General features: G+C 68.2%; 47 protein-coding genes and 1 pseudogene (2 of these 48 running past the window's edge). 37 read left to right on the forward strand and 11 right to left on the reverse strand.

Annotated elements, in window-relative coordinates; all coding sequences use genetic code 11:
• Positions 1–464 carry the 5' portion of a ribonuclease FAU-1 family protein gene (locus GOHSU_RS00695; RefSeq protein ID WP_005935249.1) on the reverse strand. 70 nt of this gene lie to the left of the window's left edge, so the window shows 464 of its 534 coding nt (coding positions 1–464); it begins with the start codon at positions 462–464; the stop codon falls past the left edge of the window.
• A 152-nt stretch (positions 465–616) separates the two neighbouring features.
• On the opposite strand from GOHSU_RS00695, the gene GOHSU_RS00700 reads away from it, so the two are divergent.
• A complete protein-coding gene (locus GOHSU_RS00700) occupies positions 617–1,840 on the forward strand; it encodes a hypothetical protein (protein ID WP_005935251.1) in 1,224 nt (407 codons plus the stop codon).
• Positions 1,841–1,844: 4 nt separating this feature from the next.
• On the opposite strand, the gene GOHSU_RS00705 is transcribed toward GOHSU_RS00700, so the two are convergent.
• A complete protein-coding gene (locus GOHSU_RS00705; protein ID WP_005935253.1) occupies positions 1,845–2,282 on the reverse strand; it encodes a QcrA and Rieske domain-containing protein in 438 nt (145 codons plus the stop codon).
• 145 nt (positions 2,283–2,427) lie between these two features.
• On the opposite strand from GOHSU_RS00705, the gene uvrB reads away from it, so the two are divergent.
• Complete coding sequence (gene uvrB, locus GOHSU_RS00710; RefSeq protein ID WP_024332670.1) at positions 2,428–4,581, forward strand: excinuclease ABC subunit UvrB; 2,154 nt, start codon at positions 2,428–2,430, stop codon at positions 4,579–4,581.
• Between the two features lie 89 nt (positions 4,582–4,670).
• A complete protein-coding gene (locus GOHSU_RS00715; RefSeq protein ID WP_005935257.1) occupies positions 4,671–5,117 on the forward strand; it encodes a universal stress protein in 447 nt (148 codons plus the stop codon).
• A 46-nt stretch (positions 5,118–5,163) separates the two neighbouring features.
• On the opposite strand, the gene GOHSU_RS00720 is transcribed toward GOHSU_RS00715, so the two are convergent.
• The 3 genes from GOHSU_RS00720 to GOHSU_RS00730 all read right to left on the reverse strand — a co-directional run bounded on the left by GOHSU_RS00720 (position 5,164) and on the right by GOHSU_RS00730 (position 9,425).
• On the reverse strand, positions 5,164–7,461 hold the full coding sequence (locus GOHSU_RS00720; RefSeq protein WP_005935259.1) for a HelD family protein: 2,298 nt from the start codon (positions 7,459–7,461) through the stop codon (positions 5,164–5,166).
• A 108-nt stretch (positions 7,462–7,569) separates the two neighbouring features.
• A complete protein-coding gene (locus GOHSU_RS00725; protein ID WP_005935261.1) occupies positions 7,570–8,577 on the reverse strand; it encodes a DoxX family protein in 1,008 nt (335 codons plus the stop codon).
• Positions 8,578–8,726: 149 nt separating this feature from the next.
• Entirely contained in the window at positions 8,727–9,425 is a 699-nt protein-coding gene (locus tag GOHSU_RS00730) for an MBL fold metallo-hydrolase (RefSeq protein WP_005935262.1), read from the reverse strand.
• 141 nt (positions 9,426–9,566) lie between these two features.
• On the opposite strand from GOHSU_RS00730, the gene uvrA reads away from it, so the two are divergent.
• Genes uvrA through GOHSU_RS00745 form a run of 3 tightly spaced genes read left to right on the forward strand, consistent with a single transcriptional unit; the run spans position 9,567 to position 13,845 of the window.
• Complete coding sequence (gene uvrA / locus GOHSU_RS00735) at positions 9,567–12,440, forward strand: excinuclease ABC subunit UvrA (RefSeq protein ID WP_005935264.1); 2,874 nt, start codon at positions 9,567–9,569, stop codon at positions 12,438–12,440.
• 48 nt (positions 12,441–12,488) lie between these two features.
• Positions 12,489–13,478, forward strand: coding sequence for a hypothetical protein (locus GOHSU_RS00740; protein WP_005935266.1), 990 nt, complete (start codon positions 12,489–12,491; stop codon positions 13,476–13,478).
• A 55-nt stretch (positions 13,479–13,533) separates the two neighbouring features.
• Complete coding sequence (locus GOHSU_RS00745) at positions 13,534–13,845, forward strand: hypothetical protein (protein ID WP_005935268.1); 312 nt, start codon at positions 13,534–13,536, stop codon at positions 13,843–13,845.
• Between the two features lie 22 nt (positions 13,846–13,867).
• Here the strand turns inward: GOHSU_RS00745 and GOHSU_RS00750 are convergent, their stop codons facing one another.
• Positions 13,868–14,248, reverse strand: coding sequence for a DUF1844 domain-containing protein (locus GOHSU_RS00750; protein WP_005935270.1), 381 nt, complete (start codon positions 14,246–14,248; stop codon positions 13,868–13,870).
• A 209-nt stretch (positions 14,249–14,457) separates the two neighbouring features.
• On the opposite strand from GOHSU_RS00750, the gene infC reads away from it, so the two are divergent.
• The 4 genes from infC to GOHSU_RS00770 all read left to right on the forward strand — a co-directional run bounded on the left by infC (position 14,458) and on the right by GOHSU_RS00770 (position 16,597).
• Entirely contained in the window at positions 14,458–15,054 is a 597-nt protein-coding gene (infC, locus tag GOHSU_RS00755; RefSeq protein WP_081597674.1) for a translation initiation factor IF-3, read from the forward strand.
• A gap of 93 nt (positions 15,055–15,147) precedes the next feature.
• Positions 15,148–15,342, forward strand: coding sequence for a 50S ribosomal protein L35 (gene rpmI, locus GOHSU_RS00760; RefSeq protein WP_005935274.1), 195 nt, complete (start codon positions 15,148–15,150; stop codon positions 15,340–15,342).
• A 38-nt stretch (positions 15,343–15,380) separates the two neighbouring features.
• The gene (gene rplT, locus GOHSU_RS00765) at positions 15,381–15,761 is read left to right on the forward strand and encodes a 50S ribosomal protein L20 (RefSeq protein ID WP_005935276.1); all 381 of its coding nucleotides are present in this window, start codon (positions 15,381–15,383) and stop codon (positions 15,759–15,761) included.
• 41 nt (positions 15,762–15,802) lie between these two features.
• Entirely contained in the window at positions 15,803–16,597 is a 795-nt protein-coding gene (locus GOHSU_RS00770) for a TrmH family RNA methyltransferase (RefSeq protein WP_005935279.1), read from the forward strand.
• A 185-nt stretch (positions 16,598–16,782) separates the two neighbouring features.
• On the opposite strand, the gene GOHSU_RS00775 is transcribed toward GOHSU_RS00770, so the two are convergent.
• Together GOHSU_RS00775 and GOHSU_RS00780 are read right to left on the reverse strand one after the other, a co-directional pair.
• Positions 16,783–19,074 (reverse strand): protein kinase domain-containing protein, encoded by a 2,292-nt coding sequence (locus GOHSU_RS00775; protein WP_005935281.1) that lies wholly within the window; start codon positions 19,072–19,074, stop codon positions 16,783–16,785.
• Positions 19,075–19,242: 168 nt separating this feature from the next.
• The gene (locus GOHSU_RS00780) at positions 19,243–20,475 is read right to left on the reverse strand and encodes a metal-dependent hydrolase family protein (RefSeq protein WP_005935283.1); all 1,233 of its coding nucleotides are present in this window, start codon (positions 20,473–20,475) and stop codon (positions 19,243–19,245) included.
• A gap of 198 nt (positions 20,476–20,673) precedes the next feature.
• Here GOHSU_RS00780 and pheS point away from each other — a divergent pair, with 198 nt between their 5' ends.
• Both pheS and pheT read left to right on the forward strand, forming a co-directional pair.
• Positions 20,674–21,726 carry a phenylalanine--tRNA ligase subunit alpha gene (gene pheS, locus GOHSU_RS00785; protein ID WP_005935285.1) on the forward strand — a complete coding sequence of 351 codons (1,053 nt, stop codon included), beginning with the start codon at positions 20,674–20,676 and terminating at the stop codon, positions 21,724–21,726.
• A 77-nt stretch (positions 21,727–21,803) separates the two neighbouring features.
• Complete coding sequence (gene pheT / locus GOHSU_RS00790) at positions 21,804–24,296, forward strand: phenylalanine--tRNA ligase subunit beta (RefSeq protein ID WP_005935287.1); 2,493 nt, start codon at positions 21,804–21,806, stop codon at positions 24,294–24,296.
• Positions 24,297–24,425: 129 nt separating this feature from the next.
• On the opposite strand, the gene GOHSU_RS00795 is transcribed toward pheT, so the two are convergent.
• Entirely contained in the window at positions 24,426–24,701 is a 276-nt protein-coding gene (locus GOHSU_RS00795) for an amphi-Trp domain-containing protein (RefSeq protein WP_005935289.1), read from the reverse strand.
• Positions 24,702–24,826: 125 nt separating this feature from the next.
• Here GOHSU_RS00795 and GOHSU_RS00800 point away from each other — a divergent pair, with 125 nt between their 5' ends.
• From GOHSU_RS00800 to xerD, 21 genes and pseudogenes are all read left to right on the forward strand, one after another.
• The gene (locus tag GOHSU_RS00800) at positions 24,827–25,972 is read left to right on the forward strand and encodes a metallophosphoesterase (protein ID WP_024332672.1); all 1,146 of its coding nucleotides are present in this window, start codon (positions 24,827–24,829) and stop codon (positions 25,970–25,972) included.
• Between the two features lie 63 nt (positions 25,973–26,035).
• Complete coding sequence (gene argC / locus GOHSU_RS00805) at positions 26,036–27,073, forward strand: N-acetyl-gamma-glutamyl-phosphate reductase (RefSeq protein ID WP_024332673.1); 1,038 nt, start codon at positions 26,036–26,038, stop codon at positions 27,071–27,073.
• 53 nt (positions 27,074–27,126) lie between these two features.
• Positions 27,127–28,338, forward strand: a complete 1,212-nt coding sequence (gene argJ / locus GOHSU_RS00810; RefSeq protein ID WP_051139500.1) for a bifunctional glutamate N-acetyltransferase/amino-acid acetyltransferase ArgJ — start codon at positions 27,127–27,129, stop codon at positions 28,336–28,338.
• Between the two features lie 116 nt (positions 28,339–28,454).
• A pseudogene (argB, locus tag GOHSU_RS00815) lies at positions 28,455–29,087 on the forward strand (acetylglutamate kinase); the annotation flags it as partial.
• A gap of 152 nt (positions 29,088–29,239) precedes the next feature.
• Complete coding sequence (locus GOHSU_RS00820) at positions 29,240–30,448, forward strand: acetylornithine transaminase (protein WP_005935300.1); 1,209 nt, start codon at positions 29,240–29,242, stop codon at positions 30,446–30,448.
• The gene (argF, locus tag GOHSU_RS00825) at positions 30,448–31,371 is read left to right on the forward strand and encodes an ornithine carbamoyltransferase (protein ID WP_005935302.1); all 924 of its coding nucleotides are present in this window, start codon (positions 30,448–30,450) and stop codon (positions 31,369–31,371) included. The genes GOHSU_RS00820 and argF overlap by 1 nt, the downstream gene beginning before the upstream one ends.
• Before the next feature lie 8 nt (positions 31,372–31,379).
• The gene (locus GOHSU_RS00830; protein ID WP_005935304.1) at positions 31,380–31,907 is read left to right on the forward strand and encodes an arginine repressor; all 528 of its coding nucleotides are present in this window, start codon (positions 31,380–31,382) and stop codon (positions 31,905–31,907) included.
• Between the two features lie 89 nt (positions 31,908–31,996).
• Positions 31,997–33,451: an argininosuccinate lyase gene (gene argH, locus GOHSU_RS00835; protein WP_005935306.1), complete on the forward strand. Its 1,455-nt coding sequence runs from the start codon at positions 31,997–31,999 to the stop codon at positions 33,449–33,451.
• A gap of 48 nt (positions 33,452–33,499) precedes the next feature.
• A complete protein-coding gene (locus GOHSU_RS00840) occupies positions 33,500–36,682 on the forward strand; it encodes an AMP-binding protein (RefSeq protein ID WP_005935308.1) in 3,183 nt (1,060 codons plus the stop codon).
• Positions 36,679–36,903 carry a Trm112 family protein gene (locus tag GOHSU_RS00845; RefSeq protein WP_005935310.1) on the forward strand — a complete coding sequence of 75 codons (225 nt, stop codon included), beginning with the start codon at positions 36,679–36,681 and terminating at the stop codon, positions 36,901–36,903. The genes GOHSU_RS00840 and GOHSU_RS00845 overlap by 4 nt, the downstream gene beginning before the upstream one ends.
• Positions 36,900–38,201, forward strand: coding sequence for a tyrosine--tRNA ligase (tyrS, locus tag GOHSU_RS00850; protein ID WP_005935312.1), 1,302 nt, complete (start codon positions 36,900–36,902; stop codon positions 38,199–38,201). Before GOHSU_RS00845 ends, tyrS begins: the two co-directional genes overlap by 4 nt.
• The gene (locus GOHSU_RS00855; protein ID WP_005935314.1) at positions 38,198–39,934 is read left to right on the forward strand and encodes an HAD-IIA family hydrolase; all 1,737 of its coding nucleotides are present in this window, start codon (positions 38,198–38,200) and stop codon (positions 39,932–39,934) included. Before tyrS ends, GOHSU_RS00855 begins: the two co-directional genes overlap by 4 nt.
• Complete coding sequence (locus GOHSU_RS00860; protein WP_024332674.1) at positions 39,931–40,179, forward strand: hypothetical protein; 249 nt, start codon at positions 39,931–39,933, stop codon at positions 40,177–40,179. Before GOHSU_RS00855 ends, GOHSU_RS00860 begins: the two co-directional genes overlap by 4 nt.
• Positions 40,179–41,009 carry a TlyA family RNA methyltransferase gene (locus GOHSU_RS00865; protein WP_005935318.1) on the forward strand — a complete coding sequence of 277 codons (831 nt, stop codon included), beginning with the start codon at positions 40,179–40,181 and terminating at the stop codon, positions 41,007–41,009. Before GOHSU_RS00860 ends, GOHSU_RS00865 begins: the two co-directional genes overlap by 1 nt.
• Positions 41,010–41,121: 112 nt before the next feature.
• Positions 41,122–42,072, forward strand: coding sequence for an NAD kinase (locus GOHSU_RS00870; RefSeq protein ID WP_005935320.1), 951 nt, complete (start codon positions 41,122–41,124; stop codon positions 42,070–42,072).
• Between the two features lie 3 nt (positions 42,073–42,075).
• Positions 42,076–43,836 carry a DNA repair protein RecN gene (recN, locus tag GOHSU_RS00875; RefSeq protein WP_005935322.1) on the forward strand — a complete coding sequence of 587 codons (1,761 nt, stop codon included), beginning with the start codon at positions 42,076–42,078 and terminating at the stop codon, positions 43,834–43,836.
• A 168-nt stretch (positions 43,837–44,004) separates the two neighbouring features.
• Entirely contained in the window at positions 44,005–45,189 is a 1,185-nt protein-coding gene (gene steA / locus GOHSU_RS00880) for a putative cytokinetic ring protein SteA (RefSeq protein ID WP_024332675.1), read from the forward strand.
• A complete protein-coding gene (locus GOHSU_RS00885; RefSeq protein ID WP_005935326.1) occupies positions 45,189–46,103 on the forward strand; it encodes a copper transporter in 915 nt (304 codons plus the stop codon). Before steA ends, GOHSU_RS00885 begins: the two co-directional genes overlap by 1 nt.
• Positions 46,104–46,153: 50 nt before the next feature.
• Positions 46,154–47,902: a CTP synthase gene (gene pyrG / locus GOHSU_RS00890; RefSeq protein ID WP_005935328.1), complete on the forward strand. Its 1,749-nt coding sequence runs from the start codon at positions 46,154–46,156 to the stop codon at positions 47,900–47,902.
• 30 nt (positions 47,903–47,932) lie between these two features.
• The gene (locus GOHSU_RS00895) at positions 47,933–48,601 is read left to right on the forward strand and encodes an NUDIX domain-containing protein (protein WP_005935330.1); all 669 of its coding nucleotides are present in this window, start codon (positions 47,933–47,935) and stop codon (positions 48,599–48,601) included.
• An 8-nt stretch (positions 48,602–48,609) separates the two neighbouring features.
• Positions 48,610–49,536: a site-specific tyrosine recombinase XerD gene (gene xerD / locus GOHSU_RS00900; RefSeq protein ID WP_005935332.1), complete on the forward strand. Its 927-nt coding sequence runs from the start codon at positions 48,610–48,612 to the stop codon at positions 49,534–49,536.
• A 7-nt stretch (positions 49,537–49,543) separates the two neighbouring features.
• Here the strand turns inward: xerD and GOHSU_RS00905 are convergent, their stop codons facing one another.
• Positions 49,544–50,974, reverse strand: a complete 1,431-nt coding sequence (locus GOHSU_RS00905) for a serine/threonine protein kinase (protein WP_005935334.1) — start codon at positions 50,972–50,974, stop codon at positions 49,544–49,546.
• A gap of 234 nt (positions 50,975–51,208) precedes the next feature.
• On the reverse strand, positions 51,209–52,981 hold the full coding sequence (locus GOHSU_RS00910; protein WP_005935336.1) for an HNH endonuclease signature motif containing protein: 1,773 nt from the start codon (positions 52,979–52,981) through the stop codon (positions 51,209–51,211).
• Between the two features lie 592 nt (positions 52,982–53,573).
• On the opposite strand from GOHSU_RS00910, the gene GOHSU_RS00915 reads away from it, so the two are divergent.
• The 4 genes from GOHSU_RS00915 to scpB all read left to right on the forward strand — a co-directional run.
• Positions 53,574–55,148, forward strand: coding sequence for a class I adenylate-forming enzyme family protein (locus tag GOHSU_RS00915; RefSeq protein WP_005935338.1), 1,575 nt, complete (start codon positions 53,574–53,576; stop codon positions 55,146–55,148).
• A 117-nt stretch (positions 55,149–55,265) separates the two neighbouring features.
• Positions 55,266–56,159 carry a ParA family protein gene (locus GOHSU_RS00920; RefSeq protein WP_024332678.1) on the forward strand — a complete coding sequence of 298 codons (894 nt, stop codon included), beginning with the start codon at positions 55,266–55,268 and terminating at the stop codon, positions 56,157–56,159.
• Positions 56,160–56,165: 6 nt separating this feature from the next.
• Positions 56,166–57,011, forward strand: a complete 846-nt coding sequence (locus tag GOHSU_RS00925; protein WP_005935341.1) for a segregation and condensation protein A — start codon at positions 56,166–56,168, stop codon at positions 57,009–57,011.
• Positions 57,008–57,671, forward strand: the 5' portion of a protein-coding gene (gene scpB, locus GOHSU_RS00930; RefSeq protein ID WP_005935343.1) for an SMC-Scp complex subunit ScpB. It continues 56 nt past the right edge of the window; 664 of the gene's 720 nt are visible here — the first part of the coding sequence; the start codon lies at positions 57,008–57,010; its stop codon lies off the right edge, out of view. Before GOHSU_RS00925 ends, scpB begins: the two co-directional genes overlap by 4 nt.

Here is a 57,671-nt window from a genome sequence, read left to right on the forward strand (position 1 = left end):
TCGCCGGCGGCGGCCGCTCCGCGTAGTGTCCGCACCGCGATCTCGGTCGCCTCCACGGCTTCGTCGAGGGTGAGTAGACCGGCGGCGTGCGCGGTGAACAGTTCGTCGACGTCGAGCAGTTCCAACTCGGTGCCGGGCACGTCGACCAGATCCAGGTACCAGTCGACGGAATACCAGCGGCCGTCGGCATCCGGGCCGGTGAAGCGGCCGACGTCCAGGTACAGCCGCTGCCCCGAGCGATGGTCCGGTGTGAAGTGGAAGATGTTGGCACGCAGGCCGAGCGCCGGGAGCAGCCAGCTCTCCAGGTGGTGGAAGCGCGGGTGATCGGCCGGCCGGGACATGTACAGCCCGTAGGGCAGCTGCCGATACTCGTCGACCGGTCGGAGGAAGCCCTTGTTGTCGGTATTGGTCATCGCCGGAACGTCGAAGATCTCGCGCTTGGGCGGATGCGGCTGTTCAGACATCGTTTCGCTCCCGAGCGGTACCGCCGACTCCGTGCAGGCAGCTGCGGGGTGGTGCGTCGTCGCTGATCATGGGTTCAGCCTAGATCCCAGGGGTGGGCCGAGCACCCATGCCTTGTTGACAATAATTTTCATTAGACTGTTGACTGGCTGCCATGCGAACCACGACCACGCTCCTGACCCTTTCGGCCGCGGCCCTGCTGGCACTGACCGGCTGCACGGCTGCGACAGACCAGAAGTCAACGGACACAACAACGTCGGCCGGTGCGCCGGTCGAACAGCGTGCTGCCCAACCGCGGCTGGCGCTGACCCACGACGGCGGAGTGACCGTCCTGGACGGGCTCGACCTGAGTCCGATCGCCGACTTGGACTATGACGGCTTCATCCGCGCCACGCCCGCCGGCGACGGCCGCCACGTATTCGTGTCCACGGCGGCGGGCTTCGAACTGCTCGATATGGGCACTTGGCGTGAGCCGCACGACGGGCATGCGCACTACTACACGAGCGCGCCGCGCAAGACCGGCATCGTCTACGACGGTGCCAAGCCGGGGCACGTCATCGCCCACGAGGGCCGCACCGCGCTCTTCACCGACGGCACCGGCCGGGTCCGCGTGCTCGACACCGAGGCGATCGGCGCCCCCGATGCGGTGATCACCGAACTCACCGTGCCGCCGCACCACGGCGTCGCCGTCGCGCGGGCCGACGGCTCGATCCTGGTCTCCCAACCGATCGGGGAGAAGGCCGGTGGACTGCGCATCCTCGGTGCCGACGGCACCGTGATCGCCGAGAACACCGACTGCCCGGGCCTGCACGGTCAGGCCGCCGGGGCCGGTGGCGTGCTCACCTTCGGCTGCACGGACGGCGCGCTGATGGTGGACGGCGACCGGATCACCAAGATCTCCGCCGACATCCCCTACGCTCGGCTGGGCAATCAGGCCGGCAGCCCCGCCTCGCCGGTGGTGCTGGCCGACTACAAGACCGAAAAGGACGCCGACCTGGAACGCCCGGACCGTTTCGCGTTGATCGACACCGCCGGTGCCGGCTCGATCACCGTGCACCACATCGACTTCAGCTACAGTTTCAAATCGCTCGGTCGTGGGGCAGACGGGGAAGTGGTGCTGCTGGGCACCGATGGTCGACTGCACGTCTACGATCGGCTCACCGGCGCCGAGAAGGCGTCCTACCGGGTGATCGAGCCCTGGACCGAACCCGCGCAGTGGCAGTCGCCGTCACCGGACCTGCTGATCTCGGGATCCACCGCCTATGTGACCGATCCGGCCGCCGGGAAGATCCTCGCGGTCAGCCTGCACGACGGCAGCACGCTGCGCACCGCGGCGCTGGAGCATTCGCCGCTGGAGTTGACCGGCGTCAGCGGCTGAGTCCTCAGGCCAAGACGATATCGTCGCCGTCGACCGCGATCTGGACCGGCGGCAGGGGGCGCGCGGCCGGGCCGCGCTGAACGGAGCCGTCGAGTGCGAACTTGCTCTGATGGCACGGGCAGATCAGGTCGGCGCCCTGAGCGGTCACGGCGCAGCCCTGGTGCGTACAGACGCTGGACAGCCCTTCGTAGCGGCCGGCCTCGGGCTGGGTGATCACCACATCGCCTGCCACCACCGCGCCGCCGACCGGCACCTGATCGGTCGCGGCCAGCACGGTGACGCCGTCAGCGCGAACGGTCGTGCTCAACGGGGCCGTCACCCGCCCGGCGGTCCCGGTGCACGCGGTGGCGGCCAGCGCGACGGCGGCCGCTCCCGCCCCGGCCAGTACGGTACGGCGGCCGATGTCGGCGGGCTCGAGGGGCGAGTCGGTCGGATGATCCATGATCGGACTTTCGGTCGAGGGGCTGTCCTGACCATTGTGCGCGTCCGGCCCGGGGACGGGCTGTGAAGGTCCTCACCTGCGGTCCGGCCGACCGCGGCCGGTCGTGGAACGGCGCGTGTCGGTGGTCGCGGATATCCTGGAGAACATGGCATTCGCAGCAGAACAGCCGGTGGTCGCCCACTCGGAGTACCGGCCGATCGGCGACGTGGAGCGCAGTGACGGTTCCTTCGAGGTGGTCAGTGATCTGGAACCGGCCGGCGACCAGCCGACGGCCATCGCCGAATTGGAGCAGCGGCTGACCGACGGGGAAGCCGACATCGTGCTGATGGGCGCGACCGGTACGGGAAAGTCGGCGACCACGGCCTGGCTGATCGAGAAGATGCAGCGGCCCACCCTGGTGATGGCGCCGAACAAGACCCTGGCGGCTCAGTTGGCCAACGAGTTGCGCGAGATGCTGCCCAATAACGCGGTCGAGTACTTCGTCTCCTACTACGACTACTACCAGCCCGAGGCGTACATCGCCCAGACGGACACCTACATCGAGAAGGACAGCTCCATCAACGACGATGTGGAGCGGCTGCGCCATTCGGCGACCTCGAGCCTGCTCTCGCGCCGCGATGTGGTGGTGGTCGCCTCGGTGTCGTGCATCTACGGTCTGGGTACCCCGCAGAGCTACCTGGACCGCTCGGTGGAACTGGCCGTGGGCGACACCATCGACCGCGATGCGCTGCTGCGGCTGCTGGTGGACATCCAGTACAACCGCAACGACGTCGCCTTCACCCGGGGAAGCTTCCGGGTGCGCGGGGACACCGTGGAGATCATCCCCTCGTACGAGGAACTGGCCGTGCGCATCGAGTTCTTCGGCGACGAGGTCGAAGCGCTCTACTACCTGCACCCGCTGACCGGGGATGTGATCCGTCAGGTCGACAATCTGCGGATCTTCCCGGCCACCCACTACGTCGCGGGTCCCGAGCGCATGGCCAAGGCCATCGCCGGAATCGAGGCCGAACTGGAAGAACGGCTGGCAGAGTTCGAAGACCAGGGGAAACATCTGGAGGCTCAGCGGCTGCGGATGCGGACCAACTACGACATCGAGATGATGCGGCAGGTCGGCTTCTGCTCGGGCATCGAGAACTACTCGCGGCATATCGACGACCGTGGTCCCGGGAGCCCGCCGGCGACGCTGATCGACTACTTCCCGGACGATTTCCTGCTGGTGATCGACGAGTCGCATGTCACGGTGCCGCAGATCGGGGCCATGTACGAGGGCGATATGTCCCGCAAGCGCAACCTGGTCGAGTTCGGCTTCCGGTTGCCCTCAGCGGTGGACAATCGGCCGCTGACCTGGGACGAATTCGTCGACCGCACCGGGCAGACGGTGTATCTGTCGGCGACGCCGGGGCCGTACGAACTGGGCCAGTCCGGCGGTGAATTCGTCGAACAGGTGATCCGCCCGACGGGACTGCTGGACCCGAAGATCGTCGTCAAGTCGACCAAGGGGCAGATCGACGATCTGGTGCACGAGATCGCCGAACGGACCGAGCGCGATGAACGCGTCCTGGTCACCACGCTGACCAAGAAGATGTCCGAGGATCTCACCGACTACCTCCTCGAACTCGGTGTGCGGGTCCGGTACCTGCACTCGGAGGTCGACACGCTGCGCCGAGTGGAGTTGCTGCGGCAGCTGCGCAGCGGCGAATTCGACGTCTTGGTCGGTATCAACCTGCTGCGCGAGGGACTGGATCTTCCCGAGGTGTCGCTGGTCGCCATCCTCGATGCGGATAAGGAGGGCTTCCTGCGCAGTACCACCTCGCTGATCCAGACCATCGGCCGTGCCGCCCGCAACGTCTCCGGTGAGGTGCACATGTATGCCGACAAGATCACCGACTCGATGCAGCAAGCCATCGATGAGACCGATCGCCGCCGGGCCAAGCAGATCGCCTACAACAAAGAGAAGGGCGTCGATCCGCAGCCGTTGCGCAAGAAGATCAACGACATCCTCGATCAGGTCTACCGGGAGGCCGAAGACGCGGTGGAGGTCGGCGGCTCCGGCCGCAACGCCAGCCGCGGCCGCCGCGCCCAGGGGGAGGTGTCCCGGGCGGTGAGCGCGGGGGTGATCGAACAGCGCGACACCTCGTCGATGCCGCGGGCAGAGCTGGCCGACCTGGTGCAGGAGCTGACCGATCAGATGATGAGTGCGGCTCGCGATCTGCAGTTCGAACTGGCCGGACGGTTGCGCGACGAGATCGCCGACCTGAAGAAAGAACTGCGCGGGATGGACGCCGCCGGGGTCAAGTAGGACTCAAGGAGCCCTGTGCAAGGTATGTTTTTCACAGCGACCCCGTCGGATACGCCGAGCGGGGCAGATGTCGGAGGTTGAAAGCAAGCATGGCCGATTACAAGACCATCGTCGTCGGAACCGATGGCTCCGAGTCCTCGCTGCACGCCGTTTCGCGGGCCGGATCCATCGCCGGTGACAGCGCCACCCTCGTGGTCGCTTGTGCCTACTTCGTCAACGACGGCAAGACCGCCAGCGCTGCCAGTGATGCGCTCGGCGCCGACGCCTACCAGGTAATGGGGAGCTCGCCGACCGAGGAGATCCTGCGCACCGCCAAGGAGCGCGCACAGCAGGCCGGCGCCGCCACCGTGCAGACCCGGGCGATCAAGGGCGCCCCGGTCGACGCGCTGCTGCAGCTGGTCACCGACGTGCAGGCCGACCTGCTCGTGGTCGGAAACAAGGGCCTCAACTCCATCGCCGGGCGCCTGCTCGGATCGGTTCCGGCCGACGTCGCACGCAAGGCCGCCTGCGATGTGCTGATCGTTCACACCACCTAGAACGTCCCACTCCTGGACGGCCCGGCGATCGACGACGCCGGGCCGGTCAGTTGTGCTGTCCGCCCGCGGCCGGCAGGTCTGCCAGATCGGCCGGCAGTCCGAGCCGATGGACGACGACCAGGCGCTGCGTCGCCCGGGTCAGCCCGACGTACAGGTCGCTGAACCCGCGCGGGGAGGTCTCGATCAGTTCGGCTGGTTCGGCCACCACCACGTTGTCGAACTCCAGTCCCTTGGCCGCGCTCAACGGCAGGACCCGGATCCCGTCGATATCGTCGCTGGCCGCGGCCTCGGCGGCCCGGGTGTCGGCGACCAGGACCGCGGTGAGCCCCGGCCAGTGGGCGTCACGCGCCGCCGCCAGCGCGGCCGGCAGTGTTTCAGTATCCGCCACCGCCAGTGCGTACGGCTCGATACCGTTGCTGCGCAACGATTTCGGCGGGATCTGATCCGCATCGATTCGTGTCAGCAGCCGATTGGCGTAGCGGGTGATCTCCGCTGGAGTGCGGTAGTTGATCGTCAGGTCCCGCTGACGCCAGCGTCCGGCGACATAGGGGGAGAAGATCCGGTCCCACGAGGTGGTGCCGGCCGGATCGCCGGTCTGTGCGGTATCGCCGATCACTGTCATCCACCGGTTCGGGATCCGGCGCATGATCATGCGCCAGGCCATCGTCGACAACTCCTGTGCCTCGTCGACGATCACGTGCCCGAAGGTCCAGCTGCGATCGGAATGCGCCCGCTCGGCGGTGGTCAGATACTCGGTGACCTCCTGGCGCTCGGCGAGTTGCTCGGCGTCGATCAGGTCGTAGGCCATCAGCAGTTCCGGATCCAGATCGTCCTCCAGATCCTGCGGCGCCGAACCGGTCAGAATGTCCAGGGCGTCCTGGGCTTCGGCGATGCGGCGGCGCCACTGGATCTGCTGTTCGCGCAGTGCTTCATCGGTGCGGTAGCCCAGGAGCTCGGCGAGCTCGTCGAGCAGCGGAACATCGGCAGGGCTCATATCGGCGTCGTCGGGCAGCGGATGGGCAGGGCGTGCCAGGGCGGCGCGATCATCGTCGTCCCAGCCGCGGGTCACCTTGCGCCGGAAGACGTCGTCGTCGTACAGATCGCGCAGCAACTCCTGGGGTGTCAGCGTCGGCCAGAACTGCAGGATCGTCCGCACGACCTCGTCCTCGGACTCGAGTTCCTGGCGGATGTCGATCAGATCGCCGGCGGTGAGCAGCTGCGAGCCGTCCAGCGGCGAAGCGCCGAGCCGGCGCGCGTGCCGGGTGGCCAGCTCGTCCAGCGCGGCCCGCAGGAAGGTGCGCTGGGCCAGGTTGTGGGGGCGCCGGGTGGCTCGCGCCGCCGCCCGTGCGGCCTTGATCAGCTCGCTGTCGACGGGCAGACGGTAGCCGTCGAACTGCACCGAAACACCTTGCGGCGGAAGACTTTCCCGCGCACGCACCGCCGCCCGCAGGACGGGCAGGATGCGGTCTGCATCGCCTTTGAGTTCGGCGGCCCGGCGGCTGTCGACGGCGCCGGCCACGATGCCGGGGAACAGGTTGCCGATCGTCGAGAGCAGGACGCCGGTCTCACCGAGGGACGGCAGCACCTGGGCGATATAGTCCAGGAAGGTCTCGTTGGGCCCAATGATCAAGACGCCGCTGCGCTCGAGGGTGTCCCGGTAGGTGTACAGCAGGTAGGCAGCACGGTGCAGCGCCACCGCCGTCTTGCCGGTACCCGGCCCGCCCTGCACCACCATCACCCCGCGCTGCGGATAGCGGATGATCTCGTCCTGTTCGCGCTGGATGGTCTCGACGATGTCGGTCATCTCGCCGGTGCGGGCGGCGTTGAGCGCGGTGACCAGCGCTGATTCATTGACGACGGAGGCTCCGATGCCGCCGTCGGTATCGATCTCGCCGGACAGCAGATGCTCGTCGGAGATGCTGCGCACGGTGCGCCGGCGGGTGCGCAGGTGGCGTCGTCGCGACACCCCCTCGGGGGAGGCCGGGGTGGCCAGATAGAACGGACGTGACAGCGGGGCACGCCAGTCCAGCAGCAGGCTCGTCACATGGTCGGCCTCGGCGATGCCCATGCGGCCGATCCGGCGGACGCTGCCGGTCTCCGGATCGTCGTGTTCCATATCGAGCCGGCCGAAGTACAGGTTGTGTTCGGCGGCGTCGATGCGGGCCAGCATCTGGGTGTAGTGCCGCTCGTACGATTCGCGTTCGGAGAGTTCTTGCGGGGTGCCCGCCGATTCGAGCAGCGTCTCCGACAGCCGGCGTGCCGCCGTCTTACGCATCTCGTCGAGCCGTCGGTAGAGGACGTCGAGGTGTACCTGCTCTTCGGTCAGGCGAGGATCGGGGTTCACAGTCGTTCCAGTCTACTGATCGCACTACGGTCGTGCCGATGCAGCAGAACGGCCGGTGCACCCGCTCGGAGTGCACCGGCCGTTCTGAAACCGGTCGGGGAGGAGCGGTCAGCTCGCGCGGCGCTCGCGCCAGCGGGTCTTCACCTTCCGGCCGGTCTCCTCGGCGAGATCCTTCGCCTGTTCGGCACCCTCGCGCGCGCGGTCGGCGACCACCGGTGCCTGCTCGCGGGCCTTCTCACCCAGGCTGATCGCCAGATCCTTGGCGTGTTCGGTACCTTCGCGCGCCCGGTCGGCCACGAGCGGTGCCCGGTCGGCGATCCGCTCGGCGGCCTCGTCGGCACGGTTTCGCACCTTGGCGGCGACCACCGGGGCGTTGGCCTGCACCTTGACGGCGGCGACCTCGGCACGGCCGCGTGCCTTATCGGCCACGACGGCGGCGCGCTCGGCGAGCTCATGCAGGTTCTCCTCGGGGCTGTCGCCGTTGAGGTGAGTCACCGCGTGCTTGCCGACCCGAGCCACGGCCGGCAGAGCCAGCGCGGCGACCGGATGACCGCCCGAGCGCAAGGCGTGCCGAGCGGCGCGGCGTGCGGTCCGCTTGGCGGCGCGCTTGCCGAGCTTGCCGGCTACCTGCGCCTCCTTGGCGGCGACCAGACCGGCGACCCTCGCCTCCTGGACGGTGTTGCGGGTACGCCAGGCCAGCGACGGCTCGCCGGCGGTGTCGGCGCTGGCGATCAGGGCGCCGCCGAGGAGGCCGACGTTCTTGATCAGGCCGACCTTGCGGGCCTCGCGGCGTACCGGATCGGTCTCGGTCCAGAAGGCGCCGTCGTACACCGTGACCGGCACCAGCGTGGTCGCCAGTACCGCCGAGGCGAAGCGGGGCGCCTTACCGGTGGCCAGCAGGACGCCGCCGCCGACCTGGACCGCACCGGCGATACGCATCGCGGTGGCCGCGTTCTGCGGAACGCGATCGGCCACGGGGGCAGGCAGTGCGTCGCGGCCCGAGTCGAGCATCGGCTGCACAGTCGCGGCCGCGTGCCTGGGGGCACGCAGCAACTCGGCGCCGGAGGCGACAAAGGCCGAGGCGAGCATGGGACGGGCGATCTTGCGGAGAATCACGCGGAACCTTCCGGCTGGAGACGTCTGTGGTCGGGGAGTTCCCACGCGAGGCGATGGTCAAACTCCCTGCGGCCCAGGGTAGGGCAGAAAACGCTGCCGAGGGGGCCGTCGCCGCACATCGAACCGGTGGTGGCCCGATCGGCCCGCGGTCACCAGCCGCGCTGGCGCCACTGTCCCAGGTGTGGCCGCTCGGCGCCGAGGGTGGTGTCCTTGCCGTGTCCGGGATAGACGACGGCGTCGTCGGCGTAGCGGGCGAACAGTTTGGTCTCGACCTCGTCGAGCAGGATCTCGAAATCACCGGGTTCCCACGTCTTGCCGATGCCGCCGGGGAACAGCGAGTCGCCGGTGAACAGGTGCGCGCGCCCGTTTCGTTCGGTGAGCACCAAGGCGATGGACCCGGGGGTGTGACCGACCAGGCTGATCACATCCAGTTCCAGGGCGCCCAGGGTGATCCGGTCGCCGCCGCGGAGCATCCGGTCCGGGGCCACCGGAAGGTCGGCGGCATCGGGGGCGCCGACGGCGGTGGGTACGTGCAGGGTGCGGGTCAACTCCTCCAGCGCCTGCCAGTGATCGAAGTGTCCGTGGGTGGTGACGATCTGCGTGAGCGTTCCCGGCAGGGTATCCAGCAGGGCCCGCAGGGAGCCGGGGTCGTTGGCGGCGTCGATCAGCAGCGACTGCATCGTCACCGGATCGGTCAGGATGTAGACGTTGTTGTCCATCGGTCCCACGGAGACCTTGACGACGGTGGCGTTGTCGAGGGTCCGGCGCTGAGCGGACACCTCGTAGCGGTCCGGGTCGGGGGTCACGTCGCCGGTGTAATCATCGGACACGGTCACCTTCATGCTCATACGCCCAGCCTACGTTCGGCGTGGACCGACGGTCCCGCTCCCGGCGAATCGGTGTTGTCGGTGGGTCCGCGTACCCTGGATCGGTGGGTGAACGCTGTTCGCCGCAGCCGTGTTCTGCATGAGTTTCTTGGGAGTGTCGCAATGGTTGATCGTCTGATCGTCCGGGGTGCGCGCGAGCACAATCTGCGCGGGATCGACATCGATCTGCCGCGCGATTCCCTGGTGGTGTTCACCGGGCTGTCCGGATCGGGCAAGTCGTCGCTGGCCTTCGACACGATCTTCGCCGAGGGCCAGCGCCGATACGTCGAATCGCTGTCGGCCTATGCCCGCCAGTTCCTCGGTCAGATGGACAAACCGGATGTGGACTTCATCGAAGGTCTCTCGCCGGCGGTGTCGATCGACCAGAAGTCGACCAACCGCAATCCACGTTCCACCGTCGGCACCATCACCGAGGTCTACGACTACCTGCGGCTGCTCTACGCGCGCGCCGGCACCCCGCACTGCCCACAGTGCGGAGCGAAGATCGAGCGTCAGACCCCGCAGCAGATCGTCGACCAGGTCCTGGAGATGGACGAGGGCACCCGGTTCCAGGTCCTGGCTCCGGTGGTGCGCAGCCGCAAGGGCGAGTTCGTGGACCTGTTCGCGGACCTGCAGACGCAGGGCTTCTCGCGGGCCCGGATCGACGGTCAGGTGTATCAGCTGACCGAGCCGCCGAAACTGAAGAAGCAGGAGAAGCACGACGTCGAGGTCGTCGTGGACCGGCTGGTGGTGAAGCCGACCGCGCGGCAGCGGCTGACCGATTCGGTGGAGACCGCGTTGCGGCTGGCTGACGGCATCGTCGTTCTGGATTTCGTGGACCGGGCCGAGGACGACGAGCACCGGACCCGCCGCTTCTCCGAGAAGATGGCCTGCCCCAATCAGCATCCGATCGCCATCGACGACCTGGAGCCGCGCAGTTTCTCGTTCAACTCCCCGTTCGGCGCCTGCCCCGAATGCGACGGCCTGGGCGTACACAAGGAGGTCGACGAATCGCTGGTGGTGCCCGACCCGGAGATGACCCTGGCCGACGGCGCCATCGCCCCGTGGTCGTCGGGCCACAACGCCGACTACTTTCAGCGGCTGATGGGCGGTCTGGGCGACCAGATGGGCTTCGATCTGGACACTCCGTGGAACAAGCTGCCGCGTAACGTCCGCAAGGCGCTGCTGGACGGCTCCGAGCACCAGGTGCACGTGAAGTTCCGTAATCGCTACGGGCGCACCCGCAGCTACCACACCGAATTCGAAGGCGTGATGGCGTTCCTGACCCGCCGGGCCGACGCCACCGAATCCGAGCAGATGAAGGAGCGCTACGAGGGCTACATGCGGGACGTGCCGTGTCCGGCGTGTTCGGGCACCCGGCTGCGCCCGGAGATCCTGTCGGTCACCCTGCACAATCCCGACCGCGGAGACTTCTCGATCGCCGAGGTCACGGCGTTGTCGGTGGCCGACTGCGCCGAATACCTGGACGGGTTGCTGCTGGGCGAACGTGAGACGGCCATCGCCGGCCGTGTCCTCAAGGAGGTCCAGGCCCGACTGCGCTTCCTGCTCGACGTGGGCCTGGAGTACCTGTCACTGGCGCGGGCGGCCGGGTCGCTGTCCGGCGGCGAGGCCCAGCGCATCCGGTTGGCCACGCAGATCGGTGCCGGTCTGGCCGGAGTGCTGTACGTGCTCGACGAGCCGTCGATCGGACTGCACCAGCGGGACAATCGGCGACTGATCGACACCCTGGTCCGGCTGCGCGATCTGGGGAACACGCTGATCGTCGTCGAACACGATGAGGACACCATCCGGGCCGCGGACTGGATCGTCGACATCGGCCCGCGCGCCGGCGAGCACGGCGGCCGCGTGGTGCACAGCGGTGACTACAAGGGTCTGCTGAAGAACAAGGAATCGTTGACCGGGGCGTACCTCTCGGGCCGTAAACAGCTGGAGGTGCCCACCGTCCGCCGGCCGGTCGACCGTAAACGGCAGGTCGGCGTGATCGGTGCGACGGAGAACAATCTGCGCGGCATCGATGTCAACTTCCCGCTGGGTGTCCTGACCGCCGTCACCGGTGTCTCCGGATCCGGGAAGTCGACGCTGGTCAACGACATTCTGGCGACGGTGCTGGCGAACAAACTGAACGGCGCCCGGCAGGTACCCGGACACCACACCCGCGTCACCGGTCTGGAACACCTCGACAAACTGGTGCAGGTGGACCAGTCGCCGATCGGCCGGACGCCGCGCTCCAACCCCGCCACCTACACCGGTGTCTTCGACAAGATCCGCACCCTGTTCGCCGCGACGACCGAAGCCAAGGTGCGCGGCTACCAGCCGGGCCGGTTCTCGTTCAACGTCAAGGGCGGCCGCTGTGAGGCGTGCGCGGGTGAGGGCACCATCAAGATCGAGATGAACTTCCTGCCGGACGTCTACGTGCCGTGCGAGGTGTGCCACGGTGCGCGGTACAACCGGGAGACGCTGGAGGTGCGGTACAAGGGCAAGACCATCTCCGAGGTGCTGGACATGCCGATCGACGAGGCCGCCGAGTTCTTCGAACCGGTCAGCTCGATCCACCGCTACCTCAAGACCCTGGTCGACGTCGGACTGGGCTATGTCCGCCTCGGCCAGCCCGCCCCGACGCTGTCCGGCGGTGAAGCCCAGCGCGTCAAACTGGCGGCCGAACTACAGAAACGGTCCACCGGGCGCACCGTGTACATCCTCGACGAGCCGACCACCGGTCTGCACTTCGAGGACATCCACAAGCTGCTCACCGTGATCGATGGACTGGTGGACAAGGGCAACACCGTCATCGTGATCGAACACAACCTGGACGTGATCAAGACGGCCGACTGGATCATCGACATGGGCCCCGAGGGCGGCAGCAGTGGCGGCACCGTCGTCACCCAGGGCACGCCCGAAGACGTCGCCGCCACGCCGGGCTCGTACACGGGGGCCTTTCTTCAGGAGATGTTGCCGGTCGCCGAGTCAGCGAGCTGACCGGAAGAGTTCACTGAAGCGGCAAAGAAGGCACGGTAGCCTTCGGGCATGCGTTTCAATGCTCCACCCGGTTGGCCGCCGGTACCCGAGGGCTGGGTTCCACCTGCTGGGTGGCAACCGAATCCGAACTGGCCGCCCGCGCCGGAGGGGTGGCAATGGTGGATCGATAACGAGACCGGACAAACGGCCGACGCCGATGATCGTCCCGATGCGGAAGACATCCCTCGCGTGTCGATCTCGAAACTGGATGCTCAGCTCGTCAAAGCCATGCAGTGGACGCGGCGAGACGGTGCAGACCGTCGCCGCGAGAAGGCGGTCACGACCGCGAATGACGAATCCGGCCTGACCAGTCAGTTCACCAGCCTGGGCCGCCAAGTAGCGGCATTCGGCACGATCCTGGCCCCGGGGGCCTCCCAGGTGCTGGGCCTCCTGGGCGCGATCTGTGCCTTGGAAAACGCTCAGTCGGAGGTGCTGCAGACCATCGACAGCAATGTGAAACTCCTGAAAGAGGGGCCGTTCCGGTCCGGGCGCCTGATGCTTCAGGAAGCCTACCGGGTCGGCGAGCGCGAGCATGAGGGCCGGCGCCTGCTCGCGGCGTCGAAGGACCGCTTCTTTGATGCTCTACCTCTTTCGGCATCGGTCCAGGAACAGGCCCTGGTCGAATTCCACCTGGGTCTGGTCGGACTGCTCCTCGGCAACAAGGATGATGCGCTCCACTGGTTCACGAAGGCTTACGGCTCATCGCGTGCCGTCGTGGAGGCGCTCTCGGAGGAGGCCGGCGATGTGAAGGTACTCAAATCGAAGTGGTCGGCGACCGCACTGACGGTCTCGTACGGGGCGGTTCTGTTGGTGTTGCCGTTCAAAGTCCGTCGGGTGATGCGCGCGAGCCGGGCGCGTTCGGCCCTCGATGACTATCTGCCTTTCGTGAACGCGGTCGCGACGTGTATGAACTCCGTGAACGCGGGGCCGGCCGCCCCGACTTTGACGATCACGCTGAACCCTGACGGTGGACGAACACTCCGCGAGTCGGCGACCTGACCCGGGCCGGACCGAACCGGCCGATCGAGCGCGCCCGCCGATTAGGCTGGATCCCATGAATATCGACGCACCTTCGACCCCGGACGATGCCGACGCGCTGGAGGCCGAGGTGGTCGCCTTCGACGCTGAACTGAGCCCGGGGGTGCAGGCGCCGTCGTACGAAGAGGTCACCGGCTACACGAAGGCCGGTAACCCCACCCTCGACCATGTCCGAGACAAGATCGAGCAGCGGGCTGCCACCGCGATCGGCGCGGAGGAGCTGGCCGCCGCGATGCCGGGGAACGAGAACCTCGACGAGTTCTTCGCCAAACGGGAGAAGGCCGCCAAGGCCAAGCTCGAGGAGATCCGCCGGTCGATGGGGAAGTAGCCCGCCGGTGTAACCGGTGGGATCAGTCCTTGACGGGGCCGGTCTGCTTCTCGCCGGGGCCCTCGCCGGGGGCATCGGGGAAGGCGCTGGCCTCGCGGAAGGCCAGCTGCAGAGCTTTGAGGCCGTCGGCGATCGGCTTGCGGTGCAGACCCAGATCCCCGAACGAGGCGGTGACCAGCCCGGCCAGTGCGTTGATGAGCGCACGAGCCTCGGGCAGGTCGCGGTACTCTTCGTCGCCGCCGGCCTCCGGTCCGACCTTTTCGGCCGCAGCGCTCATCAGCATCACCGCGGCCCGGGAGATCACCTCGATCGCCGGGATGGTGGCCAGCTCACGAACCTGGTCGGGACCACCGAAGGGGTCGGACGTGTCGGAGGAATCGGCCGAATAGGTGTGCTCGCTCATGACTGCTACACTGGCACAGGTTGACCACCCTGGCTCCGTCGGGGTAGCAAGAGGATCTCGAGTCCCACCGCGCGACGCACCGTGTCCGGCACTGCCGGGACGGGGCAGTTTCCCGGTAGAAGGTCACATCATCGCCGGCTGGCGAGGCAAGGTTCCCATAACCGGGGTCCCGCCCACCACGCGATGATGGCTTTCATTCGAGGCCCCTCCTGTTCGGTCGACACGACGAACACTTTGATCGAGGAGGCCACATCAGCACTGAGACCCGCATCAACGAGCGCATCCGCGTCCCTGAGGTCCGGCTTGTCGGACCCGGGGGTGAGCAGGTGGGCATCGTGCGTGTTGAAGATGCGCTTCGCCTGGCTTACGAAGCCGACTTGGACCTGGTCGAGGTCGCCCCTGAGGCGCGCCCGCCGGTGTGCAAGATCATGGACTACGGCAAGTTCAAGTACGAGGCGGCGCAGAAGAAGCGCGAGTCCCGCCGTAACCAGCAGATGACCGTCATCAAGGAGCAGAAGCTCCGCCCGAAGATCGACGACCACGATTACGAGACCAAGAAGGGTCACGTCGTCCGGTTCCTCGAAGCGGGTTCCAAGGTGAAGGTCACCATCATGTTCCGCGGACGTGAGCAGTCCCGGCCCGAACTGGGCTTCCGGCTGCTGCAGCGCCTGGCGGGCGACATCGCCGAGTACGGCTATGTCGAGACTTCGGCCAAGCAGGACGGCCGCAACATGACCATGGTCGTCGCCCCGCACAAGGGCTCCAAGACCCGGGCACAGGCCAAGCAGTCCGCTCCGGACGCTTAGCCCGCCCAACCCCGCACACCCCAGTCACGCGGAGACATCACCGAGCCGGCCTGGTCGGCCCGGTGATGATCTTCGCCCGAATGAAGGAAACCCATGCCTAAGGCCAAGACCCACAAGGGCACCGCGAAGCGTTTCAAGCTGACCGGCACCGGCAAGATCAAGCGCGAGCGCGCCGGCAAGCGCCACCTGCTCGAGCACAAGTCGTCACGTGTCACCCGTCGTCTGTCCGGCACCGTTGTGGTGAGCGAGGCCGACGCCCCGCGCATCAAGCGCCTGCTGAACAAGTGACCTGAGCCGGATAATCGTTAGTTAAGGAATAGATACTCATGGCACGTGTGAAGAGGGCCGTCAACGCCCAGAAGAAGCGCCGCTCCATCCTCGAGGCCTCCAAGGGCTACCGCGGTCAGCGGTCCCGGCTGTACCGCAAGGCCAAGGAGCAGCAGCTCCACTCGATGACCTACGCCTACCGCGATCGCAAGGCGCGTAAGAACGAGTTCCGGAAGCTGTGGATCCAGCGCATCAATGCTGCGGCCCGCGCCAACGACATGACCTACAACCGCTTCATGCAGGGCCTCAAGCTGGCCGGCATCGAGGTGGACCGCAAGGTGCTCGCCGACCTGGCCGTCACCGATCCGGCTGCTTTCTCCGGTCTGGTCGACGCTGCTCGTGCAGCACTGCCGGAAGACGTGAACGCGCCGGTCGCCTGATCGGCCCTCGTTCACCACAGAAGTACTCGAAACGACCCGTGATGGATGTTCTCACCGAACGTTCCTCGCGGGTCGTTTCGTTGGCAAAGCTGCATCGGGCCGCGGTACGACGATCCGAGCAGCGCTTCCTCGCCGAAGGGGCGAACGCGGTCGACGCCGCGCTGACCACCGGCCGCGCCGTGCGGCTGCTGGTGCGCGAAGACGACGTGGAGCGGTTCGCCGACTTGGTCTCCCGCGCGCAGGCCGCGGGACTGGAGGTGCACCTGCTCAACGGGCGCGCCGCCGACAAACTCTCCGAGACCACCACCGCGCCCGGCGTCTTCGCCGAGGCCACCCTGCTGACCCGATCGCTCGACGACGTCGAGCTGGCCGGCCCCGGCTTCACGGTGGTGGCGGTGGAGCCCCGCGAGCCGGGCAATGCCGGCACGCTGATCCGCTGCGCCGACGCGCTCGGCGCGAAAGCCGCTGTGATGCTGGGTGATTCGGTGGACCCGCACAACGGCAAGTGCGTGCGCGCGAGCGCGGGCAGCGTCTTTCACATTCCTATCGCCGTCGAGCGTGATGTCGACGCCGGACTGGCACGGCTGCGTGAGGCCGGTCTGCTGACGCTGGCGACCACCATGGACGGCGAGGTCCCGCTGCCCGAGGCCGGCTCTCTCCTGTCCCGCCCGCACGCCTGGTTGTTCGGCAACGAGGCACACGGCCTGCCGGCCGAGGTGATCACCGGGGCCGACCATCGGGTGTCGATCCCGATCGCCGGCCGCGCCGAGAGCCTCAATCTGGCCGCCGCCAGCGCCATCTGCCTCTACGCCAGCGCCGCCGCGGCCTCGAGGTAGTCGCATACCGGTCGCACTTGCGCCGGGTTGTTGCCTCAAGACGGGCGAAGGCACAGCGCGAAACGGGGTCAACCCCAGCTGTCCGAGATACGCCGGGCAGGTCAAGGGGCAGTCGCCGGGCTGAGCACCGGCCCGGCCCCCGACCGGACACCGCAGCGCCGCTGCCCGGGTGTCCGGCCGGTCGCTCAGGAGCCGAAGTCGACTTCCGTCGGGGTGTGCACCGGGTCGCCGGACGAACCGGATCCGATCTGGCCCAGCTCGTTGTCACCCCAGCAGTAGAGTTTTCCGTCGCTGCGAGCACAGGTGGTGCCACTGCCGGTGACGAGTGCGGTGACCCGGTTCATGCCCTCGACCCTGGTCGGCTCGGTCACGAAGGAGCCGTCTCCGTTGCTGCCGGTCTGGCCGAAGCTGTTGTCGCCCCAGCAGTAGGCCTGCCCGTCGCTGGCGACGGAGCAGACCGTATTGGTATCGGTGGACACGGTAGCTGCGTCGGGCAGCCCGGTGACCTCCTTGGGGGCCTTCTGCGAGCTCGTCTTGTTCTCGGCGTCGATCACCGAGCCCCAGCAGTACACCTTGGCATCGGCGACCCCGCAGACCTGGTGGAAGCTGCTGCCGTCGATGGTGCCGCCGCCCACCTGGGCAGAGGTGACGTTCTTGAGCCCCGCGATCTCGACCGGGCGCGTGGAGGCATCGGTGTCACCGGTGCCCAACTGCCCGTCGTAGTTGTGTCCCCAGCAGTACAGTTTCTGCTCCTGGGTGATCGCGCAGGTGTTCCCCGAGTACACCGACACCGAGGTGACGTCGCTGATCCCGTCGACCTTGGTGGGAGATTCGATCTGCCGATCGGCGACACGCTCCTGCCCCGCTTCGCCGCGGGAGTTCCAGCCCCAGCAGTAGACGTCGCCATCGGAGACCGCGCAGGTCGTCCACTTGTCGGTACCGATCGCGGTGACCGTGCCGAGCCCGTTGACCTTCTGCGGGGTGTTGATGGTGCGGCTGCTGCCGTTGCCGAGCGCACCGAACAGTCCGTCTCCCCAGCAGTAGGCATCGCCGTCGGCGACTGCGCAGGCGGTCACATCGGCGGGTTCGCTGCTGGTGCGAGACGGCATACCGCCCAGGGACACCGCGGTCACTTTGGACAGGGCGGTGACGTGTTGCGGGGTCTGCTGGTCGCTGGTCCCGCCGTCGCCGAGCTGGCCGTCATGGTTGGCGCCCCAGCAGTAGAGTTTCTCGTCCTGTACCGCGCAGACGGTGCCCATGTATTCCGACAGCTGCGCCTGGTCGGCGGCGGTGGCCAGCGGAGTCGCCGGCGTCGTATCGAAGACCCCGGCCGCGTACAGCCCGCTGGGAACACCGATCAGCAGCGCGGCCGCCGCTGCAGCCAGTCCGATCAACAGCGGCTTGCGGTTCTTCTTCGGGGCGGCGGGCTGCGGGGTGCCCCCGTGCAGCGGTGTCCAGCCGGTGGGCGGGCCCGGGTAGGCCTGCGCCGCCGGATAACCGGTGGCCGGGCCCGGTGCCTGGCCGGGGTAGCCGTGGTGGGTCTGATAGCCGGAAGGGAGCGGATAGCCGGGCTGGGAAGGATACGACGGCTGCGACGGATGGGAGGCGCCGCCCGATGGAGGCAACGGCGTGATCGAGGTCGCGGCGGCCCCGGGAGTCTGCTGCAGGGCACGCAGGAGATCGGCGGCGAAACTGCGGCAGTCGGGGTAGCGGACGGCCGGATCCTTGGCCATCGCCCGGGCCAGGACCGGGGCGAACGCGGCCAGGTCCGGGCGCAGCGCAGCGATGGACGGCACCGGCTGCTGTACGTGCGCCATCATCATCGCCATGGCGGTGTCGGCCTGGAACGGTGTCACCCCGGCGAGCAGGGTGTAGACGGTGCAGGCCAGGGAGTACTGGTCCGAACGCGGTCCGGCCTGCTGTCCGGAGATCACCTCCGGCGCGGTGTAGGCCATGGTGCCCACGACTGAATCGGCTGCGGTCAGTTGCGGGGAGTCGGCAAGGCGTGCGATCCCGAAATCGAGGACCACCGCGCGGCGCAGTGCACCGTCGTCCCCGCGGGTGGCGATGATGTTCGCCGGTTTGATGTCGCGGTGGACCACCTGCCGGCTGTGCGCGTAGTCCAGTGCGTCGGCCACCTGCGCCACGGCAGTGACGATATCGGCCACCGGCAGCTGCGCCGTCGACAGATCCGGCCCGTCCAGGTAGCTCATGGTGAACCAAGGTGCATCGTCGTGCACACCATGGGCGTAGACGGTGATGATGCTCGGGTGGTCCAGGGCGGCGGCGGTCCGTGCTTCGTTGGTGAATCGCTGCTGGAAATCCGGGTTCGAGCTCGCGCCGACAGAGATCACCTTCAGCGCTTCCCGCCGCATCAGCTGCGGACTTTCGACCAGGTAGACCTCGCCCATAGCGCCTGAGCCGAGTGCGGCCACCACGCGGTATCCGGCGATCGTCGATCCGGGGTCGACGGGCATGTGTGCTCCTTGCTGTGTGGGGGATTGCCCGCTGAACTTACCGCCCGAAAGCGATCACCGGGATCTCCGGGCCGTCTGGCATGAGGATGAACGCCACGCGGACGCCCGGGAGATCCCGGCGATGCGGGGATCGGACGGCGACGATCGGCGCCGGTGAGCAGGGGCCGATCAGACGGTGAAACCGCCGCGATTGCTCTTGGTGGCGCCTTCCTTGAGGACCAGCAGGATGTTGTCGTTGTCGCCGACCAGATCGGCGTCGGCGCTCGGGTCGCCCTTGACCACGACGACGTCGGCCAGCTTGCCGGCCTCCAGGGTTCCCAGCTTGTCGTCGACCCCGCACAACTCGGCCGAGACCTTGGTGCCGGCCGAGATCGCCTGCAGCGGGGTCATCCCGCCGTACTTGACCAGCAGACCCACCTCGCCCAGGTTGGTGCCGTGGTCGGGAACCAGACCGGCGTCGGTTCCGGTGGCGATCTTGATGCCTGCCTTGACGGACTTGGCGATCGACTCCTGCGCCATCGCATGCCACTTCGCGCTCTTGGCCACGGCCTGCGGGGTGGCAGTGTCCGGGTGCAGGGTCTCCAGCAGAGTCGGCACCAGGAACTGACCGTTCTTCACCATCTCCTGGCGCAGCTCATCGGTGAGGGCGTAACCGTGCTCGATACTGCGCACGCCGCCGCGGACGGCCGCGGTGATGCCCTTCAGGCCGATCGCGTGGGCGGCCACCGGGCGACCGCCGTAGGCCTGGCCCTCTTCGACGATCGCTTCGACGAGTTCCTCGCGCGCGCCCAGGTAGTCGGGCTGATCGTTGATCGAGGTGACACCGCCGGATGAGGCGACCTTGATCACGTCGACGCCCTCGCGGGCGAGTTTGCGGGCCTCGAGGCGGGCCTCGTCCACACTGTCGACCAACACGCCGCCGACCAGTTCGGTACCGCTGAGACCCGACGGGATATGGAAGTCGGCGTGGCCGCCGGTCTGGCTGAGCATCTTGTCGGCGACGAGCAGTCGCGGGCCTTCGATCAGGCCGTGTTCGACCGCATCGCGCACACCCACGTCGACGCCCATCAAATCGCGCACGGTGGTGACGCCTGCTTCCAGGGTCACCTTCAGTCGCTCGATCAACTGGAAGTAGCGGTACGACGGCGGGACCATCGCGGCCATCACCGGTGACCCCTTGGTGCCCGGCAGTGACAGATGCACGTGCACGTCGAAGAAACCGGGGCAGATGGTGTTGCCGCCCAGATCCACGCGGACCGCGTCGTCACCGGGGGACGGGGCGCCGGCGGCGGGTCCGGCGTAGGTGATGGTCGTATCGTCGATCACCAGTACCGCGTCGGCGACGGGCTCTCCTCCGTTTCCGTCGATCAGGCGGGCGTTGTGCAAGACGGTCGTGGTCATGATCTGTATATATACCTGCACCGCCGGCTGGCGGGAGGCAACCTGCGGTGACGTGCCCGGGTTTTCGGAGCATCGTGGCGCCAGTGGTCTCCCGTGGGCGCGGTTCGAGCCGGGTGCGGAACCGGCCCGGGGCCGCACCCCACAGCAGGTCGACTAACCTTCAAAGCGATATTCCCCAAGCCTCGAGGAGTCGCGCCGGTGCCTGGCGATGAAGCTGAGATCACTTTCCCGTCCGCCGCGGAACTGGATGCGGCCGTGGCCGCGGCCATCGCAGCCTTCGACGCGGCCGCAGACCTGGAGGCCTTGAGTGAGGCCAAGATCGCGCATGTGGGGGACCGTTCGCCGATCGCACTGGCCCGCCGCGCGCTGGGCTCGCTGCCCAAACAGGACCGTTCGACCGCCGGCAAGCAGGTCAATGAGGTCCGCGGCCGTGTCACCGCCGCACTGGAGGAGCGCAGCGCCGAGCTGACCGCGCAGCGCGATGCCGCCGTGCTGATGTCGGAGACCATCGACGTGACGCTGCCGGTGCAGCGCCGCCGTCCCGGCGCCCGGCATCCGATCACGGTCATCGCCGAGCAGGTGGCCGATGTGTTCATCGCGATGGGCTGGGAGATCGCCGACGGTCCCGAGGTCGAGACCGAACACCACAACTTCGACGCCCTCAACTTCTTGCCCGACCATCCGGCGCGGTCGATGCAGGACACCTTCTACATCGCGCCCGAGGGCTCGCGGCAGGTGCTGCGTACGCACACCTCGCCGGTGCAGGTGCGCTCGATGCTCGACCGAGAGCTGCCGATCTACGTCGCCTGCCCGGGACGTACCTTCCGCACCGACGAACTCGACGCCACCCACACACCCGTCTTCCACCAGATCGAAGGCCTGGCCATCGACAAGGGACTGACCCTGGCGAACCTGCGCGGCACCCTGGAGACCTTCGCCAAGGCGCTGTTCGGTCCGGAGACCACCACGCGCATGCGGGCCAGCTACTTCCCGTTCACCGAGCCGTCGGCCGAGGTCGACGTCTGGTTCCCGGCCAAGAAGGGCGGCCCCGGCTGGGTGGAATGGGGCGGCTGCGGCATGGTCAACCCGAATGTGCTGCGCGCCAACGGCATCGACCCGGAGGTGTACACCGGCTTCGCCTTCGGCATGGGTCTGGAGCGCACCCTGCAGTTCCGCAACGACCTGCCCGATATGCGCGACATGGTGGAGGGCGACGTGCGTTTCACCCTGCCCTTCGGCGCCGCGCTCTAACCGGCCTGCCCCGCGCGTCGACACCGCTGCCCATCCGCCACCAATCCACCCCCGCACCCACGTGAAAGAAGTTCCCCGTGCGCCTCTCCCAGTCCTGGCTGACCGAAGCTCTGCAAGCCGGATCCCCCGGCTGGTCGGCATCGACCGACGACATCGATGCCGGCTTCGTCCGGGTCGGCTTCGAGATCGAGGACGTCGAACCGTTCCCGGTGACCACCGGTCCGCTGGTGATCGGCCGCGTCACCGAGATCGAAGAGCTCACCGAGTTCAAAAAGCCGATCCGGTTCTGCCTGGTCGACGTCGGGAACGACGACGGCGCACCCCAGGAGATCGTCTGTGGCGCCCGGAACTTCTCCGTCGGTGACCTGGTGGTCGTGGCGCTGCCCGGGGCCGTACTGCCCGGCGATTTCCAGATCGGTGCGCGCAAGACCTACGGGAAGATGTCGGCGGGCATGATCTGCTCGGTGTCTGAACTGGGCATCGGCTCCGACCACACCGGCATCCTCGTGCTGGCGCCGGGCACCGGCGAGCCAGGGGAGAGCGCCTACCCGGTTCTGGGTCTGGACGATGTGGCCATCGACGTCAACGTGACCCCCGATCGCGGCTACGCCTTCTCCATGCGCGGTCTGGGCCGGGAACTGGCCAGCGCCTTCGCCCTGTCCTATGAGGATCCCGCGCAGACCGTCGGGGAGCCGGCCGCTGAGAAGGGCCGGTCGTGGCCGGTGCGGCTGGACGACGACGGCGGCGCAGCGCGCTACACCGCGCGGCTGATCGAGAGTGTCGACCCGACCGCGGTCAGCCCGTGGTGGATGGCCAAACGACTCATGGTCGCCGGTATCCGGCCGATCTCGGCGATCGTGGACGTCACCAACTACGTGATGATCGAACTCGGCCAGCCGCTGCACGCTTTCGACGCCGACAAGCTGACCGGCACGGTCGTCGTGCGCGCGGCCCGCGCGGGCGAGACGCTGGAGACGCTCGACGGGGTGGTCCGCACCCTCGACCCCGAGGATGTGGTGATCGCCGACGATTCGGGCCCGATCGCCCTGGCTGGGGTGATGGGCGGGGCCGCCACCGAGGTCACGGCCGCCACGACCCGGGTGCTGCTGGAGTCGGCGAACTTCGATCAGGTGCGCGTGTTCCGGACCGGGAAACGGCACAAACTGAGTTCGGAGGCGGCCAAGCGGTTCGAGCGGTTGGTGGATCGTGAGGTCACCGCGGTGGCCTCCGATCGGGCTGCGCAGCTGATCACCGAGGTCGCCGGCGGCCGTGTGGTGGGTCAGCTGACCGATGTGCGGGCCGCACAGCCCCCTGCCGAGCCCATCGTCATCGCGGCCGACCTGCCCGACCGCATCGCCGGTGTGCGTTACCCGGCCGGTACCACCGAAGCGCGGCTGCGTGAAGTCGGCTGCGCCGTCGACGGGGCCACCGGCGCGGACGGCATGCTGGCGGTGACGCCGCCGTCCTGGCGCCCGGACCTGAAGCTGCCAGCCGATCTGGTCGAAGAAGTGGTGCGGCTGGAAGGCCTCGAGGACATTCCGGCGGTGGTGCCCAGTGCACCCGGCGGCACCGGGCTGACGCCTCGTCAGCGGCGCCGCCGCGCGGTCGGCGTCGCGATGGCCACCGACGGCTTCGTCGAGGTGCTGCCGTACCCGTTCATGCCGGCCGGCGTGTTCGACACCTGGGGTCTGGACGCGGACGATCCGCGTCGGCGGACCGTCAAGGTCCTCAACCCGCTGGAGAACGACAGGCCTGAGCTGAACACCACCTTGCTGCCGGGGCTGCTGGAGATGACGGCACGCAATCTGGCGCGCGGCAACCGGGATCTGGCACTGTACGCGATCGGTCAGGTGGTCCTCGGCGGTGAGCAGGGCCCGACGGTCGGCGCCCTGGACGTGAGCCGTCGTCCCACGGCCGAGGAACAGGCCGCCCTGGACGATTCGCTGCCTGCGCAGCCGGTGCACCTCGCGGCGGTCCTGACCGGGCTGCGCGATCCGGCGGGGCCGGCTGGTCCCGGCCGGCCCGCCGATGCCTACGACGCCTTCGCCGCCGCTCGCACCGTTGCGGCGGCGGCCGGGGTAGAGCTGGCGCTGGTCGCCGACCAGCAGCTGCCGTGGCATCCGGGTCGCTGCGCCCGCCTCGAGGTCGGCGGAATCCCCGTCGGTTATGCCGGCGAACTGCATCCGGCGGTCCTGGAGCGGGCGGAGCTGCCGCCACGACTGTGCGCGCTGGAGATCGACCTGGACCAGATCCCACTGCGCACGGTGCTGCCGTCACCGCAGATCTCGCCGTTCCCGGCGGTGCTGCAGGATGTGAACGTCGTCGTGTCCGAGGAGGTTCCGGCCCAGCAGGTACAGAACGCACTGGCCGCGGGCGCCGGCGAACTGCTCGAATCGATCACGCTGTTCGACGTGTTCACCGGTGAACAGGTGGGCGAGGGCAACAAATCGCTGACCTTCGCGCTGACCTTCCGGGCACCCGATCGCACACTGACCGAAGACGAGGCGAGCGCGGCGAAGCTGACGGCGGTCGAACACGCCGGCAGCGTCGTGGGGGCTCGCCTGCGCTGAACCGGGCTGCGCTGAACCGGGCTGCGCTGAACCGGGCTGCACTGAACCGGTCTGCACTGAACCGGGCTACGGTGCCGGCCTGCGGTGCCGGGCTCCGGTCCTGCCGGGCTACGGCACCGGCTGTGCGGATCAGCCGATGCGAAGCTGCCCCGGTCCGGCGGTATCGCCTTCGCGCCACTCGATCTCGATCTCCAGCTCGAGCTTGGGACCGCGGCGACGCTTGGGTTCGCGAGTCACCTCGACGTCGACCTTGACGTTGGCCGGCAGGTCCAGCGAGACGTTCTCGGTGCCCACCGACAGATCCACCCGGCCCTCCCGGATGCGGCCGGCGAGGGTCTCCAGCAGGGTGGCCACGCCGTCCAGGCTCATGGTCTGGGAAGTCTTCAACAGTTTCTCGCTGGGCATCGGAGAGCTCCTCATCAGTGCGGGAACGGCGAGTATTGCCGGGAAGGCACGTCGTCTATATTCCCATTGTCGGAAATGCTGCCTGCGTTCCACAGTACCGGGGAGGTCGGAGCCGGTTGATGTATCTGATCGCCGCAACGGTCGCGGCCGCGCTGGTGGTGCTGATCACCTACTGGCTCCATCGTCGCCTCGTGGTGGCTCCGGGGCTCCGCGGCCGCTGGGCGATGGCCGCCGACACCGTCCTGGTGCTCGGCGCGCTCGCCGGGGTGGGGGCCTTTCTCACCGCCTCGGGGATGCTGGACCCGGCGTGGGCGCGTCCGCTCGGTTTCATCGGATTCACCTGGTGGGCGGTGGTGTTCTATCTGATTCTCGGGGCCGGGCTGATCGCACTGGTGTCCCTGCTGATCCGGCTGGTGGCGCGCATGACCGGTCGCCCGCGCCTGGCCCGGCCGCAGCGCTGGCTGCAGATCGCCACCGCTGCGCTGGTGGTGGTGACGGCGATCCTGGTCGGCTCCGGACTGGTGGCGGCCGGGCGACCACAGGTCAGCGAATCCGCCGTCGTCGTTCCGCGGCTGCCGCAGCAGTTCGACGGGCTGCGTATCGCGGTGGTGACCGACCTGCATGTCGGCCCGGCCCGCGGCGCCGGGTACACCCGGCGGGTGGTCGACCTGGTGAACGGGGCACGACCTGACGTGGTGATCCTGGGCGGGGATCTGGCCGACGGCACCATCGCGCAGATCAGCGCCGATCTCGCGCCGCTACGACGGTTGCGGGCACCGATGGGTGTGTACGGGGTCAGCGGTAACCACGAGTACCTGGTCGAAGACGGTGAATCGTGGCTGGACTTCTGGGAACGGCTCGGCGTTCGGCCGCTGCGCAACGAGCGTGTCGAACTGCATCGAGACGGTGCGACCATCGACCTGGCCGGTGTGCACGACTACACCGCGCCGGTGACGGCCGGAACCGATCCGGCCGCGGCGCTGGACGGCCGCGACGGCGACCGGGCGCTGATCTACGTGGCGCACCAACCGCGCCAGGCCGATGCGGTGCAGGGTCGCGGGGTCGGACTGCAGCTGTCCGGACACACCCATGGCGGCCAGCTGTGGCCGTTCGGTTATGCGGTGGCATTGCAGCAGCCGGTGGTTTCGGGCTTCGGCGAAGTCGGCGATGTGCCGGTATTCGTCTCGCGGGGCGCCGGTTCCTGGGGCCCGCCGGTCCGGGTCGGGGCCGCCCCGGAGATCGCCGTACTGACCCTGCAGGCACCCCGCTGACATCGCGGCGGCACCACCGACCCCCGTCCTGAATTAATTTGCAGTCTGGTGCATAATGATTGCATGACTGTGCGGATTGCGGTGGCCGGTGCCAGTGGCTATGCGGGCGGCGAGATTCTTCGTCTCCTCTGCGGCCACCCGCGCCTGGCCAGTGGTGAACTCGAGATCGGTGCGCTGACGGCGGGCGGTAATGCCGGAACGCGGTTGGGTGAGCATCACAAGAATCTGTTGCCGCTGGCCGATCGGGTGCTGGCCGAGACCACCCCGGAGACCCTGGCCGGGCACGACGTCGTGTTTCTGGGTCTGCCGCACGGGCAGTCCGCCCAGATCGCCAATGCGTTGCCGCCGTCGACCCTGATCATCGACTGCGGTGCCGACTTCCGGCTGCAGGACGGACACGAGTGGGACCGCTACTACGGCGGGGAACACGCGGGCACCTGGCCCTACGGAATGCCTGAGCTGCTGAAGAACCGGGCCGAGCTCGCCGGGGCCAGCCGCATCGCGGTGCCGGGCTGCTATCCGACGGTGTCGATCCTGTCGATCGCACCGGCGATCGCCGCCGGATTGGTGGAACCGCGGGTGCAGGTGGTGGCCCTGTCGGGTGCCTCGGGTGCCGGCCGCGCCCCCAAGGCGAACCTGCTGGCCGCCGAGGTGCTGGGCTCGGCCCGCGCCTACGGCGTCGGGGGTGTGCACCGGCACACCCCGGAGATCATCCAAGCGCTCTCGGCGCTCGCCGGGCAGCCGGTAGAGGTGGCGTTCACGCCGATCCTGGTGCCGATGGCTCGCGGCATCCTGGCCACCGTCACCGCGCCGACCAGCGCGCCGCTGGAGACCATCCGGGAAGCCTATGCACAGGCCTACGCCGATGAGCCGTTCCTGCACCTGCTGCCCGACGGCCAATTCCCCGAGACCGGCGCGGTGGTCGGCAGTAATGCCATCCAGGTCGGACTGGCCGTCGACGAGCGCGCCGGCCTCCTGACCGCCATCGGTGCCGTGGACAACCTCACCAAGGGCACCGGCGGTGCGGCCGTGCAGTCGATGAACCTGGCATTGGGCTGGGGCGAGATCGAAGGACTGACCACCGTGGGAGTGGCCCCGTGACCAGCGACGCCGACACCAACGACGGCCGGCCTGCCGCGACCGTCGAGGAACATCTGGAGCAGTTGTACGGCTCGCGCATGATGCGCCGCCAGGGCGTGACAGCGCCGCTGGGCTTCCGGGCCGCCGGCATCACCATCGGTCTCAAACCGTCCGGTAAGCCCGATCTTGCGCTGGTCTTCAACGAGGGGCCCGATCTGGCCGCCGCCGGTGTCTTCACCCGCAATCAGGTGAAGGCCGCTCCGGTGCTCTGGACTCAGGAGGTCCTCAAGAGCAAGCAGCTGCGTGCGGTGATCCTGAACTCCGGCGGGGCCAACGCCTGCACCGGGCCGGGAGGATTCCAGGACACCCATGCCACCGCCGAAGCCGTCGCGCAGACCCTGTCGAACTGGGGGACGCAGACCGGAGCCGGAGAGGTCGCCGTGTGCTCGACGGGCATCATCGGCGAACGTCTGCCGATGGACAAGATGCTCGCCGGCGCCACCGAGATCGTGCACGAGATGGGCGGGGGTCTGGAAGGCGGGACCGACGCGGCCTGGGCGATCATGACCACCGACACCGTGCCCAAACAGGTCGCCCTGCACCATCCGGGCGGCTGGAACGTCGGCGGGATGGCCAAGGGTGCCGGCATGATGGCGCCGTCCCTGGCCACCATGCTCGTGGTGCTCACCACCGATGCCCGGGTCTCGGCAGACATGCTCGATTTGGCGCTGCGCCGGGCCAGCGCGATGACCTTCGACCGCCTCGACATCGATGGATCGACCTCCACCAACGACACGGTGCTGGTGCTCTCCTCGGGCGCCAGCCAGCTCGAGGTGACCCAGGCTGAACTCGACGCCGCCGTCTTCGCGGTGTGCGACGACCTGTGCTCGCAACTGCAGGCCGATGCCGAAGGCGTCACCAAACGCTGCGCCATCACCGTCACCGGGGCACGCACCGACGACGATGCCCTCGCGGTGGCCCGGTCCATCGCGCGGGACTCGCTGGTCAAGACGGCGCTGTTCGGTTCGGACCCCAACTGGGGCCGAGTGCTGGCCGCTATCGGGATCGCACCGGTGACCATCGACCCAGACACGATAACGGTGAGCTTCAACGGCTCGGTGGTCTGTGAGAACGGCACCGGCGTACCCGGTGCCCGCGAGGTGGACCTGTCCGGAAAGACCATCGAGGTGGTCGCCGATCTGGGTCTGGGCGATGCGCAGGCCACGGTGCGCACCACCGACCTGTCCCACGCCTACGTCGAAGAGAACTCGGCTTACACCACATGAGTCAGACATCCGAACAGATCACCTCGCTGCAGAAGGCGGCGATCCTCGCCGAGTCCCTGCCCGCCCTCCAGGCCCTGCACGGGCGCCGGGTGGTGGTCAAGTACGGCGGCAACGCCATGGTCGACGACGACCTCAAGTCCGCCTTCGCCGCCGATATGGTGCTGCTGCGCGCCTGCGGCATCCACCCGGTCGTGGTGCACGGCGGCGGTCCGCAGATCTCGGCGATGCTCACCCGGCTCGGCCTGGAAGGGGAGTTCCGCGGCGGCTTCCGCGTCACCACCCCCGAAGTGATGGATGTGGCCCGCATGGTCCTCTTCGGTCAGGTCGGCCGGGAACTGGTGGGTCTGATCAATGCCTATGGGCCGTATGCGGTCGGTCTGACCGGCGAAGACGCCAGTCTGCTCACCGCTCGCCGGCGCACGGTGATGGTCGACGGTGAAGCGGTCGACATCGGTCTGGTCGGCGATATCGCCGCGGTCAACACCTCCGCGGTCGACGATCTGATCGCCGCCGGCCGCATCCCGGTGATCTCGACGATCGCCCCCGACAACGACGGTGTGGTGCACAACATCAACGCCGACACCGCGGCCGGGGCGGTCGCGGCCGCCTTGGGCGCCGAGCATCTGGTGATGCTCACCGACGTCGAAGGGCTCTACACCGACTGGCCCGACCGGGGATCACTGGTGGACCTGATCGATGCCGGCGCCGTGCGCGAACTGCTGCCACGCCTTGACTCGGGGATGATTCCGAAGATGGAGGCGTGCCTGCAGGCGGTCGAATCCGGTGTCGGGGCCGCTCACGTGATCGACGGGCGCCGTGCACACTCGGTGCTGGCGGCACTGCTGACCGAATCGGCGATCGGCACCACCGTGCTGGCCGAGGTACCGAACGGAGGAAGCCGGTGACCGCTCCGCTGCAGCAGCGCTGGTCCGCGACGCTGATGAACAATTACGGCACCCCGCCGGTCGCGCTGGTGCGCGGTGAGGGCGCGGTGGTCTACGACGCCGACGGCAAGGAATACCTCGATCTGCTCGGCGGGATCGCCGTCAATGCGCTCGGGCACGCCAATCCCGAGTTGGTGGAGGCGGTGGCACACCAGCTGTCCACCCTCGGGCACGTCTCGAACCTGTACATCTCGCCGGTCGTGGTGCAGCTGGCCGAACGGCTCCTCGGCGCCTTCGGCGCACCGGGCAGGGTGTTCTTCTGCAACTCGGGCACCGAAGCCAACGAGGCCGCCTTCAAACTGGCGCGGCTGACCGGCCGTCCGCAGATCATCGCCGCCGAAGGGGGCTTCCACGGACGCACGATGGGTGCGCTGGCCATGACCGGTCAGCCGGCCAAGCGTGCGCCATTCGAGCCGATGCCGTCCGGGGTGGACTTCGTTCCCTTCGGCGACATCGCCGCGCTGGAGGCGGCCGTCGGCCCGCAGACCGCCGCGGTGATCCTGGAGCCGATCCAGGGGGAGACCGGCGTCGTGGTTCCCGGACCCGACTATCTGGCCGCGGCCCGCCGCATCACCGCCGAACACGGCGCACTGCTGATCCTCGATGAGGTGCAGACCGGTATCGGCCGCACCGGGGCGATGTTCGCCCACCAGCGCGCCGGGGTCGTGCCCGATGTGATGACCCTGGCCAAGGGACTGGGCGGGGGACTGCCGATCGGTGCGGTGATCGCGACCGGTCCGGCCGCCGAACTGTTCGGGCCCGGTCAGCACGGCACCACCTTCGGCGGGAACCCCGCCGCGGCGGCAGCCGCGCTGGCAGTCCTGGACTACATCGACCAGCACGCACTGCTCGACCACGTCGACACGCTGGGCAAGACGCTGGCGGCGGCCATCGAAGACCTGGAACACGAGCAGATCGCTGGGGTGCGCGGTGACGGACTGCTCTTGGGCATCGTCTTGAACTCGCCGATCTCCAAAGAAGCCGAGGCGGCCGCCCGGCGGCACGGTTTCCTGATCAACGCTCCGGATCCGCAGGTGCTGCGGCTGGCACCACCGCTGATCCTGAGTGCGGCACAAGCCGACCGGTTCGTGGCGGCCCTGCCGCTGATCCTCGACGAGGCGACCGCCGCGACCGCTGCCGCTGCGGCAGGGAAGGACGCACCGTGATGACCCGGCATTTTCTGCGCGACGACGATCTGAGCCCGGCCGAACAGGCCGAGGTCCTGGCGCTGGCAGCCCGCTGCAAAGCCGATCCGGTCGGCTGGAAGCCGCTCGCCGGACCGCGGGCGATCGGGGTCATCTTCGACAAGAACTCCACCCGCACACGCTTCTCCTTCGAAGTCGGTATCGCCCAGCTCGGCGGTCACGCGGTGGTGGTCGACGGCAACACGACCCAGATGGGCCGCGACGAGTCGCTAGCCGACACCGGCCGGGTGCTGTCGCGGTTCGTCGACGCCGTCGTCTGGCGCACCTTCGGCCAGGAGCGGCTCGAGGAACTGGCCGAGTTCGCCACCGTCCCGGTGGTCAACGCCCTCTCCGACAGCTTCCACCCGTGCCAGGTGCTCGCCGATCTGCTGACCATCACCGAGCACAAGGGCCCGCCGGCCGGACTGACGATGACCTACCTGGGCGATACCGCCAACAACATGGCGCACTCCCTGGCCCTGGGCGGGGTCACCGCGGGCATGCATGTGCGCTTGAGCGGTCCGGCCGGATTCGATCCGGACCCGCAGGTCCTGGACGCGGTGCGCGTGCGGGCCGCTCAGACCGGCGGCAGCCTCGAGGTGATCGACGACCCGGTCACCGCGGTCGCCGGCGCCGATGTGCTGGTGACCGACACCTGGGTGTCGATGGGGCAGGAGGACGACGGCCTCGACCGAGTCGGCCCGTTCCGTCCGTACCAGATCAACGCCGAACTGCTGGCCCACGCCGACCCGGAGGCGATCGTGCTGCACTGCCTGCCCGCCCACCGCGGAGAGGAGATCACCGATGAGGTGATCGACGGCCCGGCCAGCGTCGTCTTCGACGAGGCCGAGAACCGCTTGCACGCGCAGAAGGCTCTGCTGGCCTGGCTTCTCGAGCAGGAGTGACCGCTGCGATGAGCCGCTCCGACCCCGAAGACGAGGAGTTCGCCGGCGCCGACGGCACCCGTCTGGCGGCCACCCGTGCGGGACGGCTGGCACGGATCATCGAGATCCTCACCGCCCGGCAGGTACGCAGCCAGCTGGAGCTGCGGCAGCTGCTGGCCGCCGAGGGGATCGAAGCCACCCAGGCGACCCTGTCGCGAGACCTGGACGAGCTGGGCGCGGTGAAACTCCGCGGGGCCGATGGCGGCGCCGGCTTCTACGTCGTACCCGAGGACGGTCATCTGCTGCGCGGTATCACCGGCGGCACCGATCGGCTGTCCCGGCTGCTCAGCGATCTGCTGGTCTCGACAGACGCCTCGGGAAACATCGCCGTGCTGCGCACTCCGCCGGGGGCCGCCCAGTACCTGGCCAGCGCCCTGGACCGGGCCAGTCTGGCCGATGTGGTCGGCACCATCGCCGGCGACGACACGGTCTTCGTGCTGGCCCGCGATCCGATGACCGGCGCGCAGCTGGCCGATGAGATCGAAGGACTGGTCTGAGGTGACCCGCCGATCGATCCGGCCCTGCAGGACCGGCTGCCGACCACCGCAAGATCCCACACCCCCCGATACAGGAGCGAACCAGAACGATGGCTGACCCGACGAGCCCAGAACCGACCGGCCAGGATCACCCCGGCGCCACCAACACCGGGGCCCTGTGGGGTGGCCGGTTCGCCGACGGTCCGGCAGAAGCCATGGCCGCACTGAGCAAGTCCACGCATTTCGACTGGGCACTGGCACCGTTCGACATCGCCGCCTCGCAGGCGCATGCGCGCGTGCTGAACCGGGCCGGCCTGCTGACCGACGCTGAACTCCTGGACATGCTCAACGGCTTGGACCGGCTGCTCGACGACGTGGTGGCGGGCACCTTCGTGGCCGCGCCCAGCGACGAGGACGTGCACGGAGCCCTCGAGCGTGGCCTGATCGAGCGGGTCGGCCCGGAACTGGGTGGACGGCTGCGGGCGGGCCGCTCCCGCAACGATCAGGTGGCGACCCTGTTCCGGATGTGGCTTCGCGCCGCCTTGCGCCGGGTCGGCGCCGATGTGCTCGATCTGGCCGCGGCGCTGGTCGGGCAGGCCGCGGCCAACCCCGGTGTGGTGATGCCGGGTAAGACCCATCTGCAGGCCGCCCAGCCGGTACTGCTCGGGCACACGTTGATGGCGCACGCTCAGCCGCTGTTGCGCGATGTGGCCCGCATCGTCGACGCCGACCGCCGCCTGGCGGTCTCCCCGTACGGTTCCGGTGCCCTCGCCGGATCGTCACTGGGGCTGGATCCGGCCGCGATCGCCGCGGATCTGGGCTTCCATAGCGCCGCCGACAACTCGATCGATGCGACCAGCTCGCGGGACTTCGCCGCCGAGGCCGCCTTCGTGCTGGCGATGATCGGGGTGGATATGTCCCGCTTGGGTGAGGACGTCATCCTGTGGAGCACCCCGGAATTCGGGTACGTCACCCTGGCCGATGCGTGGTCGACGGGCAGCTCGATCATGCCGCAGAAGAAGAATCCCGATGTGGCCGAACTGGCGCGCGGCAAGGCCGGACGGCTCATCGGTAATCTGTCGGGTCTGCTGGCCACCCTCAAGGCGCAGCCGCTGGCCTACAACCGGGACCTGCAGGAAGACAAGGAGCCGGTCTTCGACTCGGTGGCTCAGCTGGAACTGGTGCTGCCGGCGATGACCGGCATGATCGCCACGTTGACGTTCCACCCCGAGCGGATGGCAGAACTGGCTCCGGCCGGCTACACCCTGGCCACCGATATCGCCGAATGGCTTGTGCGCCAAGGGATTCCCTTCCGGGTTGCGCACGAGGTCGCCGGTGCTTGCGTCCGGGAAGCCGAAACCGCCGGGGTCGGCCTGGACGAACTGACCGATGCGCAGTTCGCCGCGATCCACCCGGCGCTGACCCCGCAGGTGCGCGAGGTTCTCACCGTGGCCGGCTCCATCGAGTCGCGGAATGCGCTCGGCGGTACCGCGTCGGGACAGGTGCAGCGGCAGATCGACGTCGCAGGGGCCACGATCGAGCAGTTGCGTACCGCACTACAGTGATCTGCATTACCCCGGCGAGATCGCGGGGCGCGCGAGGAGGTTGTGACGATGGTTGGTGTGCCGAACATTGGCGGGATGGTCGGTCGCGTGGTCGCGACCGCGCAGAACGGGCTGGAAGTGGTCCGTCTCGGTGGATTCGAGACCGGTACCGAACCGGCACCGTTCCGGATCGTCGAGACCGAGAAGATGTATCGGTTGCGACGCTATTTCCCCGAAGATCCCGGTGACGGCTTCTCCCACATCATCCTGATCCCGCCGATGATGGTTTCGGCGAACGTCTACGACGTGACCCGGGACAACGGCGCCGCCTCGATCCTGTACCGGCACGGCATCATTCCGTGGGTCATCGACTTCGGTTCGCCCGATCACGAAGAGGGCGGCATGGAACGCACCCTCACCGACCATGTGATGGCCATCAGCCGCGTGGTGGACCTGGTCCGCGGCGTCGTCGGGCGGGACGTGCATCTGGGCGGCTACTCCCAGGGCGGCATGTTCGCCTATCAGACCGCGGCCTATCGGCGGTCGGCCGGCATCGCCAGCGTGGTGACCTACGGCAGCCCCGTCGATGTGCTGGCCGCGCTGCCGTTGGGTGTGCCGGCCAATCTGGCGGTGCCCGGCGCCGAGCTGCTGGCCGACAAGGTCTTCACCCGGCTGTGGATCCCCAGCTGGCTGGCTCGCACCGGATTCCAGATGGCCGATCCGGTCAAGACCGCGCGCAGTCGCATCTCGTTCCTGCGGAAACTGCACGACCGCGATGCGCTGCTGCCGCGGGAAGATCAGCGCCGGTTCATCGAGCAGGAGGGCTGGGTCGCCTGGTCCGGTCCGGCGATCGCCGAACTGCTCAAACAGTTCGTCGTCCACAACCGGATGGTGTCGGGCGGCTTCGTGATCGATGGCGAGATCGTCTCGCTCACCGAGATCACCAGCCCCGTCCTGGCCTTCGTCGGCGAGACCGACGACATCGGGCAGCCCCTGGCGGTGCGCGGCATCGTCAACGCCTCCCCGGACGCCGACGTCTACGAGACCCTGATCCCGGCCGGGCACTTCGGCCTGGTGGTCGGATCCACGGCCGGCCGGCTGTCCTGGCCGACCACCTCCCAGTGGATCCGGTGGATCGACGGCGAGGGGGAGCGGCCCGAGACCATCTCGCCGATGTCGCCGCCGGAAAAGGGCGGCGGCTCGGGGATCAGCTGGACCAGCCGCCTGACCTACGGTGTCGGGCAGGTCGCCGGGGCCGGCACGGTCCTGACCAAGGAGTTGATCGACGCCGTCGATTCGGTGCAACGCACCACCCGGGCGGTGGCCAGCGAATCGGTCCGCACGGTGCCGCGCCTGTTCCGGCTGGGGCAGATCCAGCCGTCGACGCGCATCTCGCTGGGCAAACTGATGAGCGAGAACAACCGGCGCACCCCGGACGCGGAACTGTTCCTGTTCGAGAACCGCGTGCTCACCCACGATCAGGTGAACACCCGTATCGACAACGTCGTCGCCGGTCTGATCGAATGCGGTGTCCGCCCCGGTGAACACATCGGTGTGATGATGGATCCGCGTCCCTCGGCGCTGGTCGTGGTGGCCGCCCTGTCCCGGCTCGGGGCGGTGGCGGTGATGCTGTCCTCGGCCAGTGACCTGGCCGAGATGGTCACCGAAGCGCAGGTGCGGGTGATCGTCGCCGATCCGGATCATCTGGACATCGCCTCCTCGGTGTGCGGCCGTGTCCTGGTGCTCGGTGGCGGCGATGCGCGTGTCATCGATCGGGCCGACGGCTCGTCGATCGTGGATATGGAACGCATCGATCCGGCGCAGGTGCGGTTGCCGAGCTGGTACCGCCCCGATCCGGGGTTGGCCGGTGACCTGGCATTCATCTTGTATTCGCGGGTGCAGAGCCGTTTGGTCCGCTGGTCGGTCACCAATCACCGGTTCGCCATGTCGGCCTTCGGTGCGGCGGCTGCGGCCGGTCTGTCCGATCACGACACCGTCTACTGTCTGCCGCCGCTGCACCACGCCTCGGGTCTGCTGACCACGCTCGGCGCCACGGTGGCCGGCCGGTCCCGGATCGCCCTGTCGACCGGGGTCGACGTCGACCGTTTCCAGACCGAGGTGCGCCGTTACGGCGTCACCGTGGTCTCCTACACCTGGAGCATGCTGCGCGAGGTGCTGCATTCGCCGTCCTTCGACCCGGCACAGCTGTCGACGGTCCGGCTGTTCATGGGCTCGGGCCTGCCGACCGGACTGTGGGCCGATATCCATCGGGAACTGCCCAGGTCCAAGGTGCTCGAGTTCTTCGCCACCGCCGACGGTTCGGCGATCCTGGCCAACATCGACGGCACCAAGATCGGTGCGATGGGCCGGCCGCTGCCGGAGACCAACAGTGTCGCGCTGGCCGCCTACCGCACCGACCTGGGGCAGTTGGAGATCGACCGGGACAGCGGCTTCGTCCGGGCCGCCGAGACCGGTGAAGTCGGCATGCTGATGGCTCATGCCGGACAGCGTTACGAAGCCGGCGGCCGGGTGCTGCGCGATGTGTTCCGTCCGCACGATCGGTGGGAGGTGTCCGGACTCCTGTTCCGCCGGGACGTCGACGGGGACCTGTGGTTCCTGGGTTCGGAGTCGACGATGATCCGGTCGGCCGACGGGGTGCTGTTCGCCGAGCCCATCCAGCAGGCGCTGGCGCGGATGCCCGGTATCGATCAGGCTGTGGTCTACGGCGTGGGAGAACCGGGGGAACAGGTGGCGGTGGCCGCGCTGACGCTGCGCACGGGGGCATCGTCGCCCACCCCGACGCAGCTGCGAGTGACTCTCGGTGAGCTGGCGGCGACCGACCGTCCGCACCTGATCATGGTGGTCCGGGACATTCCGGTCAGCGAATCGTACCGGCCGATGTACGCCGATCTGGTGCGCCGCGGGATCCCCAAACCCGGACCGAAGATCTGGTACCGCGATGCTCAGGGCCGCTACCGCCGGTACACCAAGTCGATCGTCGACTCGATCGACTGGTCGGCGCCGACACCGCAGCCGGCGGCTCGCCGCCCGCACGGTGACAGTCGCGTGGCCGGCAGCCCGGATGGGCCGACGGCCGGCGGCCCGGATACGACTGGCGCCCAGACGGCCGATGCTCAGACCTCTGGTGCCGACGCGACCGCTGCGCAGCAGGACTCAGCGGAGGCGGCTCCGAGGCGGGCCGCCACCGGGGCGGCGGGTAGCCTGGTGCCCGGCGAAAAGGAGCAGTCATGACCTCACGTGCAGAGCAGCTGGACCCCGTGGTGCGGGCGCGTCTGGTGTGCCCGCAAGACCTCGGCGAACTGATCGATGCGGGAGACGAGCTGTACAACCCGCGGCTGCGGGTGGCCTATGCGATCGATGAACTGGGCATTCCCAACATGCTGATCGCCGACGCCCGCAAGGTCGGCGACGATGAACACCAGTTGCTGGCGGGCGAGAGCAAGGAGAAGTGAGCAGCCCGGTGACCGACATTCTCGAGGAACTGTCCTGGCGTGGCCTGATCGGCCAGTCCACCGACGAGCAGGCGCTGCGGGCAGCGCTGGCGGACGGGCCGTTGACCCTGTACGCGGGCTTCGATCCGACGGCCGCCAGTCTGCACGCCGGACATCTGGTGCCGCTGCTGACGCTGCGCCGCTTCCAGCTGGCCGGACACCGGCCGATCGTGCTGTCCGGTGGTGCCACCGGGCTGATCGGCGACCCGCGCGACGTCGGTGAGCGCACGATGAACTCGGCCGACACCGTGGCCGGCTGGGCCGAGAAGATCGTCGGACAGCTGCGGCGCTTCGTCGATATCGACGAGGAAGCCGACGGGTCGGAGTCGACCGGCGCGATCCTGGTGAACAACCTGGACTGGACCCGTGACCTGACGGCGATCGACTTCCTGCGCGAGATCGGCAAACACTTCTCGGTGAACGTGATGCTGGCGCGCGATACGGTCAAACGCCGGCTGGAATCGGACGGCATCAGCTACACCGAGTTCAGCTATCTGCTGCTGCAGTCGAACGATTACGTGCAGCTCTACCGCCGTTACGGCTGTCTGCTGCAGATCGGCGGCTCGGATCAGTGGGGCAATATCGTCGGCGGCGTGGACCTGGTTCGCAAGGTCGAGGGCGCCACCGCCCACGCGCTGACGGTGCCGCTGGTGACTTCCGCGGACGGCAAGAAGTTCGGCAAATCCACCGGTGGCGGCAGTCTGTGGCTCGACCCGGAGTTGACCTCCCCGTACGCCTGGTACCAGTACTTCGTGAACACGGCCGACGCCGACGTCGTCAAATTCCTCAAATGGTTCACGTTCCTGAGCCGGGAGGAGATCGACGAGCTCGCCCAGTCGGTGGCCGACAAACCCTTCCTGCGCGAGGCGCAGAAGCGGCTGGCCGCCGAGATGACGACGCTGATTCACGGCGCCGAGCAGACGGCCGCGGTGGAACTGGCCAGCCAGGCGCTGTTCGGCCGGGCCGAACTCGACGGGCTCGACGAGGCCACGCTCGCGGCGGCCGTGGGTGAGACGACCGTCGCGCAGTATCCGGCCGGTGCCCGTCCGACGATGGTCGAGCTGCTGGTGGATGCGGGCCTGGAAACCAGTAACAAGGCGGCTCGACGCGCCATCGAATCCGGTGGTGCCTATGTCAACAACGTCAAGGTCGCCGATGCGGACTGGACGCCCGGTGACGACGATCTGCTGCACGGCCGCTGGCTGGTGCTGCGGCGCGGCAAGAAGACCTTCGCCGGTGCCCGGTTCGGTGACGCATGAGCGCAGAGACTGCACCGGAGATCCCGGACGGGGTCACCGCGAGCGACCTGGATCCCGAGGTGCGGCGGGATCTGCAAGGTCTGGACAAGGCCACCGCCGACCGGGTGGCCCGCCACCTGGTGGTGGTCGGTGACGTGCTGGCCGAGGATCCGGAGCTGGCCCTGGCACACGCCCGCGCCGCCCGTGCGCGCGCGGCGCGCGTCGGTGTGGTCCGGGAGACCGCCGGGATCGCCGCCTACTACGCCGGACAGTGGCAGGAAGCGCTGTCGGAGCTGCGGGCGGCCCGCCGCATCTCCGGGGACGGCGATGCGCTGCTGCCGCTGATCGCCGACAGCGAGCGGGGACTGGGCCGGCCCGAGCGTGCGATCGAGGTCGCGCAGAGTCCGCAGGGACAAGCGCTGACCGGCGAGGAAGCCGTCGAACTGGCCATCGTCGAAGCCGGTGCACACCAGGATCTGGGTGACCTGGAAGCGGCCGTGCGGGTGCTCGAAGGGCAGGATCTGCGGGCCGGCCGCACCGGCACCGAGGCTGCGCGGCTGTTCAGCGCCTATGCCGGCGCCCTGCTGCAGGCGGGGCGCCGTCCCGAAGCACTCACCTGGTACCAGAACGCGGCCGCGGCCGATATCGACGATGCCACCGACGCCGAATTCGTCTTGCAGGAGTTGCTCTCGGAGGTGCCGCCGGAACAGGCGGTGACCGAGCCGGTACCCACCGACTCGCAGACCGCCGATGCGGCACCGCTGCCGGTCGTCTACGACGCACTGTTCTTCGATCTGGACGGCACCTTGTATCAGGGGTATACGCCGCTGCCGGGTGCCCGGGAGCTGGTCGCCGAGCATGCGGCGACGTCGTACTACGTGACCAACAACGCCAGCCGGTCGGCCGCCCAGGTGGTCGATCATCTGGCCGAACTCGGTTTTGCCGCCACTCCGCAGCAGGTGATCACCAGCGCCCAGGTCGGTGCGGCGCTGGCTGCCGACCGGTTGCCGCCGGGCAGCAAGATCCTGGTGGTCGGCGCCCCGGCGCTGCGCGAACTGGTCGCCGAGGCGGGTCTGGTGCCGGTCGATTCGGCCGACGATCGCCCCGCCGCAGTGATCCAGGGACACTCGCCCGAGACCGGCTGGGCTCAGCTCTCGGAGGCGGCGCTGGCGATCCGGAACGGAGCGCTGTGGATCGCCACCAACACCGACACCACATTGCCGACCGAGCGGGGTCTGCTGGTGGGTAACGGCTCGATGGTCGCCGCGGTGGCCTCGGCGACCGAGGAGCTTCCGCAGGTCGCCGGAAAGCCGGCGGCACCCATCATGAGAGAAGCGCTGGCGCGCAGTAACTCTCGTCGACCGTTGATGATCGGGGACCGGCTCGACACCGATATCGAGGGCGCCGATGCCGTCGGTATCGACTCCCTGCTGGTACTCACCGGTGTCACCACCGCGCGCGCACTGCTGGCCGCCCCGCCGCACCAACGGCCCACCCATGTGGTCGGCGCGCTGACGGGCCTGGACCGTCCCGCCGAGGTGCTGCGGATCGGTCCGCAGCGCGATTGGCAGATCAGCGTGCACGAGAACCGCGTCACCGCCGAACCCCGCGGGGACGCCGATCCGGCGGCACTGCTGCCGGCACTGGCCAATGCGGTGTGGACGGCCGAGGTCGGCGAGCTGGATCTGCGGATCTCCTCGCCGGCGGCCGCCGCCACCGAACTGCTCGACGACCTGGGACTGGGGTCCCGGTGACCGGCGCTCAGAACCGTCCGGCAGCGCCCTCACCGTCGGCGATGGCCGCTCAGGCCGCCCGCCTCTCCGGTGACTTCGGTGATCCGGCCGACCACCCGGCGACCGGTCAGGTGCGCGAGCTCCTCGATCAGGTGATCGCGATCCGGGAGGCCACCGACGGCGAGTTCGACCTGCCGTCCCTGGCGAAGCGAGCCGAACTGCTGGCGGCGGCACACGACACGCTGGCCGCGGCGCTGGAAGACTGATGGCCGCGCGTGCACGGCTCGATGCCGAACTGGTGCGTCGCGGGCTCGCCCGCTCGCGCGAGCAGGCGCGGGCCCTGATCGATGCGGGCCAGGTCAAGGTCAACGGCACCGTAGCCACCAAGGCAGCGACCAATGTGGCCAAAGACACACCGGTGCTGGTGATCGAGAACGACGGCGACGACTGGGCCTCGCGGGGGGCGTACAAGCTCCTGGGGGCGCTGGCCGCATTCGAACCGCTCGGGGTGAGTGTGGCCGGCAAACGCTGCCTGGATGCGGGAGCCTCGACCGGTGGTTTCACCGATGTCCTGCTGCGCGCCGGTGCTGCCGGGGTGGAGGCCGTCGACGTCGGCTACGGGCAGTTGGTGTGGCGCCTGCAGTCGCACGATCGGGTGCATGTGCACGACCGCACCAACGTCCGGCATCTGACCCCGGAGATGATCGGCGGTCCGGTGGACCTGATCGTCTCGGATCTTTCGTTCATCTCGTTGAAGTTGGTGCTGCCGGCTCTGGCGAGCTGTCTGCGTCCCGGCGGCTATGCGATGCCGATGGTGAAACCGCAGTTCGAAGTGGGCAAGGACCGGGTCGGCGCCGGCGGGGTGGTCCGTGATCGCGCACTGCGCGTCGAAGCGGTCGCCGAGGTCGCCGCGACGGCTGCTGAGCTGGGCCTGGTGACGCTGGCGGTCGAGGCGAGCCCGCTGCCCGGGCCCAGCGGCAACGTCGAGTACTTCCTGCTGCTGCATCGGCCGCAGGACCACCGTGCCGGGACGCTGTCGGAGGCGAACGATACCGTGGAGATGATCACTGCGGCCGTGGCACGCGGGCCGCAGTGAAGAACCACAGTGGTGAACAGCAGTGCTGGACTGCGGGCACGACCCGCAGTGAGTCGCCCCGGTGACCCCACCGAGGCAGCGGCCACCGGCGCCGGAAAGGGAGGAAACGACGATGCAGCCGCGCACCTTCCTCGTCGTCGCACATACCGGACGCGATGTGGTGACCGACACCCTGGAGGCGGTCGGCCGCCGATGTGCCCAGGCCGGTATCACGCTGCGGGTTCTGGAACACGACACCCGGCTGCCGTCGGAGACACAGGAGTACGTCTGGCATCCGCTCGACCCTGATCAGCTGCGGGCCACCGGGGTGGACGTCGAAGTGGTCAGCGCCGGCCCGGAGGCCGCGGTCGGCTGCGAAGTGGTTCTGGTCCTCGGCGGTGACGGCACCTTCCTGCGGGCAGCCGAACTGGCCTACCCGGCCCAGGTTCCGCTGCTCGGGGTGAATCTGGGACACATCGGATTCCTGGCCGAATCCGAAGCCAATGCGATCGAGCAGGTGATGGATTTGCTGATCGCCCAGGAGTACCGCGTCGTCGAACGCATGGTGCTCGATGTGACGGTGCTCGACATCGCCAGCGGTACCCCGTGCGGGCACAGCTGGGCGCTCAACGAGGTCTCGGTGGCCAATCGTTCGCACAACGGTGTGCTGGAGCTGGTGACCGAGGTGGACGGCCGGCCGGTGTCGGCGTTCGGCGCCGATGGTCTGCTGATCTCCACACCGACCGGCTCGACCGCGTACGCCTTCTCGGCCGGCGGTCCGGTGATGTGGCCCGATCTGGAAGCGATCCTGGTGGTGCCCAACAACGCTCATGCGCTGTTCGCCCGCCCCCTGGTCACCAGCCCCCGGTCCAAGATCGCCGTCGAAGTCGATGCTCACGGGCGGCCCGCCGTGGCATTGTGCGACGGCCGCCGGATCCTGGAGGTGCCCGCGGGTGCGCGGCTGGAGGCCAAGCGCGCCGAGAACAAACTGCGTTGGATCCGCATCAACTCCGAGCCGTTCACCGATCGGCTGGTGACCAAATTCGCCCTACCGGTGACCGGCTGGCGCGGGAAGCGAGGCTGATCGGTGCTCGAAGAACTCTCGATCCACGGTCTGGGTGTTCTGGAGTCGGCATCGGCGGAGTTTTCGCCGGGTTTCACCGTGCTGACCGGCGAAACCGGTGCCGGCAAAACGATGATCGTGACCAGTCTGCGGCTGCTGTCCGGGGCACGTGCCGATGCGGGCCGGGTCCGGACCGGGGACGATCGGGCCGTGGTGGAAGGCCGGTTCCGGCTGCCCGCGGCGGACCAGCGTCCGCCGAAACTGGACGAGGTGATCGAGGCGACCGGGGCGCAGCTGGACGATGACGACACCGTCATCGCAGCGCGAACGGTCAGCGCCGATGGCCGCTCACGTGCTCACCTGGGTGGTCGTTCGGTTCCGGCGGCGACCCTGGGCGAGCTCACCGGGGAACTGCTGGCGATCCACGGTCAGAACGATCAGCTTCGGCTCGCCCGGCCCGATCAGCAGCGCGCGGCCCTGGACCGGTTCGCCGGCACCAAGGCAGCCGATCTGCTGGTGCGCTATCGCACGGCGCGCACGGCCTGGGTGAACACCCTCGATGAGCTGGACCGGCGGCGAAACGATTCCCGGGAGCTGGCTCAAGAAGCCGACCGGCTGCGCTTCGGCCTCGAGGAGATCGACGCGGTGGCCCCCGAACCCGGGGAAGACGACGACCTGGTCGCCACCATCCGTCGGCTGACCGATCTGGAGGATCTGCGGACGGCGGCGGCCGGAGCGCACGGTCACCTCGCCGGGGACGGCGGGATGAACGGGAGCGTCATCGAAAGCCTGGGGACGGTGCGGTCCCTGCTGGAGGGGGCCGACGACGCCGCCCTGCGCGAGTTGCTGCCGCGAGTGGCCGAGGCCCTGGTGGTGGTCAACGATCTGAGCGATGAGCTGTCCGGATACCTGGCCGGACTGCCCGGGGATGCCCACGATCTGGACGGGCTGCTGACCCGGCAGGGCGAGCTGAAACTCCTGACCCGCAAATACGCCGCCGATATCGACGGGGTGCTGGCGTGGGCCGCCGAGGCGCGCAGCCGCCTGGCCCGGATCGAGGATCCGGAGGGCTCCGTCGAAGAGCTTGAAGTGCGGGCACAGAGCGAAGGGGAGAAGGTCGCCGGACTGGCGGCGAAACTCCACAAGGTTCGGGTGACCGCGGCGAAGCAGCTGGGCAGCAAGGTCTCGGCCGAACTGGCCGGCCTGGCGATGGGTGGCAGTGAACTGGCGGTGACCGTCGAGCTCAGTCCGGCCGAGGACGACCGGCTGGCGATCACCGTCGACGGGCAGCGGGCTCACGCCGGCGGTGACGGTGCCGATCGGGTGGAGTTCGGGCTGGTCGCTCATCAGGGCGCCCGGCCGTTGCCGATCGCTAAATCGGCCTCCGGTGGTGAACTGTCGCGCGTGATGCTGGCGCTGGAGGTGGTGCTGGCCGAACCGGATGCGGGCGGGGTGATGGTCTTCGACGAGGTGGACGCCGGTGTCGGCGGTGGGGCCGCGGTGCAGATCGGTGCCCGCCTGGCGCGGCTGGCGCGCCGGCACCAGGTGATCGTCGTGACCCACCTGCCGCAGGTGGCCGCCTTCGCCGACAACCATCTGGTGATCGGCAAGACCGGTGGCGGCACTGTGGGCGCGCAGACCTCGACCCTGACCACCCTCGACCGTGCCGAGCGGGTGGCCGAGTTGGCGCGCATGCTGGCCGGACTCGGCGACAGCGATACCGGCCGCGCGCACGCCGAAGAACTGCTGGAGACCGCCGAGGCCGCACGCGCCGCCGCCGACTGAACCCAGCCGACTACAGTCCAGCCGACTGAACCGGAGACTGTGACGGTCGTGACTGCCGTGATGTGAGGGGATTGCGTTGTTTGTGTTCTCTCTGTGGCAAAAGTTGCGGTTGTTACGGCGCGCCTCCGTGTGATCTTGCTCGCGGCGGCCCACTATCGGGCCATGAGGATGCCAGCTCTGCTCAGCCGCCGCACCGACGATCTGCCCGGGACCACCGGAATCGCGCGGATCGACAAGAAGACCAAACGTCTGCTCGATCGGGTCAGTGCCGGCGATGTGGTGATCCTCGACGAGGCGGATCTGGACCGGCTCACCGCCGATGTCCTGGTGCAGGCCGAGGTGGTCGCGGTGGTCAACGCCGCCCCGTCGATCACCGGCCGCTATCCGAACCTGGGACCGGAGGTGCTCGCCGCCAGCGGTATCCCGCTGCTCGATGCGGTGGGCCCGGAGGTCTTCGCCCGGGTCAAGGAGGGCGCCAAGGTGCGCCTGCACGACAACCGCCTGTACATCGGAGACCGGGTCGTGGCCCGCGGCACCGAGCTCGACGAACGCGCCGTCGCCGACCGGATGCTCGAGGCGAAGACCGGGCTGGTGGATCACCTCGAGGCCTTCTCCGGCAACTCGATCGAGTTCATCCGCAGCGAATCCCCGCTGCTGATCGACGGTGTCGGCGTTCCCGAACTGACCGTGAACCTGGAGGGCCGCCACGTGGTGGTGGTCGGAGACGGTTCGGACCGGGTCGCCGACCTCAAGGCGCTCAAACCGTTCATCAAGGAGTACCGGCCGGTCATGATCGGCGTCGGGATCGGCGCCGACACCCTGCGCAAGGCCGGCTACCGGCCGGCGGTGATCGTGGGCGATCCCGACGAGATCGCCACCGACACCCTCAAGTGCGGTGCCGAGGTGGTGCTGCCGGCCGATCCGGACGGCCATGCCGCCGGTCTGGAACGCATCCAGGACCTGGGGATCGGGGCCACCACGTTCCCGGCCGTCGGCTGCGCCGGCGATCTGGCGCTGCTGCTCGCCGATTTCCACGGTGCCGATCTGATCGTCACCGTCGGGCTGGGCGGGGACATGAACGACTTCTTCGACCGCAGCCGCCGCGACCAGATTCCGTCGACCTTCCTGACCCGGCTCAAGGTGGGGCAGAAGCTCGTCGACGCGAAGGCCGTATCGACGCTGTATCGCAGCCGGGTCGGCGGCGCGGTGATCGCTGCGCTGCTGCTGGCTGCCCTGCTGGTGCTGATCGTCGCCCTGGTTCTCACCTCCGGTGACAGCGGGATGGCCGACTGGTTCAGCGGCCAGTGGGAGACGGTCACCGGCTGGTTCAGCGGACTGGGGACCACCGGCTGATGATCTCCCTGCGTCAGCACGCCATCTCGCTGATCGCCGTCTTCCTGGCCCTGGCGCTGGGTCTGTTCCTGGGGGCCGGTTTCATCGGCGATGGACTCAACCGGTTGACCGGGGCCGACCGTGACCGGTTGGGCACGGTCACCGACGAACGCGATGCGCTGGCCCGGCAGGTCAACACCGACTCCGGCTTCATCGAGGGGGTCACCGGGCGGCTGGTCTCGGGCCGACTCGACCGCACCTCGGTCCTGGTGGTGACCGCACCTACTGCGGCGGAGTCGGATGTGGAAGCGGTCAAGGGGCTGCTCAACGACGCCGGAGCCGACTTCTCCGGGCAACTGGATCTCACGACGGCGCTCGTGCGCGATGAGAATTCCACCAAACTGGCCTCGATCGTGGCTCAATCGGTGCCCGACGGGCAGCAACTGCGGGCCGACTTCACCGATTCGGGATCGCGACTGGGCGACCTGCTGGGTGCGACCCTGCTGGTGCGGGAGAACGCCGGGCCGGTGGCTGCGGCCCAGCGCGACACCGTACTGCAGACGCTGCGCGCGGGTGGCTTCCTCAACTACGCCGACGGAGCGATCAAGCCTGCCGACCTGGTCGTGGTGATGACCGGCGGCGCGATGCCCTCCGATGCGGGCGCCCAGGGACAGTTGATCGGTCGTCTGGCCGCCGCGATGGCTCAGCGCGGCCGGGGCGGTGTGCTGGCCGGCCGCGAGGGCAGCGCCGAGGGCGGCGCGCCCATCGCCGTGGTGCGTGCTGATCCGGCACTGGGGCGGTCGCTGTCGACCGTCGACGACGTCGGTGAGCAGGCCGGTCGTCTCACGGTGGTGCTCGCCGCGGCTGCCGAGAAGGACGGCCGGTCCGGTGCCTACGGCAGCGGTCCCGGAGCGTCGTCGATCACGGTGCCCTAGATGCGCTAGGCTGGAGTCCCGTAGGTATCAAGCCGACGGGAGCAATAGTTTTGCGATCACTGCGCCATGGGGAACCGGACACCAAGCATATTTTCGTCACAGGCGGTGTCGCGTCGTCCCTGGGCAAAGGCTTGACCGCCTCGAGCCTCGGGCAACTGCTCACTGCACGCGGTCTGCGCGTCACCATGCAGAAGGTCGACCCCTATCTGAACGTCGACCCGGGCACGATGAATCCGTTCCAGCACGGTGAGGTCTTCGTCACCGAGGACGGCGCCGAAACCGATCTGGACATCGGCCACTACGAGCGGTTCCTGGACCGTGATCTGGGCGCCTCGGCGAACGTCACGACCGGGCAGGTGTACTCGACGGTCATCGCCAAGGAACGTCGCGGCGAGTACCTCGGTGACACGGTGCAGGTGATCCCGCACATCACCGACGAACTCAAGAACCGCATGATGGCGATGCACGATCCCGACGCCGACGGCCTCTCGCCGGATGTGGTGATCACCGAGATCGGCGGCACCGTCGGCGATATCGAATCGCAACCGTTCCTCGAGGCCGCCCGGCAGATCCGGCACGACCTGGGCCGCGACAACGTGTTCTTCCTGCATGTCTCGCTGGTGCCCTACCTGGCGCCCTCGGGCGAGCTCAAGACCAAGCCGACCCAGCATTCGGTGGCGGCACTGCGCAGTATCGGTATTCAGCCGGACGCACTGATCCTGCGGTGTGACCGCCCGGTGCCCGATGCGCTGAAGAACAAGATCGCGCTGATGTGTGACGTCGACGTCGACGGCTGCATCTCGACTCCGGACGCGCCGTCGATCTACGACATCCCCAAGGTGCTGCACCGCGAACAGCTCGACGCCTACGTCGTGCGCCAGCTCGGACTGCCGTTCCGGGACGTGGACTGGACCGTCTGGGGTGATCTGCTCGACCGCGTGCATTCGCCCCGCGAGACCGTCACCGTGGCGATCGTCGGCAAGTACATCGATCTGCCCGACGCCTACCTGTCGGTGACCGAGGCGATCCGTGCTGGCGGATTCGCGCACTATGCGCGCACCGAGATCGTCTGGGTTCCGTCCGACGACTGCGCCACGCCCGAGGGCGCCGACGCAGCGTTGCGGAACGTCGACGCCATCATGATCCCCGGTGGTTTCGGGATCCGCGGCATCGAAGGCAAGCTCGGTGCGATCAGCTACGCCCGCGAACGCGGGATTCCGCTGCTCGGGCTGTGCCTGGGGCTGCAGTGCGTGGTGATCGAGGCCGCCCGTTCGGTGGGCCTGGCCGAGGCCAGCTCGAGTGAATTCGATCCGGACACCCCGCATCCGGTCATCGCCACGATGGCCGACCAGCAGGCGGCGGTGGCCGGTGACGCCGACCTGGGCGGCAGCATGCGGCTGGGTTCGTATCCGGCCACGCTGACCGCGGGCAGCCAGGTCGCCCGTGCCTACGGCACCACCGAGGTGACCGAACGGCACCGGCACCGCTATGAGGTGAACAACTCCTACCGCGACAAGATCGCCGAATCGGGTCTGGTGTTCTCCGGAACCTCTCCGGACGGAACGCTGGTCGAGTTCGTCGAATACCCGCGGGACGTGCATCCGTTCCTGGTGGCGACACAGGCGCATCCGGAGCTCAAGAGTCGTCCCACACGACCGCACCCGCTGTTCGCGGCCTTCATCGAGGCTGCCGTGCGATACAAGGCGGCAGAACGGCTTCCGGTCGAACTCGACGGCTACGACCCGACCGACATCACCCGAGACGAGGCGGCGCCGGTCGCCGAATCGGCGGCAGAGTAGCAGCGGCGACCGCAGGATCGAGCACACGTCGTGAGCCGCCGACACGAGTTCGCCGTCACCGATTCGGAGACGGTGTACTCCGGTGCCATCCTGGCGCTACGTAAAGATCAGGTGCTGATGCCCGACGGGCGGACCGCGACGCGCGAGGTGGTCGCCAAACACGGGGCGGTGGTGATCGCCGCTCGCGATGCCGACGGCCGGATCGCCTTGGTCCTGCAGTACCGGCATCCGGTCGGGCGGCGGCTGCTCGAACTGCCGGCCGGGCTGCTCGACGGCGGCCCGGACGAGTCGCCGCTGCAGGCCGCGCAACGTGAGCTGGCAGAAGAAGCCGGGCTGGCGGCCCGGCGCTGGAGCACGCTGGTGGATCTGGTGTCCTCGGCCGGCTTCTGCGATGAGGCCACCCGCGTTTTCTTGGCCGAAGATCTGTGGCCGGTCGACACCGGTGTCCAGGTGCACGAGGAAGCCGATATGACGGTGCACTGGATGACACTGGACGAGGCGGTCGCGGCGACGTTGAGCGGTCAGATCGTGAACGCCTCGGCAGTCGCTGGAATCCTTGCGCTGGCAGCCGCCGAACGCACGGGTGCGCAGTTGCGGCCGACGGATGCCCCGTGGACCGATCGGCCGTCATCGTTCGGCGCCCGGTCGGCGCCGGAGCAGGATGCGCCGAGCGCGGCAGAACCCCCGGAACAGGATTAGGTGCGACGGTGACGGGGTCGGCGATCGATGAGGTGGTGCAGCGCTACCTGGACCACTTGACCGTGGAGAAGGGTGCTGCGGTCAACACCGTCTCGTCGTATCGGCGCGATCTGGTCCGCTACAGCCGGTTTCTGGCGCAGGCGGGCCGATCGACGCTGACCGCGGTCACCGAGTCCGATGTGCGCGAATTCCTGGTCGCCCTGCGACGAGGAGACCGGGACGGTGGCGTCGCGCCGCTGGCTGACTCGTCGGTGGCACGAACACTGGTGGCGGCGCGAGGTTTCCACAAGTTCGCCGCCGCCGAGGGGATCGTGCCCGAAGACGTCGCACACACGGTGCGGCCCCCGAAACCGGCGCGACGACTACCCAAAGCCCTGGCGATCGACGAGGTGGAGGCCATCCTGGAGGCGGCCGGAGCCCCCGACCATCCCCGCGCATTGCGTGACCGCGCCATGCTGGAGTTGCTCTACAGTTGCGGGGCCCGGATCTCCGAGGTCACCGCACTGGATGTCGACGATATCGACACCGAGCACCGAGCCGTGATCTTGCGCGGCAAGGGTGGCAAAGAGCGGGTGGTGCCGGTCGGGCGCCCGGCGATCGCCGCACTGGAGGCATACCTGGTGCGGGGCAGGCCGACGCTGGCCAAGAGGGCGAACCCGGCCCTGTTTCTCAATGTGCGCGGTGGCCGATTGTCCCGGCAGAGTGCCTGGCAGGTGCTGGCCGAGGCCGCCGAGCGTGCCGGGGTGAACAAAGACGTGTCCCCGCACACGCTGCGACACAGCTTCGCCACGCATCTGCTCGACGGTGGTGCCGATGTGCGCGTGGTTCAGGAGTTGCTCGGACACTCGTCGGTGACCACGACGCAGGTCTACACCTTGGTCACGGTCAACACCATGCGGGAGGTCTACGCGACCGCGCATCCGCGTGCGCGATAACCGCGCCTCATTGCCTCCACGTGTAGCCCTCGCCGGACGGCAAGAGCTGGCAGGTGACCAGCGCGTCGGTGTTCTGCACTCGCGCCCGAGCCCCCGGCTCGAAGCAGGGTTCGTTCCACTGAACGGTGGGATTTGATTGGTGGGTGAGGTCTCGCCATGTCCCGGTCATTCCGCTGCAATGGAGCGTTGCGTCAGGGGATTGGCCGTCAGTGCTCGGATCGCATGGCATGCCTTCGACCGGTCCGGGGACGATCTGTTCCTGGGTCATCGTCACTTCCGTCGTGGTCTCGGCGGCCGTGGTCGGGGTGGATGGGGTCAGGGAACTCGTGCTGGTTGTCGTGGGCGTCGTCGTTGACACTGGCGGTGGGGTGGCGCTCTCGGAGCCGCCGCGGGTCAGGAGGAATCCTGCGGCGATTGCGGCCAGTGCGATCACCGCCAGCGAGGTCCAGAGGGCTGCCATCGCACCGCGCGAGCTGCCCGGCGGGGTGCCGCCCGAACGGTCCGTGGCCACGGCCTTCCCGACCATGGTGGGCGCGTACGCGGTGCGCTTGGGTATTCGCGCCGGAATCGCCGACATCGTCTGGGCGCAGGTCGGATCGGCTATCTCGCTCCCGGTGGCCTCCGCCAGTGCGGCAACGAAGTGGCCGCACGATTGGTACCGGTCGTCGGGGTTCTTCGCCAGGACCATCGCGAATACCGGGTTCAGCGCCTCCGGAAGCTCGGGTGCGACATCGCTGATTGACGGTGCGTCCTGGTTCAGATGCGCGGAGATGAGTGAGGTCATCGTCTTCCCGGCGAACGGAGGCTGTCCGGTCAGCAGGTGAAAGGCTGTGCAGCCGAGCGAATAGACGTCGGATCGGTTGTCGACGTCGTGGCCTTCGATGGCCTCCGGACTCACGTACTGGAGAGTTCCAACGGTCATACCCGTCGAAGTCAGTGTCGTTGACTCGCCTGCGGCCTTGGCGATCCCGAAGTCGGCGAGTTTGACGGCTTCGATCTGGCCGTCGTCAATGGCGAGCAGGATGTTCGCGGGTTTCACATCGCGATGGGTGATCTGCTGTTTCCGCCAGGCGTAATCGAGAGCCGAGCCGGCGCAGCTGATCAGCTTCTGCGTCAGATCGATCGGCAGCCGGCCACGCGTAGTCAGTAACTCGTCGGCATCGGTACCGGCGATGTACTCCATCGTGATCCACAGCCGACCGTCGTACTCGCCACGGTCGTACAGGGTGACGATGTTCGGATGGGAGAGCAGTGCGAGGAGGTCGGCCTCGCGCTGGAAGCGAGCCTTGAACTCGTTGTTCCGAGAGACCCCGGCATCGATCAGCTTCAGTGCGTCCTGGCGGGGCAGCCGAGGATGCTGCACGAGAAAGACCTGGCCCATTCCGCCGGCGCCCAGTTGTCGCAGCACTCGGTAGCCGGAGATTTCGGTGATGTCCACACAGAGAGTGTGGCAGTCGGGGCCGACAATGCCGGGCGCGGCTACTCGTGGGGTGGTTCTGCGGCCACAAGTCACTGTCGCTGAGGCGGGAATGATCGATGCTGCCACCGCTGCCCATCAGCACGCGCATCAATGGTGCTTCATCGCCGATTCGGTGAACTTTCCGGTCCGGATCGAACCCGTCGTCGACTCGCACTAGCTTTGAGCCGGTACGTCCCTGACTCCGGACCGGAGTCAGGCGGCGACGCCGGTGTCGGCGGAGCAGCCCGGTGGGCCGGGGCCGTGTGATGGGGGACCGGCGGCCCCGTTCCCTGTGTCGTCTTGGAGGAAGGCCAGGCCCATCCGGGCTTCGAGTTGTTTCTCGGTGCCGGAACGAGTGTCGGGAGGGGCATGAGTGCGCTGGTCGGCATCGAACTCAGGGTGATGCAGGGGGTTGAGCTGCCAGGGGGCGGTGCTCCCGGCAGGTCGCCAGACCATGCGGCCGGCATTCGGACCGGCGTTGAGCAGGTCGGTCTCCCACTGCCCGGGATTCGGCCCGACCCAGCGGTTATGGCCGCCGCAGGTGGCGCCGATGGCATCGATGTCGGTGCGCCCACCCTTCGCCCAGTCGGGACTGTGATGCGCTTCGGTCCGGCTGAACGGAACATCGCAGCCCGGGGCGGTGCAGCCGCCGTCGCGAGCCAGCAGCATCAGGCGTTGGGCCTTATTGGCGAAACGATGCTTCTTTCCCTTCCCCAGGTACAGCGCTTGGCGCGTGTGGTGGCGAAACACCGCAAGGTAAGGCGTGGCCTGGGCTGCCAGTTCGATCAGGTCGGCCACCGGAATCAGGGTTCCGGTGGCGGTCAGCCCCATACCGGCCTTCTCGGCGAGTTCTTTGTCGGTGATCGATATGACGATCTCGGCCGGGATACGGTCGGGCCGGCCCAGGCCGCGGTTAGCGATGATGAAATCGAGCATCGCCTCGAAGGCGTCATGGTTGCGTTGTCCAGGGCTGCGGTCATCACGCTGCCGGGCATTGTCGAGCCGGTCCTCATCGACGTCGGGCCCGTCTGAGGTTCGCGATCCGTCCGGCGCATCTGCTGGATGAGGTGAGTCGGGATCGTCGGGATTGTTCATGCCGGGGGCGGCCCAGTGTTGGAGGATCAGTTCCAGTTTCGCCCGGGCCCGAGGTGTCAGGTCACCGCGTAGCCGACTCATCAACTGCTCGTTCTGACCGAACAGGTGCAGGTCTCGTTGCCGCTGGCGGTCCCGGGGTTCGGTGTAGGCCCCGTCGGGGTCGATCAGTGCCAGCAGCCGGGCGCCCGCCTTGGCCAGGTGCGCCGGCGACAGGTTGCGCGCATGGGCGGCCAGATCAGCTTCGATCTGGCCGCGATCTTTGGGGGAGACCGCGTCGGGAACCTTCTTCATGATCGCGGCGATGACAGCGGTGTGTGCGGCACTGACCTCGCCGTCGCTCACTCCGGCCGCGGTGGCAGCCAACCGTGGATCCAGCGGTTGCCCCGACAGGCTGGTTCGGCCGATCAGTTGCTTGGCTAACGCGATCCGGCGCTTGCTTTCGTGCGGGCCGAGGCGATGACCTGAGGACATGTAGGTGTGCATGTTCAGGTAGCCGGCCTGCCGGTGAATCGACCGTTCCTCGGCCTCGTGATGCAGCGCTGCCGACAGCCGATCCATCCGGCGTCGAATCCGTTCGGAGACTTCGACAGAGCGGGCCACTGCTGCAGCGGGTGCGGGAGCCAGTGGAGTATGGCCGAGTTTGGCGGCGGCGGCATCCATCAGCTGCCACAACGCCAACGGTGACTCGGGTAGTTCGATACCGTGCGCGGCCAGGAGTTGCTCTTCGGTCAGTGGCGCCGCGCCTGGTTCGCCGACGGGGATGAACTCCCCGGGCTCTGACGACTCTGTGGACTTCGACCAGGGCTCCTGGTTACTCAGATCGACCGCACCTCGTCCCGGATCGACAGGCCAGACTCGCCCGACGGTCGGCAACTCCCGTTCTTCACTCACGTGCTTCACCTCCTTTGCGCCGATTCGATTCCTTCAGTGTTCTCGTCACTGACGATATCGTGACCCTCCGACAATTCCTCTCCTGGAAAGATCGGTATATCGTCACCGTCCGGCCGGAAATTCATCACCCTCAGAATAGCGGCACCCTCTGACAGAACCGGCCGTCGTCCGCACGCTTCGAGTATGCGGAATCGGCATCGTTGAAAGCCCGACGGCAACCGGCTGTGACAAGGTGCGCATCAACGCTGACTGTCAGGTCGAGGGTTAGAACAGGCTGCAACGATATCGCCTTGCCGGAATGCATGGTCGACCGTCGACGCGGTGTAATCATTCAGCGCGATTGCGGCCGCGCCTGCGGTGCCGAAGTCGCACTGGCGGCGGAATCGAAGGATCGCAGCAAGGCCGACGGCGCGTGCATGGAATCAGAATCTCGCGGACAGAGACCAATGACAGTGCTGAAGGCCCGTGAATGGCGCGGAGATCGGGTTCTCGAACACGCGATACTTCCATCTGCACGAAAGTTCAGCGGGAACGGGAGAGCAGGGGCAGGATGGGGGCGATTCCGCCACCCGTACGTCGACTGGAGCCAGCCGTGTCATCGTCCGATCTTGTTCTCTCCGCTCCCCAGGGCAGCCTCTACCGGACGCTGGTCGAACGCGTGGAGATCAGTGGAGAGGCGGTCTACCTGATCGACGGTGACCGCAGCGTGACGTACTCCGACCTGCTCGCACGGGTCGACCGGGTCGCAGCAGGGTTGACCCAGCGCGGGATCGGTCCGGGCGACCGGGTCGCGATCGCACTGCATAACCGCACCGAATGGATCGAAGCATTTCTGGCGACAGCCCGGATCGGCGCGATTCTGGTGACCCTGAATGTGCGATATCGCGAGACGGAACTGCTGTTCATGCTGGCCGACTCCGGATCGTCGATGCTGATCAGTGAAGCGCGCATGGGCGACTTCGACTTCGTCGCGCTGCACGAATCGATTCGCGACCAGTTGCCGGATCTGACGTCTCTGGTCTACGTCGACCCGCCGACCGGCACCGAACTGGACTCGTTCGAAGACCTGGCCGCGGCAGACCCCGGGCAGAGCGCCGCGACCGCAGGAGAACTCGATCCGGGCTCGCCCGCCCTGATCCTCTACACCTCGGGCACCACCGGAACCCCCAAAGGTGCTGTGCTCACACACCGCAGCCTCCTCGCATCGGCGGCCGGACAGGTCGAACGCACCCAGGTCGGTCCGGAAGACAAGGCCATCGCCGCACTGCCGTTCAACCATGTCGGCGGCGTCACCTGCACCCTGCTGGCGATGCTGCTCGGCGGCGGCCAGGTGCTGCTGATGCCGGCCTTTTCGCCGGCGCAGGCGGCCGAGCTGCTGCGGCACCACGGTGTCACCGTGCTCACCGGTGTACCGATGATGATGCGACTGATGCTGGCCGAACTCGCGCCCGGCGAGAAGCTCGGTGTGCGCCTGGCCATTGCCGGTGGCTCCAACGTCGAGCCGGCACTGTTCCGTGCGATCCTCGAAGCTGCACCGCAGGCCCGCCTGATGAATCTGTACGGGCTGTCGGAGAGCTCGGGTGCGGCGGTGATGTCGGGTTGGAACGACGACGAGGAGACCCTCCTGACCACCCTGGGTACGGCGCTCGAGGGTGTCGAGGCGCGCGTGGTGGACCCCGATGGGAACGTCGTCGACGCCGGAGTGGACGGGGAGCTGCAGCTGCGCGGAGATCTGATCGCCGACGGCTACTGGGATCGGCCCGAGGCGACCGCGCAGACTTTCGTCGACGGCTGGCTGGCCACCGGGGACATGGTCGTCAGGTCACCGGACGGCCACCTGACCCTGCGCGGCCGCAGCAAGGAGATGTACATCCAGGGCGGCTACAACGTGTATCCGGCCGAAGTCGAGAACGTCCTGGTGGAGCATCCGACGGTCGCCGCGGCCGCCGGTGTGGGCAAGCCCGATCCGGTGCGCGGCGAGGTCGGCTACTACTTCGTCATCTCGGCTCCGGGAACGACCGCCGAGCCGGACGAACTGATCGACTACTGCCGCCAGCGATTGGCGAACTACAAGGTGCCCGTCTTCCTCGAGATCGTCGACGAGCTGCCGACCACGCCGGCCGGCAAGATCCGCAAAGCCGATTTGCAGGAGCGCGTGCGGGACTGAGGTGGTGCGCCTGATCGGGGCCCGGCGATCACGACTATCGTTAGGGTGATTCACGAAGCGGACTGCAGCACGTCCACAGTCGTAGGCGGTCGGCCGCCGGGGAGGAGCAGCGGACAGGTGAGCGCACGAACGCCCGATGCCGCTGGTCAGACGTCGTCCGAAGGGGATTCGGTGCCGCTGGGACCGACCGGTCGGCCGTACCGTGAGATCCCCGAGCCACGACCGCTGGATCGGCACGGGCCGGCCAAGATCATTGCGGTCTGCAACCAGAAGGGCGGCGTCGGCAAGACGACGTCGACCATCAACCTGGGCGCTTCGCTGGCCGAGGCCGGCCGCCGGGTGCTGCTGGTGGACCTGGACCCGCAGGGCGCACTGTCGGCGGGCCTGGGTGTGCCGCACCACGAACTCGAGGAGACGGTGCACAACCTGCTCGTCGCGCCCTATGCGGCGACCGACGACGTGTTGATCAGCACCCGGGTGGATGGGATGGACCTGCTGCCGTCGAACATCGACCTGTCGGCGGCCGAGATCCAGCTGGTCAGCGAGGTGGGTCGTGAACAGGCCCTGGCGCGGGCATTGCACCCGGTCGCCGACCGCTACGACTACATCCTGATCGACTGCCAGCCGTCCCTGGGACTGCTGACCGTCAACGCCCTGGCCTGCGCCGACAATGTCCTGATCCCGATGGAATGCGAATACTTCAGCCTGCGTGGACTGGCGCTGCTGACCGACACGATCGACAAAGTGCGTGATCGGCTGAACCCGCGGCTGACACTCGGCGGCATTCTGGTGACGATGTTCGATTCACGCACTCTGCATTCACGCGAGGTGATGGCGCGCGTCGTCGAGGTCTTCGGAGATGCGGTCTTCGACACCGTCATCAGCCGGACCGTGCGGTTCCCGGAGACCTCCGTGGCCGGCGAACCGATCACCTCCTGGGCGCCGAAATCAGCCGGCGCGGAGGCGTACCGGAACCTGGCGCGCGAGGTCATCGCCCGTAACGAGGGCTGACCGCCGGTGACGCCCGGCATCGACCTCGAGACCGCCGCCGGCGAGGCAACGGCGGCGCCGGGGCGCTTCGAGGTGAAACTCGACAACTTCACCGGACCGTTCGACCTGCTCCTGAATCTGATCAGTCAGCACCGGCTCGACGTCACCGAGGTCGCGCTGCACGTCGTCACCGATGACTTCATCGCCTACACCAAGAGCCTCGGCCCCGACGCCGACCTGGAGCAGACCACCGAATTCCTGGTGATCGCCGCGACGCTGCTCGATCTCAAAGCCGCTCGTCTGCTGCCGTCGGGGGAGGTGGACGACCCCGAGGACCTGGCACTACTGGAGGCCCGCGACCTGCTGTTCGCCCGGTTGCTTCAGTATCGGGCATACAAGCAGGTGGCGCTGCTCTTCGCGGAGCTGGAAGCTACAGCGCTGCAACGTTATCCGCGTGCGGTATCCCTGGAAGAGCGGTACGCCGAGCTGCTGCCCGAGGTGGAACTGGGTGTGGACGTCCAGCGCTTCGCAGAGATCGCGGCCGCGGCGATGGCGCCCAAACCACAGCCGACCGTCGGGCTGAGTCATCTACACGGATCCCACGTCTCGGTCCCCGAACAGGCCAAACGCATCGGCACGCTACTCAGGACGGCCGGCGGCCGGATGCTGACTTTCGCCGAGCTGGTCGCCGACTGCGATAGCGGCTTGGAGGTGGTCGCCAGTTTCCTGGGGCTGCTGGAGTTGTACCGCGAACGCGCGGTCACCTTCGACCAGGAGGAGGCACTCGGCGAGTTGAAGGTCGGCTGGACCGGAGACGCCGAGGACGCCGACCTGGAGAAGGCCATGGCCAAAGCCGAGGAGGAATACGGATGACCGACGGTCCCGCAGAGAAGGATCGGCCGGTGCAGAGCGATCCCACCATCGTCGACGAACAGGAACGTTTCCTCGACGACGCCGAACTGCGCGGGGCACTGGAAGCGGTTCTGCTGGTGGTGGATTCGCCGATCTCCACCGAGGAACTGGCCACCGTGGTGGATCAGGACCGCATCCGGGTCCGCGAGACGCTGCAGACCATGGCCGGCGAGCTGACCGAGGCCGGCAGCGGCTTCGATCTGCGCTTCGCCGGCGACGGCTGGCGCTATTACACCCGTGCCGAGTACGCCCCGTACGTGGAGACCCTGCTGCTCGACGGCACCCGCAGCAAACTGACCCGCGCCGCGCTGGAGACCCTGGCGGTGATCGCGTACCGGCAACCGGTCACCCGGGCCCGGGTCAGCGCGATCCGCGGCGTCAACGTCGACGGCGTCGTCCGCACTCTGCTGGCCCGCGGACTGATCACCGAATCCGGCGCCGATGAGTCCACCAATGCGACCATGTACGAGACCACCGAGCTGTTCCTCGAACGACTGGGGCTGGCCTCGCTGGGTGAACTGCCGGATCTGGCTCCGCTGCTGCCGGACGTCGATGTCATCGACGATCTCGGCGAAGAGCTGCTCGATGACCCGCGATTCGCCAAACTGAGTGCACCGGCGG

Origin of the sequence: Gordonia hirsuta DSM 44140 = NBRC 16056, assembly GCF_000333015.1 — a bacterium.
GTDB classification, from domain to species: Bacteria; Actinomycetota; Actinomycetes; order Mycobacteriales; family Mycobacteriaceae; genus Gordonia; species Gordonia hirsuta.

Coding starts and splice junctions, on each gene's coding strand:
- GOHSU_RS00740 (WP_005935266.1), top strand. CDS start 12,489: ATGCGTTTCAATGCTCCACCCGGTTGGCCGCCGGTACCCGAGGGCTGG.
- rplT (WP_005935276.1), top strand. CDS start 15,381: ATGGCACGTGTGAAGAGGGCCGTCAACGCCCAGAAGAAGCGCCGCTCC.
- GOHSU_RS00840 (WP_005935308.1), top strand. CDS start 33,500: ATGGTTGGTGTGCCGAACATTGGCGGGATGGTCGGTCGCGTGGTCGCG.
- argH (WP_005935306.1), top strand. CDS start 31,997: ATGGCTGACCCGACGAGCCCAGAACCGACCGGCCAGGATCACCCCGGC.
- GOHSU_RS00750 (WP_005935270.1), bottom strand. CDS start 14,248: ATGAGCGAGCACACCTATTCGGCCGATTCCTCCGACACGTCCGACCCC.
- steA (WP_024332675.1), top strand. CDS start 44,005: ATGCCAGCTCTGCTCAGCCGCCGCACCGACGATCTGCCCGGGACCACC.
- GOHSU_RS00780 (WP_005935283.1), bottom strand. CDS start 20,475: ATGACCACGACCGTCTTGCACAACGCCCGCCTGATCGACGGAAACGGA.
- GOHSU_RS00795 (WP_005935289.1), bottom strand. CDS start 24,701: ATGCCCAGCGAGAAACTGTTGAAGACTTCCCAGACCATGAGCCTGGAC.
- GOHSU_RS00855 (WP_005935314.1), top strand. CDS start 38,198: ATGAGCGCAGAGACTGCACCGGAGATCCCGGACGGGGTCACCGCGAGC.
- GOHSU_RS00865 (WP_005935318.1), top strand. CDS start 40,179: ATGGCCGCGCGTGCACGGCTCGATGCCGAACTGGTGCGTCGCGGGCTC.
- GOHSU_RS00870 (WP_005935320.1), top strand. CDS start 41,122: ATGCAGCCGCGCACCTTCCTCGTCGTCGCACATACCGGACGCGATGTG.
- GOHSU_RS00700 (WP_005935251.1), top strand. CDS start 617: ATGCGAACCACGACCACGCTCCTGACCCTTTCGGCCGCGGCCCTGCTG.
- GOHSU_RS00775 (WP_005935281.1), bottom strand. CDS start 19,074: ATGCCCGTCGACCCCGGATCGACGATCGCCGGATACCGCGTGGTGGCC.
- argC (WP_024332673.1), top strand. CDS start 26,036: ATGACTGTGCGGATTGCGGTGGCCGGTGCCAGTGGCTATGCGGGCGGC.
- uvrB (WP_024332670.1), top strand. CDS start 2,428: ATGGCATTCGCAGCAGAACAGCCGGTGGTCGCCCACTCGGAGTACCGG.
- GOHSU_RS00715 (WP_005935257.1), top strand. CDS start 4,671: ATGGCCGATTACAAGACCATCGTCGTCGGAACCGATGGCTCCGAGTCC.
- GOHSU_RS00730 (WP_005935262.1), bottom strand. CDS start 9,425: ATGAGCATGAAGGTGACCGTGTCCGATGATTACACCGGCGACGTGACC.
- uvrA (WP_005935264.1), top strand. CDS start 9,567: ATGGTTGATCGTCTGATCGTCCGGGGTGCGCGCGAGCACAATCTGCGC.
- GOHSU_RS00745 (WP_005935268.1), top strand. CDS start 13,534: ATGAATATCGACGCACCTTCGACCCCGGACGATGCCGACGCGCTGGAG.
- GOHSU_RS00830 (WP_005935304.1), top strand. CDS start 31,380: ATGAGCCGCTCCGACCCCGAAGACGAGGAGTTCGCCGGCGCCGACGGC.
- rpmI (WP_005935274.1), top strand. CDS start 15,148: ATGCCTAAGGCCAAGACCCACAAGGGCACCGCGAAGCGTTTCAAGCTG.
- GOHSU_RS00885 (WP_005935326.1), top strand. CDS start 45,189: ATGATCTCCCTGCGTCAGCACGCCATCTCGCTGATCGCCGTCTTCCTG.
- GOHSU_RS00845 (WP_005935310.1), top strand. CDS start 36,679: ATGACCTCACGTGCAGAGCAGCTGGACCCCGTGGTGCGGGCGCGTCTG.
- argF (WP_005935302.1), top strand. CDS start 30,448: ATGACCCGGCATTTTCTGCGCGACGACGATCTGAGCCCGGCCGAACAG.
- GOHSU_RS00770 (WP_005935279.1), top strand. CDS start 15,803: ATGGATGTTCTCACCGAACGTTCCTCGCGGGTCGTTTCGTTGGCAAAG.
- GOHSU_RS00705 (WP_005935253.1), bottom strand. CDS start 2,282: ATGGATCATCCGACCGACTCGCCCCTCGAGCCCGCCGACATCGGCCGC.